This is a genomic window from Bartonella sp. TT121SHDZB (assembly GCF_042193415.1).
In the GTDB taxonomy this organism is placed as follows: domain Bacteria; phylum Pseudomonadota; class Alphaproteobacteria; order Rhizobiales; family Rhizobiaceae; genus Bartonella.
In genome coordinates this window covers 1-57,671 of the sequence record NZ_JBHILR010000010.1, presented here as the reverse complement: position 1 = coordinate 57,671, position 57,671 = coordinate 1, and the positions used below count along the sequence as shown (strand labels likewise).

Here is a 57,671-nt window from a genome sequence, read left to right as displayed (position 1 = left end):
GACCAAGTACTCTTGCAACCATTTCTATTGGCTATGCAGATGGCTGGCTCCGTGCTCTTTCAAATAAAGGAGCAGTTTACTTCAATGGACACAAACTGCCCATGGTTGGACGCGTTTCTATGGATTCCATTATTGTAGATACGACCGATCTTGATCAAAAACCTCAAACAGGTGACTGGGTAGAACTCATTGGCCCCCATCAAACACTTGAAAAAGTATCTATAGATGCCAACACCCTTCCCAATGAAATTCTAACGTCTCTTGGACCACGCTATAAATACATTTACACATAAAGACACTATTAAAGAAATAAACTGAATAAAAATCATTATGTTAGAAATTTAGGGAGGCTCTTACGAAAGATTTTACCACAATCAATCGCATAGAATGATCATAGACACCGTACATTCACAGAAATCTCAAAATAGACACATTGATGGATTGTTTTAGAGAAGAGGCTTACACTCAAAATACAAAAACTTAGCCTTTCTTTCATAAATGAACGAAAAAGAATATATTGCCAATTTTTTAAAATTAATAGCCCAATTAAGCCAAACTGTTAATTGGCAATTCGACATATCGAATAACAGTACTAAATATCGTAAACTTCTTTTATTTCAGCCTTATATAATGAAGCAATCAAAATCATTCGCTTGCATACCACAACCTAGACTATGTGTAGATAAAAATGATTTAAGAAAAGAATAATGCTTCTAATGAACCGCCTCAAATACCAAAGGCTGTAAGCAGCACCCACAAACTGGCAAAGTGTATGATAGTGCCAACTTCCTTCTTCATAGAGCATAAAGATTGGGGAGCTCTCAATAGATTTATCGTTGTACCATTCACAAGCGCCATCGCGAAATGGGATTGGGAGCGAAATGTCTCTTTAAAACAAACACGTGAATTAACAACACAAGAATATTCTTTTTGGAGCGTTCTGTTTCACATGAGGATCGTGCCCCCACTAAAAAACACAATAAATAAAAATATGGAGCAATGTGTAATCCCCATTATTTAAAAAACATTGCTTTAAATGCTTTTGAAAGCCGTAAAGCTGAATTAAAAGGAGATGTCAAACTGAGGATTGAGTTTTACCTTTACGGCTTTACATTTTCCCAAAATGAGATTGTCTTCCAGTTTCAAAGGTTACGTCAACAGAAATACGCAATCCCCTCGCCCTCATCTGACAGACAAAAGCTGGAACGACTCATAAAGCTCTTTTTTTCTCAATCTCTGACTCAAAACATGTGGCTGCATTAAGTTTGGATGTTGATTTACAGGCAACAGCTAAAGCACACGGGCTCTTAGGAAAACAGTGCCGTAAAGTTACAAACTGACCTGCAATGAAGTGGAAAGATGTGCTGGCTTTTTATAAGACACCTTGTAAAAAACACCCATAATACATTTGACTTTGCGTTTTCTCATTCTAACAGGTGTTCTTACATATTTTTGCGTCATATTTACAAAAAGCAGATTAAAGAGAAATATTTAGACAATTCTTGACTCGAAAAGATGCAACAACAGAGTTTCGCGTGTCTTTATCATCAAAAACACTAAAATTGATTTTATTCTTTCTACAACCGGTTGTCGTCACCCTAGTGAGAAGGAGTATATCACAACACATGCAACAGACGTGACCTATCCCCCGTAGGTTTCGCTCTCGTTTATATGAATTAGCTGGCTAGACCAATGCCGCCTAGTCACTAAAACCATGTCATACGGTAGAAAGCAAAAGAGAGCATGCCTATTGCCGACAAAACACAGCTTTTTTGTCGACTTTTTCGATTTTTCTCATGTTATAAAAAAACAATGCAAAGTTCTAGAAAATAGACAAATAACACCATAGCAACATGATCAATAAACATAAAACCCACACAAAATGTGTGGGCTTTTTTCGTTCATGCAAATAAACAAATTAAATATATATTTTTTATTTAATAGGTGTTTCCCAATGGCGGGCACGAACAAATGAGCATTCTGTCTCCCGCGACATTATCAATACGCGATACAGGAGGCCAATATTTATTAGCTGGATCAAGAGAACTGTTGGGAAAAGCAGCTTCTTGTCGCGAATAGGGTCGCACCCAAGCATCATCTAAAGTATCTGCCACTGTATGAGGGGCATTCACCAATGGATTATTGTCTTTTGGCCAAACCCCATTCCCAACTTTTTTGGCTTCTTCAGCAATAGAGAGTAAAGCATCACAAAAACGATCAATCTCTGCTTTTGGTTCTGATTCCGTTGGCTCAATCATCAAAGTTCCCGGAACCGGAAACGACATCGTGGGCGCATGGAATCCATAATCAATGAGACGTTTTGCAATATCATCAACACTCACCCCATACTGCTCTTTCAACACGCGTGTATCCACAATACATTCGTGCGCAACACGTCCATGCTTGCCCCGATAAAGAATGGAATAAGCGGCTGAAAGACGTGCAGCAATATAATTGGCATTTAAAATGGCTATTTGTGTTGCATATTTTAAGCCATCAGCCCCCATCATTCGAATATACATCCATGTAATCGCAAGAATAGACGCACTTCCATAAGGAGCAGCCGAAACCGCATGCGTTGTCCCATCTTGTTCATGACCTGGTACGAATGGTTTGAGATGCGCAGCAACTCCAATTGGTCCCATACCAGGACCACCACCACCATGAGGAATAGCAAATGTTTTATGAAGATTCATATGACAAACATCAGCGCCAATATCCGCAGGACGAGCAAGCCCCACAAGGGCATTGAGATTAGCACCATCAAAATAAACTTGTCCGCCATTTTCATGAATAATAGAACAAATTTCCTTAATGCTTTCCTCGTAAACACCATGGGTTGAAGGATAAGTAATCATAAAAGCAGCCAATTTATCTTTATGCAATTGCGCTTTCATCTTGAGATCGTCTACATCAACATCACCATCGCTTAAACATTTTACCACAACGACTTCCATCCCTGCCATATGGGCCGAAGCTGGATTGGTACCATGCGCAGATGCAGGAATAAGACAAACTGTACGTTGATGTTCTCCTCGTGATTGGTAATATCGTCGGATAGCCAAAAGCCCAGCATATTCCCCTTGAGCACCAGAATTTGGCTGAAAAGAAACTTGTGCAAATCCTGTAATTTCACACAACCACGCATTTAACTGGTTGATCATCTCCAAATAACCCGCTGCATCCTCTTGTGAAACAAAGGGGTGTATATTGGCCATGCTCGCCCAGCTTACAGGCATCAATTCAGCCGCGGCATTAAGCTTCATTGTACAAGAACCAAGAGGGATCATAGCACGGTCCAGTGCCAAATCCTTATCCGCCAAACGACGCAAAAAGCGCATCATATCTGTCTCTGAATGAACCGCATGAAAAAAAGGCTGAGAAAGAAAAGCAGCATCCCGTTTTTTTCCAAAGAGTCGTGGAGAAACCTTATCAACGAGCTGTGCCCCAAAAAGCTGCGCTAAAGCACCAGCATCTTCTTCTGTCGATAATTCATCAAAATTGATTGCAATAGTGTCATCATCGAGAACACGAATAAGGCGCCCACCTATTTTGGCTTGATGCGCAATTTCTTGCGCTTTTCCCTTAACAGAAATACTCACACAATCAAAAAAGCTCTTCCCTTCAACATGAACCCCTGCTGCTTCTAAACCAGCAACAAAACGACATGTTAAATGATGAATTCGCTGCGCAATTTCTTGTAAGCCTTTTGGCCCATGCCAAACAGCATAAGCGGTTGCCATATTAGCCAACAAAGCCTGCGCTGTACAAATATTTGACGTCGCTTTATCGCGCCGAATATGTTGTTCACGTGTTTGCAAAGCTAAACGAAAACCAACGCGTCCTTTGGTATCCACGGATTGACCAACAATACGCCCTGGAATAAGACGCGTTAATGCATCACTCACAGCAAGGTAACCAGCATGTGGACCACCAAATCCCATCGGAACGCCATAACGCTGCATAGAGCCAACAACGATATCTGCCCCCCATTGAGCCGGTGGCTCCTGAAGGGTAAGCGCTAAAGGATCAGCCACAACGATAACGAAAGCTCCCTTTTCCTTTGCCTCTTTTATGATCTCACTGTAATCATGAAAAGAACCTTTTGTATCTGGCCAAGATAAAACAATTGCCGCTGTATCAGAATCAATTTCGCCATTTTGGCTAATCTGAATCCCTTGTGTTTCAGCACGCGTTTGCGCAACACTCAAAGTCTGAGGATGTAAAAGACTCTGAAGAGAAATTTTTGTTTTTTTCTCACGGAAAAAGCGAAAAGCGAGGGCATTGGCTTCAGCTAAAGCAGTTGCTTCATCAAGAAGGGAAGCAGCAGCAACAGGCAAACCTGTTAGTTCACTAACCAATGTCTGAAAATAAAACAAAAGCTCTAAACGACCCTGGCTAATTTCTGCTTGATAAGGCGTATAAGCAGTATACCAAGCAGGATTTTCAAACAGATTTCGTAAAATAACCGGAGGCACATAAGTTCCATGATATCCTTGCCCAATAAAACTTTTGTGCACATGGTTACGCTCCATCATCTTGGAGAGTTCTTCCAAGGCTTGTCCTTCACTAGCAGCCTCAGGAAGATTCAGTGAACGTCCCAAATGGATAGAGTGTGGAACAGCTTGAGAAATGAGTGTCTCAACACAATCAAGCTCTAAAACATCAAGCATTTTTTGTGTTTCATCAGGACGCAGCCCAATATGTCGAGAAGAAAAAGAACGCTCGATCATGGTACTCATCCAATCAAAGCCTTATAAGCATCTTTATCTAACAACCCCTCCAGTTGTGTCTCATCCTGCAATGTCATTTTCCATAACCAGCCTTCTGTTTCGGGTTTCTGGTTTACCAGTTCAGGATTATCAGCCAAGGCTTCATTTATTTCGACCACTTCACCATCAAGAGGAGCATAAACATCTGAAGCCGCCTTCACTGATTCCACAACAGCCGCTGCCTCTCCTTTGGAGAGTTTTGTCCCACTTTGTGGTAAATCAACAAAAACCAAATCCCCTAATTGCTCTTGCGCATAATGCGTAACCCCAACAGTCACCACTTGTCCTTCAACGCTAAGCCATTCATGGTCTTGTGTAAAATAAGTTTTAGACATAAAAAATCATCCTTTAAAATAACGTTGTTCAACAAAGGGAAGTGAATGAACTGATAATACAATCTTTTTGCCTCGCAGTTCTGTAAAGACTTGTGTCCCTTCAACTTTAAAATCAACAGGAACGTAACCCATCGCGACAGGTCCCTCAAAAGAAGGACCAAAACCACCTGATGTCACAACGCCAATCTCATTACCTTGATCATCAAGAAGCAGCGCACCGGCACGAATAGGTTGGCGCGTTTGCGGTTTTAATCCAACACGACAACGAGCAGGTCCTTTTTGCAGTGCTTCAAGAAAAGCCTTCGCACCATAAAATTGTGCTTTTTCTCGAACACTTTTAGGAACAGCCCATGTTAAAGCCGCATCAATAGGTGTCGTATTAGGAGTAATATCATTTCCATGCAAACACAGCCCTGCTTCCAACCGCAAGCTATCTCGTGCGGCCAGTCCAATCCACTCAACCCGAGAATCACTCAGCAATTTTTCAGCCAACATATGCGCATGCCCTATAGGCAAAGCAATTTCAAAACCATCCTCTCCCGTATAACCAGAACGCGTTATAAACCAATCCTGTTGTGGTTCGAATCCTTGCATAAAGAACAATTCATTCCCTGGTAAATCGGCATCAGCAAGAACAGCTGCCGCTTCAGGACCTTGAAGAGCAAGCAATACCCTTTCAAGGGCAATCACTTGACATTCAAAATCAACAGCACGCTTTTCCAATTCTACAAAATCAGCCTGTGCATTCCCAGCATTGGCAACCAACATAAAACGGCCCTCTTCCAAACGGGTAATGATAAGATCATCAAGAATACCAGCCTGCTCATTAAGCAAATAATTATACCGTGAATGTCCAATCTTTAAAGCTGCGGCATCAATAGGAAAAGCATAGGACAAAAATTCCACAGCTTGTGCCCCTTCAACCGCAATCAATTTCATATGAGAAATATCAAAAAGTCCTGCATGCGCACGCGTATGAAGATGCTCTTTTAAAACGCCAAGAGGATAAGTTAAAGGCATGTTCCAACCCGCAAAAGCACCAAATTTTGCTCCTGCTTTTTCATGCAAATCATATAAAGGAAGTGTTTTTAAAAAAGATGTTTCTTGTGCTGTGCCCATAGTAACTCCAAAGCTGCGCTAACGCCCACAGAATATGGCCGTCTCTGCCCCCTCTGTCATCAACCTGAGAGACTCGCGAAAAGATCTTTCGCTTACACCTTCGGCGCGGGTTTTCCCGACTTTCCAGATCTGCCTTCTTCCTTTTACGGTCCTTAAAGCCTGAGAGATTATGGGCTATTTCCCCTTCGGCGGCAATGCGAAAATTTGCAATTTGCACTCTCCCGCAAAAGAATGAAAGAAACGATAACGCTCTTTCCAGCATATTTTAACCTATAGCCTATCTTTATCACACTGTCATTAGTAAAGTGATGAAAATGTTCTCATTTTAAAACTTGCATAAGCAGCTTCAAAAGATTTATAATAGTATCTTTTTGAACCTTAAAAAATTGCAAGGAACACATTTTAGGAAAATTAAGACAAAAATCAAAAGCCATAAACAAAAATACCTCTTGAAAATCATGCAAAACGTCACACACTAAAAAGATCGCAAAGCAATATTCTTTCTCGCGCAGTTCAACCTTAAAGATAGGGTTTCATATTCTTTTTTAGAATTAAGGACTTCAAGTATTTTATAAGTATGATTTTAATGCACAAGAAGTGGGTTTTCTGCTTTCTCAATAATGTTATAAATTGCGACTATCTACAGACTAAAACTACCGAACAAAGGTGACAAAATACTCATGAAAGCTGGTAATATCTCTTACAATTGCGAAAATGATCTTCCAAAGCAAATTGCTCTTTTTCCTTTAGAAGGTGCACTCTTACTACCCGGTGGTTTTTTATCACTCAACATTTTTGAACCAGAATCACTTGAAATGATTGAAAATGTTATGGTAACTGATCGTCTATTGGGCATTATTCAACCACTTTCATCGGATACAAATCGCTTCTCTACACAACTTTATAAAACAGGCTGTATAGGGCGCATTACAAACTACAGTGAAACAGGAAATGGGCAACTGTTTATTATCTTACAAGGTGTTTGCCGCTTCACCTTAGAACAAGAATTGAAAAACACAAAGTCCTATCGAACAGCTCTCATCCAATCAAACATAAAAGACTTACAAGAATTTGATATTGAAGAAAGCATTAATCGAGAAAGCTTACTCGACGTTGTTGAAAAATATCTGACCATCCATGAAATGGAATATAATTGGAGCAGCATCATAGAAGCCCCTACGCCTATATTGGTTAATGCTTTTTCAGCCCTTATCCCCTTTACACCAGCAGAAAAACAAGCTCTCCTTGAAGCTCCAGATATCGAAAGCCGTGCTCAAACTCTTCTTGCATTAACAGAACGCTCGCTCATGAAACAAACAGGAACAGATTACCGCTTAAACTAATGAATGTCCAAACATGAAAAAAATGACCACAGATCCCAAAATGCTCGAATTGCTCGTCTGCCCAATGACGAAAGGCACGCTCTCTTTCAACCGAAAAACACAAGAGCTCATTTCTCTCAAAGCCAAACTTGCCTATCCTATTCGTGATGGCGTTCCCATTATGCTTGCCTCAGAAGCGCGCCCTTTGCAAAACAATGAAGAAATAACGCATAAAAAATAAAAAATCCTCATGCAATTTCCCTCTACAAGCCCACTGTTATCAATCCTCTATCAATATGATATCTCAATATTTACGATTTCTGAAAAAAGAGTTTTACAATATAGCAATACACTGATTTAAAAGATATTTATATCGCTTTACATCTTGTAATAAAAGCCAAAAATATCATCAGATTCTCTCATTTTAAACGTGTTCTATATTGAATCAATCAAAATCTCTTGTTTGCACATTACAAGCAAAGTTGGCGTGTGAGTAAAAATGTACAAAAAGGCATACCTCTTATTGAATCGTCTCACATACCAAAAGCTGTAACGACATTGTGTGCTGGAAAAATGTATAATGGTGCTCACTTGTTCTTTTATTAAACGTAAATATGTGAGTATCCAACGGCTTTCCACTCACATAACTCACTTAAACAAAAGGCTTTCCAAACAAGCCTAAAAATATTCCCACACACTAAAAAAACACTTAAATATATCGAAAAAGCTTAAAGATCTTATACCACCATACTCCAAATACTGATATTTTATAGCATAATAGAATTAAAGTAAAAAATAGACACGAAAAAAAATATATATAACTTTCATAAAAATTTATTTATATAATGGATTACTTAAGTTTATTCTGTTGTGCCATAAATTCTATCATATAAGATATGAGGGCATGAAGCACGCATACCTCCTTAAAACATTCAAATGTTTTTTAGATACCCAATATCTTTTAAAATATTTTTTAAGCTTGCTTGTTAAGCCTTTAGTTTAAGTGAAAAATGGGAAGCCACTAGAATCTAGCTGTTTACAGACTGTAATAGGAAGCTTCGCTTTTAAAGGCATAGGGAGAAAATTAAATAATTCAACAATTAATAGATAAAGTATTAAAAGATTCCACAAACGCGATAGGTAATACCATCCTCAAAAAATTCAAAAGTGAGAAGGTAAACAATTGACAGAAGATAAGAAATTCACTTAATTAAAGTGTTTTCTAAAGAGATAATAGTTTAGCGTAAAATATTCAATTTTTTCAATTCTGAAAGATTAAAAAAGACGTATCATTTGAAATAAAACAATTTATTGTACTAACGATGATGATTGGTGTGCATAAAATTGAGTTGTTGAAAATCAAAAATATAATTTAATGATGTTCCTTGACCAACTCACTCTCTCCTGAGTATAGCACGGGGAATAAACTTGGAGAGACATGAGGAGTATATAGAAAATGAGTTTTAAAGTTGCAATTGTCGGCGCAACCGGAAATGTTGGTCGTGAAATGCTTACAATTTTAGAAGAACGAGGTTTTCCTGCCCATGAAATTGTCCCTCTAGCATCACGACGTTCATTAGGACAAGAAGTTTCTTATGGAGATAAAACTTTAAAAGTAAAAGCACTAGATACTTATGATTTTTCTGACACAGATTTTTGTCTTATGTCTGCAGGAGGGAGCATTTCCAAAGAATACGCCCCTAAAATCGCTGCTGCTGGCTGTGTCGTCATCGATAATTCCTCCACATGGCGCTATGATGCCAATGTTCCGTTGATCGTCCCTGAAGTCAATGGCGAAGCTATAAATGCCTTTTCTAAGCGTAATATTATAGCAAATCCTAATTGTTCAACAATTCAACTGGTCTTAGCTTTAAAACCTCTCCATGATGCTGCAATCATTAAACGTGTTGTTGTCTCTACATATCAATCGGTTTCTGGAGCTGGTAAAGCAGGGATGGACGAACTTTTCGAACAATCACGCGCAGTTTTTGTTGCTGACCCAATTACATCAAAAAAATTCACTAAACGCATTGCCTTTAATGTCATTCCTCATATCGATGTTTTTATGGAAGATGGTTACACAAAAGAAGAATGGAAAATGACGGTCGAGACGAAGAAAATTCTCGATCCAAAAATTAAATTAACGGCCACTGCTGTTCGGGTCCCTGTCTTTATCGGTCATGCCGAAGCCGTCCATGTTGAATTTGAAAAACCACTAAGCGCATCTGAAGCACAAGCGCTCCTACGCGATGCACCCGGCTGTCAGCTTATCGATAAACACGAAGATGGTGGCTATACCACCCCTTATGAATGTACCGGAGAAGATGATACCTTTATTAGTCGTGTTCGTGAAGATATCACCGTTGAAAATGGTTTAGCTTTCTGGGTTGTCGCCGATAATTTAAGAAAAGGAGCAGCATTGAATGCCGTTCAAATTGCTGAATTGCTCATTTCTCGTAATTTGATAAAGCCTAAGTCGGCAAATTAACGCCCTGTCCGAAAGGACAAAGAGCCCTAGCCGGTCTGTCAAAAGTCCGGCTTTTTAATATCTTCCATCTAACACCATCTTGAAAGGGTATTATTTCGAAGCGTTGGCAAATTCTACCCTGAATATTCTTAGCTCTCTCTCCCTTAAAAAAGGAAAATCTCTCTACACCGATATGAACACAATCGCATTTTTGAAGGAGTTTGCACCAATGACCACCTTGATCCCGCTTTACGGAACACCAGGATCAACAGCATAAAGCATTTTCTGCTTCATGCTGCTGATCCTTTTTGTCATTCCGGTTGTGAAATTAACTTTACCCTTATCGAGCAGGATAGGTCACAACACGGTAACGTGTTTCATTCCGTTCAAAATTTTTGTAATTGACATTATCAGGAAAGAAGGGATTATAAGCATTCACGTGTTTTACAGAAACGCCTTGTGCTTTTGGCGACGGATTTAAAATTGTTCGTTCATCCCTTTTTTTAACACCTGTAGAATCGATAATCATATCTGTTCTGTATAGTTTTTGCATATTTTTCCGTGTTTTTTGCATCGCCGGAAGAGCTTTAAAGTTGGAAACAGCCTGTTTTACTTTTTCTTTTGGCGATTTTACCATGAAGTTTGATTTTACAGGCATCTTTTTAAAAGCAATGGTAGGAACATCGTTAACATTGACGTAACGTGCAGATGCCCAACCAACTTTTCCGTGATAACCAAGGGAACACCAAGCTTTATTGGATAGGCAGCCATAAATTTGCACTTTTGCTCCCATTGGAACCATTGTGATAACTTTATAAGCTGTCGCAGGACCTGTGCGTAAAGATAGCTGACCTGATGCAACACGAGCAACTGTTCCTGTAATGGTTCCAGCTTCCGCGTGAAAAGCAGTCACAGCCACCCCTGACGCTCCCAAAGCCCATAAAATCATTGTTGTTGATAAAAGTTTCTTTCTTAACATTATTTTTCTTCCTCTCTAAAATATGTGAAGGACAAAAATTCGCCTTTGCAAAAGTTTGCCGCGTTTAAATCCAATGATCATCACCTTTATTCCCCCCAAAAAGCCCCTATAACAGTGCAATAAAATCTCTCTTTATCGCCTACACGAACACGGACTTTTGATCTTGATTGCGCAGTATGTTCTTCATGAATTTACGGCTAAAGCATCATCTGATTGTCCGGTTCTTCAACCAATCGTCCCTTAAAGAAGTTTTTTAAGTGTCATTGGTTCCCTCAATAAATGATTGCAATAAAAGAATTAATTGCCTGAGTTTCTATGAACAAATGATGATCAGCCCCCAAAACAACTAAAATAGAAGGAAAAATAATACTCTTTTAAAAATAAAAGTGATTGAATATTCTCTAAAGCTTGTATAACTTTAAATCTGCCTAAAAAAATACAGAGTATATTGAAACTTCCCTCAAAAAATCTCCTGTAAAAGAAAGTTAAAAGCACATGACATTAAATTTTTTTTCTCGTAGTCGGGTTATAGGATTATTCCTCTCTCTCTTTGCTCTTTTTTTATCTACGGTTTTTGTCATGGCTACAGACAAATCAAAAATCAAACTTGGTATTATGGAGGGGCGGGATGCGATTATTTGGAAAACTGCTGCTGAACAGGCTAAAAAAGTCGGTTTAGATATTGAACTCGTTTATTTTTCTGATTACGCTTTGCCTAATGACGCTGTTAACGCAGGAGAGATCGATGCGAATGCTTTTCAGCACGCCCCTTATCTTAATGAACAAATGAAACAACGTGGCTATAAACTTTCAATTGTCGGCTATACATTTATTGCTCCAATCGGTGTTTATTCACACAAAATAAAAGACTTAAAAGATCTTCGTGATGGTGCACATGTTGGTATTCCGAACGACCCATCTAATGGTGGAAGAGCCTTACTTCTTCTCAATTCTTTAGGTCTCATTAAATTAAAAGATCCTCATAATATTCTTGCATCTCCACTTGATATTATCGAAAATCCTAAAAACCTGCAAATTCGTGAGCTCGATGCCGGTATGTTAGGGCGAGCTATTGACGATTTTGATCTTGCAATTATAAACACAAACTGGGCTATTGTTTCTGGATTAAGTTTTGAAAAAGATGTGGTTGCATGGGAGAGCGCAAAAAATAACCCTTATGATAATATCATCGTTGTACGCACGAGCGAAAAAGATGAACCATGGGTTAAAAAATTAGTTGCCGCTTACAACAACGATCTTATCCGTGCAAAAATCAAAGAGATTTTTGGCAATACCGCCCAAACATCTTGGTAATTGTGCCAAATATCTGAGTAATTGTGAATGGAAAAACCTACTCTTATCTCCTTAAAAAACATCAGCCGTTGTTTTAACAAAGCGGCTGGTGTTCCGGTAATTAATAATCTCTCTTTAAATATCCATGCAGGTGAAATCCTTGGCATTATTGGGCGCAGTGGAGCAGGAAAATCAACACTTATCCGCTGTTTAAATGGGTTAGAGAAGATTGATGCAGGGTCCATTTTTTTTGAAGGTGTTGATATTTCCAATCTATCAGAGATAGAATGGGCGCCTTACCGTCAACGAATTGGGATGATTTTTCAACATTTCAATCTTCTCTCATCGCAAAATATTCTTGATAACATTGCATTGCCGCTTAAATTAAGTGGTGTAAGTAAAAAACAACGCCACAAACGTGCCCTTGAACTGATTGAATTGGTTGGGTTATCTGGGAAAGAATATTGCTATCCGGCACAATTGTCAGGGGGGCAAAAACAACGCGTTGGCATTGCTCGTGCGCTCGCTGCTAATCCTAAAATATTGTTATCAGATGAAGCCACCTCTGCTCTTGACCCTGAAACAACACAATCTATTCTAGAGCTCCTTGCTGATATTAATAAACACCTCAATCTCACGATTGTGCTCATCACCCATGAAATGGAAGTTGTGCGCACCATAGCGCATCGCGTTGTTGTTCTTAATCAGGGAAACATTGTAGAAGAAGGACGTGTGAAAGACATCTTTACATCACCGCAAGACGATACAACCATCGCCATGCTCAAGCTTGTCACCCCGCAACTTCCTGAAAAATTTGCGAAAAATCTCAAACCAATCGGACGAGAAGCTGTCATTGAAATTAATATTGCCGGTGAAATTGCCCAGCAGCCTTTTCTTCATCTTCTAGAAAATGAGAGTGGTTTAAAAGCACGTATTTTGCATGGTGGCATTGATACAGTTCAAGATGAAACCATCGGGAGACTCTTCTTGGCTCTTCCTGGAGAAGATAAAGAAGCTTTAGAAAAAGCTGTTCAATGGTTAACAAAAAAAGGACGATATTGTGAGGTCTTAGGCTATGTTTAATGTTCTGTCTCATGAACTTCCCCAAGCTGTTATTGATACAATATTGATGACACTTAGTGCTTCTGTTATGGCATTTATTATAGGGCTTCCCCTTGGTCTTCTTCTTCACACAACAGCACGTGGGGGGATTTTTTCCTCATCTCTCATCAATCGCCCTTTAAGTATGATCATTGACAGTATTCGTGCTATTCCCTTTATCATTCTTGCATTTTATCTTCTGCCCATAACACGTATCGTTGTAGGAAGAGGGATAGGAATGCCTGCTGTAATTTTTATACTGACCATTTCAGCTATCCCTTTTTATGCACGCATGGCAGAACTCTCTTTTAAAACCGTTGAAAACGGTCTTATTGAAGCGATCCGCTCTATGGGTGCAAGTCGTCTTCAAATTATCAGACATGTTCTTATTCCTGAAGCTCTCCCTAGCCTGATTACAGGTTTTACAGTCATGGTCATTTCTCTGATAGGAGCCACCTCACTTGCTGGATATCTTGGTGGAGGCGGTTTAGGGGATATGGCAATCCGCTATGGCTACCAACGCTATAATACCTTCATCATGACCATTGTTATCCTCCTTTTGATCATGCTCAATATTATAACCCAATGGACTTCTGATAAAATCGTACAAAAACTTGATAAAACAAAATGTTGAAAAAATCAGCATTTCACATGCCAGTACCATTATCTTCTTTTCCCCTTCCCAAATGCAACACTCCTTGGCTATCGAGCACACATAAAAGCCAAGCACTTTTTCTTTTTTCTTAAACAGTTTTATCCCCATAAGCCCTGTTTTATAACAGGCAAGCCAATAGTTTTAATGGATTCAATATAAAAGGACATGAAATAAGAAATCTTGCAATATTCGAGCTTCTCTCCCAATATAGCAATGATCAATTAATATGTTGACCACGACCTGCTCTCAGCATAGCAACAAACTGTCGAAATGATCTAAGAGGCATAGCAACCTGCTCTGGCTATCAACGCTATGATAGCTCCACCATATCTATCATCCTATAGATTATTCTCAATATTATTATTGAAGAAACTTCTAATAGAGTTGTATAAAATTTTATAAAATAAAGCACTCAACTAATCTAGATATTGGAAGGCAATCTAGATATTGGAAGGTTTTTCTTCCACAACAGCAACAATAAGCCATTGAGCTGTAAGAGCTGGTTTTTTTAACTTTTCAACTTCCACACTAACCCCATAATGGAAAACCACGCGACCAGAAGGGCGAATTTCTGCATCGTCTAACACAAAACGTGCACGTATCCGTACCCCTGTTTTTACAGGACTCATGAAGCGTACTTTATTGAAACCATAATTAATCCCCATTGTGGTCCCTTCCAACTCAGGAAGAGCCTCATAAGCAAGCGTAGATAAAAGCGATAATGTTAAAAAACCATGAGCAATCGTGCCACCAAAAGGTGTTTGTTTAGCCTTTTCCTCATCAACGTGTATCCATTGATGATCATCTGTAGCGCATGCAAACTGATTAATCATATCCTGTGTAACAAGACGCCATCCCGATAATCCCACTTCTTTCCCAATAAAACTGGTAACATCTTGTATTGCTATTTTTTGCTGCATAACGCTATTCCTATTTATTTGATAAAAACAACCACCCCTCTTGCTTTTATAAAATCCATTGATTAGAGCATCAAGAATAAAAGATTAATTGTCTTAAAAACAAATGCACCTTATGAATAAGAAAACTCTTTTAGCAGAATAGTTTTCAAATGGGAAAAAAGAATGGCAAGCAATGTGAACCTAACAGGTTTAGCGCATGATTTGAAACAACGTGCAGAAAAGCATCCCCCCATCCGTATTGGACTGATTGGTTGTGGTGAAATGGGTACAGATTTATTATCAAGTATTGCGCATATGGATGGTATAACAGTCGCCGCAGTCGCCACGAGGACACCGTCACGTATTTTTGATGCCGCTACACTCGCCTATGGCGAAGATGGACATGTCAGCGAAGTTGAAAATGCTCATGCTCTCACGCAAAGCATTGAAAAGGGTTTGATTGCAGCAACAGATGATATTAACCTTGTTTTGCGCCATGAACAAATTGATATTATCGTTGATGCAACAGGCTATCCCGAAGCAGGAGCAGAAATTGGTATCAAAGCGCTTGAGAATAACAAACATCTTGTCATGATGAATGTTGAAGCAGATGTTACAATTGGCGCTTATCTCAAACATGAAGCAGAAAAACGAGGGCTCATTTATACACTTGGTGCCGGCGATGAACCTACTTCTTGTATGGAACTCATAGAATTTGTTTCAGCCCTTGGACATAAGATTGTTGCAGCAGGTAAAGGAAAAAATAATCCTCTACTCTTTGATGCTACACCTGATGCTTACGAAGAAGAAGCATTCCGGCGTAATATGAATGTGCGCATGTTGGTCGAATTTATTGATGGTTCCAAAACGATGGTTGAAATGGCAGCAATTGCCAATGCCACCGGACTTCTCCCCGATTGTCCGGGAATGCATGGACCACAAGCGGCACTGCAAGATTTAAACAAAGTGCTTATTCCAAAACAAGATGGGGGCATTTTGCAGCAATATGGTGTTGTAGATTATTCAACAGGTCCAGGTGTTTCACCTGGTGTCTTTGTTATTGCCGAAATAGCACACCCACGTTTACGCGAGCGTATGGAAGATTTAAAAATTGGTCAGGGGCCTTACTTCACCTTTCATCGCCCCTATCATTTAACAGCAATGGAAGTTCCCCTCACCTGCGCACGTATTATGCTTTATGGCAAAAAAGATATGGTTCCTCTTAGCCATCCCGTAGTAGAAGTCTGTGCTGTTGCTAAAAAAGATTTACACCCAGGTGATCAGCTAGACTTTATCGGTCTTTATACTTATCGTGCTTGGATAATGAACATTGCAGAAGCACGCGCTCACCACGCCATTCCTTGTGGTCTTTTAGAAAAAGCAACAGTAACAGCTGCAATTAAAAAAAATGAACTCATTACAGTGCATAATACTGCTATTCGTGAAGATCAATGGATTGCACGTCTTCGTGCTAAACAAGACCTTTTACTTCATTGCCCTTCTTCGGCTAAGCTATAAACACTCCTGAATTACCTTACTTAACAGTATCCTTCCCTTACGCAACAGAACAATCCAAAATACACTTGTATCGCAAATACAGGTTTATGTTTTAATAAAAGCATTTTCCAACGACGCACATCACCACTTCCCTCTCACAATATGGCCCGTAAATGCAACAATATAAACCACCCCATGAGATGGCATAAGGTTCACTGTGTATCACGACCTTACTCTATAAAGATACAAAATCAGCACTATCATTTTATTTACCAATATTACGACAGCGCATCGCACTTGAGATGATTCATGAGAAAAGTTTTTACTCTTTTTTCTTTAATAATTTTGTCCATACACGAACACAACTTGTTATACGTAAAAAATACTTTTGATGGATTTAACATCAAAAAATTTGAAAGGATAAAATATACCTTTGATGAATAATCTTCATATGAGAAAAAGTAGACAAATATTAAAAGGCTGATAAAGAAAGTGAGTATATTAGCCTTGTTACTAGGATAATAACTATAGAGTGTAAAAAATCAGGTTACACTACTTTGTAAAAAAAACATAAATGTAGAACCTTGAACTTTAATAATGTCAATAAAAACTACATTTATTATTAATATAGTTATTTTATTATAAAATACAGTATAAATGATTTCAAGTATTTATTTTTTTCAACATAATGAAATGAAAAAAATTCATCGGCTTTATCGATGATCTTTCTACTAAAGTATAACGAATATTCCCCAAAGAAATAAAACAGCACCTAATACATCCCCAATACATAAAGAAGCAAGAAGTGATAAAATACTTCCCCCCAAAAGGCTGAACCTGAAAAGGTAGCAGCTTTTTCAGGTTTCCCCAAAGCAATACCATCTTATTCCTCAACATCTTGAATAACTACTCTATCCACAGTTTTAATAGCTACATTTTTTTCTAATGTAGAAATAGTAATTGCCATTCTCTCTTGAAATTTATTTTTTACAAAACTTGCATTTCCCTCTATAGTTTGTACAAAAAAAGAATAAGTAGTGTAAAAATAATTTATTAATTTATAATATAGTAAATTAAGATATTAAAAGTAATATTTTGTAATTTTTATTTATATAATTAAAAATAATAAAAATTTGTCAAATTTTGATTGTAATAAATTCTTAAAAACAAATTTATTTAAAAAGTTATATAATGGATATTTTATAAATAATTTAAAATGCAATTAAATTTTAAATTATTTATAATATAAGAAATATTAACATAATAATACTTATATATTATTTCAATAAACACAAAAATGGAATATTATTAGTGGATATTTTATTATGTCACTCATCAATAAGCTTGAAAAATAAAATTGGTAGCAAATAAAAACCTCAATCTAAAAAAATCTATCTTAATAAACAACATTAAAATAGTATAATACTTTTCTATAAAACAGGTATAAAAGTGTGAAAAAGCAATTAAGATCTCTATTTTCAAATGGAAAAAACATTAATAAAATGATTCTCAACTTTTACTGATATATAAAGAAAAAATATCGCATAGCATCTTCAAAGAGGCAATTCAGCCCCCTTTATCCCATACAGCATAAAGAACGCAAAATATTGACTTTCAAACCTAACAAAACAAACGCATAAAATAAGTAAATCTATCAGATTTATAAAAATGTTATAAGCAATACTAGAGCTCCAACAAACTACCTAAAACCAGATAAAAAGAGAGCCATAAAAAATGAGATGATCCCCCAAATACTGAAAAACAACTTTCTTTCTTAATTTTCATAAAAGTTATTCCATATTTTTCGTCAATATTGTAGATTACAGCCATATTTATATTTTGATTAATTATATTTACTCTGTATTAATAACAAATAATTCTCTTTGAAAGAAAAGTAATAGAGAAACTTACTAAAAATTGCATTTTTAAAATACCAACTTAAGTAAACACATTGAAAAAATAACACCATGAAAATTGATCTTGAATGATAAATTCATCAACCGATCACTTCAATCGCAAGATACTGATCTATAATAATAATTTATTGTTTTGCATGTTGAATGAAAAAGCTGACGATTATAAAACTCTTTTAATTTTAACTCTGTTTATATTGAATCAATCAAAATTCTTCACTTGCAAATCACAAACGAGATAGATGTGTGTATAAACAGACTTGAAGAAAGGAAAATATCACCTATGAGGTATTTTAAGTATCAAGCGCTGTTAACACAGTATTGAAAACTGGCAAAGTGAATGATGGTATCCCTTTTTACTTTAAAAGTGTAAAGATGGTGGAATACAATAGATTTTATATTATAAGGCTTTATCGTTGTACCATTCATGAACAGCGTCGCAAAATAGGCTTGGATACCTTGAGAAAGGTTTCTTTAAAACAAGAGTGTCAATGTGCAACACAATGGCGTTCTGTTTATCATGTATCCAACGGTGTTTCTTATTGAATCATCTTATAAACTCACCAAGTTCTTTGAGATTGCAGGTTCATCTTACGTGAATTCTTCTCTTTATATTCATTTTTTCTCATGAACAATCTGTTAATACTCTATCCAAAGTAAAATTAATCAACAAATATTTTTATTCTTTTGTAATATACAGATACTTGAATTAAGAATTTAGCACTCCTGATTACAACCAAATTCTGTACTATCGCAATAATAGAAATAATTTAGTTATTCTCGCTCCATAACAGAAAGAAGAATATGCAGCTTACAGAAAAAATGTGTTTTCAAGAAACGATAAAAAATTATTTTTCATTCCATGATGTGCAGTATTTAATCTGTCTGAATATTTACTGATTAAAAATGAGAATACGCATCAAAAAGACTTACCAAAGATAACTATCTTGAGAAAGGTTGCCCCATAATTACAGAAAAAATTGCGTTGGCTTTGCTCAATAAAAGCTTCTCTATTTTTAACAAAGCTCTCATTTTTATGCATCCATATGTTTTATGCATGCATATGGGATGTAAAAATACGACTATTTGCGTTTCTCTTATAGATAGATTAAATAGTGACAGCACCTTCGATCACTTTGTTTCTGTTGACTCTTCTTTTGGGCCGTAATTTATGGTATCTAACACACCTTTTCTCGCTCTTTTACCTTTGGGCGCACATGAATATCACGGAGAGCACCTTCCTTTCGAAACCGACTGGATTATAGCTGAAGCTTTTGCAAAAGCCCTCACTTTACAAACAAAAGAACAATTCCCTATCGCACTTTTACCGGTTGAAAAGATTGGCTATTCTATAGAACATATGGATGTTACAGGCACACAAACCCTTACCTTTTCTGATGCGATTAAGCAATGGATAAAGATTGGTGAAAACTGCTATCACAAAGGGATCAACCGTCTTCTTCTTCTTAATGCTCACGGAGGCAATTCACCTTTAATGAGTATCGTCATCACCGAATTACGAAGGCGCCTTTCCATGCTCGCTGTAGCAACAAGCTGGAGCCGTTTTGGTTTACCACAAGGTCTCATGGAACCGTCTCAACAACATCTTGATATCCATGGAGGTTTTATCGAAACCTCTCTCATGCTCTATTTAGCACCAGAAAAAGTCCATATGGAAAAGGCAAAAAATTTTCATAATAAACAAGCGGATATGATTGCCAATTATCGGTATTTACGCGCTTATGGTCCTCATGCCTTTGGTTGGACAATGAAAGATCTAAATACGCAAGGGGCGGCAGGAAACGCAAGCAAAGCAACACCACAAGCCGGTGAAGCAATCTTTTCTCATGTTCTGTCTCAGCTTCGTGATTTACTTGATGATATCAATCGATTTAACATAGACACATGGCAATAAAGAATAATAAAAGGTCTCTCCATGGAAACGACACCTCTCCCAAAACTTCCCGTTACGGTTCTCACAGGCTATCTTGGTGCTGGAAAAACCACCCTTCTCAACCGTATTCTCAGTGAAAATCATGGCAAACGTTATGCCGTCATTGTCAATGAATTTGGTGAAATTGGTATTGATAATGACCTTATCATTGAATCCGACGAAGAAATTTATGAAATGAATAATGGCTGTGTTTGCTGCACCGTGCGTGGGGATCTCATTCGCATTCTGGAAAGTCTGATGCAACGTTCTCATCGATTTGATGCGATCATTATAGAAACGACAGGGCTTGCTGATCCCGTTCCCGTAGCACAGACCTTTTTCATGGATGATACTGTCCATGCAAAAACAGCTCTCGACAGTGTCATAGCGGTCGTTGATGCAAAATATTTGCCCTCTCAACTGAAAAAAAGTCGTGAAGTTGAAGAGCAAATTGCCTTCGCGGATATCATTCTTTTAAATAAGATTGATCTTGTCACCCAACAAGAACGCACCTATGCTGAATCCCTTATTCTGGCCATTAATCCTCGCGCTATACTCTATACAACACAGCGCACCAATATCCCTCTTGAGACACTTCTCAATCGTGGTTTTTTTGATCTCCAACGGACTCTCGATCATGAACCTCATTTTCTCGATCACCAACATACAGAACAACACGCTGACCATGTGTGTGGCCCCGATTGTCATCATGACCATCATCACGCATCCACCATTCATGATATTACCATCACTTCTGTAAGTTTAAAAACAGGTCCTCTGCACCCAGAAAAATTTTTCCCTTGGATCCAGCAGGTTACACAGCAACAAGGACCAGATATCTTACGTCTTAAAGGCATTATCGCCTTTCAAGGAGACGATGATCGTTACGTCATTCAAGGGATACATATGCTTCTTGAGGGACAACATCAACGCCCATGGCGTGAAGATGAAAAACGAGAAAGCCGCCTTGTTTTTATAGGACGCTCTCTTGATGCTGAAAAATTAAAAACTGGTTTTGAAAATTGCGCATAAGTGAGTGATAATGCCAAACATTACCCATTATGATCTCCAAAGTTACTGCCTTTCTTGCGGTTTTATAGGCAATAAACCAGCTTTTGTTTCCGTAGAAGGTTTCATTGTTTTTTTAAATCCAACCCCACAAATCGTTGAAGTCCACCAAGGAATAATTTCAAGCCATTTTTCCCATGACAATACCGCGATCATCACAGGTGGAGAAGATGGAAAAGTCTGTCAAACAACGGCAGCGGATTATACAGAAGTGTTAAGCCAAAAAGAACGCAAATGGATAAACAACGTTGCTTTTGGACCACAAAAAGCAGTTGCCTTTTCCTCTTCACGCCTCGTATTTGCAAATATTGGAAAAGAACGACAAGAGCTCACACATGAACGCAGTGTAGAAGGCCTGGCTTTTGCTCCAAAAGGTTTACGACTTGCCGTTGCCCATTACAATGGTGTGACTCTTCATTGGTTATCAACGCAAATATCTCCCACCACATTGGTATGGAAAGGCGCTCATTGTGGTGTCACCTTTTCACCAGACAACCGCTATGTCATTTCCACCATGCAAGAAAACGCCTTACACGGCTGGCGTCTCACTGATAATCAGCACCTCCGCATGAGTGGCTACCCAAGCAAAGTCAAAAGCTGGTCTTGGAGCGCAAAAGGAAAATGGCTAGCAACATCAGGTGCCTCTGCCGCAATTGTTTGGCCCTTTCATACAAAAGATGGCCCCATGGGAAAAACACCTCTAGAACTAGGCACACGAGCCAATGCACTTGTTAGCACCGTTTCATGCCACCCAAACAAAGAAATTGTAGCAATAGGCTTCAATGATGGAATGATTTTAGCGGCACATTTTCATGATGGAAAAGAAATCCTTCTAAAAGGTTATGGGAAAAGCGCTATCTCAGCACTTAACTGGGATCAAGCAGGGCAAAACCTCTCCTTCGGTAGCGAAAATGGTGAATGTGGTATAATCAATATCACTGATTAAGCCAAGCACCAACAAGCACAACCATCGCCGATAAAAATGCCCACACAATCCTCCAGAAATCTTATCTCTTTGCATCTCTAGAGCTCTCAGAAATCCTATCTCCCTAATCCCCCCAAAAGTCTCCTAAAATCTTCGCAATCATTAAATCTTCCCTCTTCCTTCCCTCCCCCCCTTTAGACAAGAAAATACCTTAAATATGTTTTTTGATCTTTTAACTTTGCTCCCCCATACAAGAATAAAAACATCACCCTCAAGACCGAAAACCCCATCTCCCTATAAACACCTGTATAGGCTATATACTTCTATAAAAGCATTTTTCTTAAAAATTCGGCAAAAAAGAGAATTCAACACTATTTATTCTAAATAAATTTTTTTGATCCTCTCTCGCCACCTAAAAAATGAAGTTTCCTACTAGCAGCCCTCTACACTCCAATTTCTTGTCTAGCCAAGTTCTACCTAACAATCATTTCATAGAGCTCCCATCACCCCCCTAAACGACTGTGTTTTACTTGTCCATAAGCAACAGGGTATTAAAGTGTTGCCTTTGATCCGCAGGTTCAGTTTTTTCAGCATCTCCAGTATTATCAAACGTGTGATGTTGATAATCTTGATGTTGATTTGGAAAAATTTCATCAACGATTTAGAATGCTCATTCACCATTATATGGAATAAAAAAACTGAATATTATAAATTTCTTTCCTTTCAAACCTGGTTATATTTAATCAATTAACCCCTTTCTCGTCACAAACGAAGATGGCATGTAAAGAAGAGCTATTGAAAAAGTAGACATGCTTTTTATGAACACTCTGGAGCGCTAAGCTCTGCGCAGTATTAAAAGCTGAAAAAAAGAATAACGATGTCCGCGCTGACCGCAATGAAAGTAATATACTATATTGCATTGCATCAAAATTTCTTTTGACGCCTATCATTTGCAAAAAAAAAACAAAAATATGTATATTAGCTGTTACAAACGTGAATACAGTTTATATTTTTGTATAAAGTTATATTCTTATCTAAAATAAGATTCAAAACAATGTATAAAGAAACAGAATCAAATAACCATAAAAACTCTTACAAACCAATCTTGTTCCGCTTTATATTAACAAAAACAACCATCAATACTACCTCTTTTAAAAGATTATGCCACAAGCACTCAGCATTCAAGCTTTTCATATTCACAATGAAATCTGTTCCCATATCATAATATCAAAATTTAGAAAAATTTCTTATCGTATAAAAGAAAACATATAATTGAGCATCTTTAATCATAAATTAAAAAAATCATTTACTGTAACCTTTTAGATAAAAAAATAATCATATTGATGAAGCAACATAAATTCCAATACATTAAAAGGCAGAAGATTTTTCTGCCTTTCATATAAAAATACACATTGTATCTCTTCAAAAAAGGTAGCGCAATCCAGTAGAGAAACCTGCTCCAGAAAAACCCACTTTTTTAAGTCTATGCTGATAAGTTACATCTCCATGAAGGAAAAATTTTGAAGAAAGACGAGCATTAAACCCAAGCCCTGCTTCCAAAGAAGAACCAAAAGCACCTAATTGAAAATCTTTTTTAAAAGAAACAAATCGTTTATCTTCAAAACTATGCAAATAAGAAAGCTTACTATAAAAAGAAACAACACGTCCCTCTTCAGAAACATTAAGCGTCTTGCTTAAACGCCCACCAACACGCCCCACCCATTGATGAAATTTTCCTAAATCCACATCAAGATTATCAATATCACGCGCCTGATTAAACTGAAGATGCTGATAAACAACCTGAATCTGCGGATCAAAAACAACACCTTTATAGCCTATTGCAAATGTTCTGCCACTCGTTAAAGAACCATTAAACTGTTTACCTTTTAACGCCACAACCTTGCCCCGTGCAAGAGTCAAAACATCTCCCTTAAAAAGACCATACGATACCACCCCATCTATATAAAACCCCACATCATGTTGCAAACTTCCATAGGCAGCAACAGACCATTTATCAAATGCGCTCTCTTTTCTTTGTTCAACATCCTGAGGGGTTAGAGAAAGGTTGCCATAATTTCCCAACACCCCAAAGAATGTACGACTGTATAAACTCTCAATCTCGTTCAACAAAACACCTGCTTGAAATGCATTATAATCAAGCTCAGCACCATAGCCATATTCAAAAGCAGATAAATTGGAAGCATAATGATGGGTACCACCATAAGCATGCAGAAAAAAGGCCGTATTTTCATCATCTTTCCAAGAGGAGTGAAAAGCATTCCGCATTGTCTCCAACTTCTTACTTTGCTTGGTCATATCCATCAAACCAGCATGGAATAAGGCATTTGTCAAAAGGAGATAAGTCGGAACCTGTGGAACAACAGCTCGAATTCCTGGTTTAGGTTGAACATCAAGCGGTATAGAGAGATTAGACGAAGGCTCCAAAGGGTCAGGGGATGTAGAAGGCTTTGGCCCAACAGGCGCAGGAGGAGGAACAGAATCCGTAGATGTTTCAGACGGCTCAGATATTTCAGACACAGAAGGTGTAGATGGTATAAGCGAAGGCTCAACAGAAGGAGGTTGCTCAGGAGAAGAAGCCTCTGGAACAGATGACTCAGAGGGAAGTACAGGCGAAATAGGTGCAGAAGGAGTGGGAACAGTATCCGTAGATGTTTCAGACGGCTCAGATATTTCAGGCAAAGAAGGTATAGATGGTATAAGCGAAGGCTCAACAGAAGGAAGTTGCTCAGGAGAAGGAGCCTCTGGAACAGATGGTTCAGGGGGAAGTACAGGCGAAATAGGTGCAGAAGGAGTGGGAACAGTATCCGTAGATGTTTCAGACGGCTCAGATATTTCAGGCAAAGAAGGTATAGATGGTATAAGCGAAGGCTCAACAGAAGGAAGTTGCTCAGGAGAAGGAGCCTCTGGAACAGATGGTTCAGGGGGAAGTACAGGCGAAATAGGTGCAGAAGGAGTGAGAACAAAATCCGTAGATATTTCAGACGATTCAGATATTTCAGGCGGTTCAGATATTTCAGGCAAAAAAGGTTTAGATGGTATAGGCGAAGGCTCAACAGAAGAAGGTTGCTCAGGAGAAATAGTCTCTGATGGTCGTTCAGAAGGTATAGTTTCTGCTTCAGATTTAGGTGGTAAAACTGTAAACGTTGGCTTAGAAACAGTTTCAGAAGAATCTAATTCAGAACCAATGTAAACACTTTCGAGACGAAAATCCCAAAAATCTCCTTCCCCTGCAACCAATCTATTCTTTGGATCTGCATTTCCAGAAGAAGAACTTGGACCATAGCCACGAAGTTTATATTGATAAGGAAATCCATTCACCGTAGTATAACTATTGGCTAACTTAAAAGAACTTTCCTCTGCTGTCCCAGAAACTTGAACAAGTGAAATACTTTTAATTCCTTTATCGCCAACTTCTCCTTCTAAGGTTTTGGAAAAACCTTCCATCATGAGCAGTGTACTTCCCAAGACATTCCCGTAGATCAAAATACGATCAGTTTTTTGAGGATTAAACGAGCCGTCATTATTCACAAACGCACTCATCTTAATCTGCACATTTCCCTTTGCACTATAGGCTTCTTTATCATACTGTATTCCGCCTATTGGATTTATATCATTTAAATTACTTCCTTTTTCAATATATACTTTTCCAATATACAACGTTTGATAATCTCGAGATATAAATTTATCAAAAAAAATTGTGCTATCAGAAATGCTTATAGACGAAAGGAATGAATCTACAGGAAGTGATTTCTGCAAATCTGTATGTTTCCTTTTGGTGAGATACCATGCAGAGCCATGTGTTAATTCTAAGTGAACAGTTGATGCATCCTCAACATGTATACCCCCTGTAAGGGTAGAATCCTTTGCTTTCACCAATAGAGAAGAATTATTTTGAGCTTTTAACAATAAATCACCAGAGATCTTTGTCCTTTCTGTTAATTCAATGATAGCTTCAGCTCCATAAATATCATCTCCCGCACTATAAATGGCAATACCATCGGGAACTGAAAAAGTTGTCTGTGACAAATGCAAAGACGCTTCACCCAAAACAATTTTTTCTACTTTTGAAAGTTTTTCATCCCCTACCTTAAACATATCAACCCATACATCTGGACCTAATCCATAAAAATACAGACCATATACTCCCTCACCCTGAACAGAAATTTCTGTACCTTCAATCTTAATACTTGTCTTTTTAAACCCATTTGATGAAGCGTATTCTTGAACCAATTTACCTTCACCATCTACATAACCTGCAAAATTCGTAATCAAGAAGCCATGCATATCAGTCAGCTGAATAGAACCACCACGCAAATGAACATCACCACCCTGTGATATATCAAAAGCTTTTGGAAATTCATCAATACTCTCACCATCAACTACAATCGTGTGTTTCTTACCGTTGCCCTGAATATTGGTGGTATCAATAAGATATTTCCCCCCAAATCGTGTTGAAAACGTACCAACCTCATTAAAAGTAATAGTACTGCCTGACATCCTAACGAATGCATCAGAACTACTAACAAATCCAATCCCTTTTGCATTCAAATCATCTGATACAATATCAATATTTACGTTCACTAAAGCAACATCGGTTTTTTGTCCTTCTGCACATACAGCTTGCGAACTACCTTCAATCTTCCCTCGTTTCATCATAACTTGCCCGTTCTGAACACGAAAACCGGACATATCCTTAATATTTGAATTGGTTAGAACAAGCTTGCCACCATCTTTTACATATCCACCATATAAAAATGACTGCTTTGCTTTATCCGCCATAATATTTACCTGTGACAAAGTTAAAACAGTCCCTGCTTTTTCTATAGCTACAACCGCAACCAAAGCATCTTGAGGAGGAACAGAAAAAGTATGATTTTTATTACTTATCCTGTATTTTTTACTATCGTTATAGGTAAATAAACTACTTTCTACATTACAGGGAACTCCTAAATTATTAGGATTAGCATTAACACTCACGATTGGCAAAAAAGAAACAATAGCCGTTGTAATAAATAAAAATCTATACTCTCTTAATACATTAACCATAACTTTCTTACAAATCCTTCTCCCCCGCTTTACTTAAGAATGAATGAGACATAAAATAATGTTAAGTTAAACATATAAACATTGAGAATGTATAAAAAATAAATACTTACTTTACACTTCATAAAATACTATCTACTTATATAAAAAACTAATCTATATTTCAAGTGTATTTAAAAACGATAGCGTAAACCACCTGAAAAAATGGTTCCTGAAAACCCTGCTTTGCTAAGATGATGCTGATAGGTTACATCTCCATGCAATACAAAATTTGAAGATAACTGAGCTTTCAATCCCACCCCAGTTTCTAAAGAAGAACCAAAAGCACCTAATTGGAATTTATCTCCAAATTGTACATGTTGTTTTCCTCCAAAACTATTGGAAAGATGAAGTTTTCCATTGAAAGAAATAACATGTCCTTCTTCAGAAGCAGAAAGCGCCTTACTTAAACGCCCACCAACACGCATCACCCACTGATCAAGTTTTCCCATTTCAACATCAAAGCCATCGATATCAGATGTCTTATCAAATCGTATATTTTGATAAACGACCTGAACCTGCGGATCAAAAATAAGCCCCTTATGTCCTGTCATCAATGACTGACCCGCAATCAACGAAGCACTCAAAGGTGTTCCCTTCAATGTTGTTGTCTTACCTCTTGCTTGCGTCAGAACATCCCCTTTAAATAAACCGTAGGAAAAAAGACCATCAATATAAAAGCCTGTATCATACTGCATACTGCCATATGTTGTAAGAGACCATTTATCGAATGCGCTTTTTTTGCTTTCTTCAACATCTTGAGGTTGTAGAGAGATTTTTCCATAGTTTCCTATTATTCCAAAGCTTAAGGAATGATGTGTATCCTCAATCGCATTGAGCAAAACACCTGCCTCTATAGCGTTATAATTCAAATTTCCGCTATAACCATATTCAAGCGCAGACAGATCAGAAACATAACGATAACTTCCACCGTAACCTCGTGCAAAAAGAGCAGAACTTTTACCATTTTCTCCCAAAACTCCAGCAGTGGCACGCAATGTCTCCAGCTGTTTATTGTGATTGTTCATATCCATCAAACCAACCTGAAACAAAGCATTAGGCATCAATAGATATGTTGGAACTTGTGGGACAACAGCTTTAATGTCCTCTTCAAGATAATGAGCAGAAGCATCATGACCAACTAAAACATTATTATGATGCGGATAGGATCCAATAGAACGAGACACACGGAGATGAGAAGCATGCTTTTTCAACTGAGAAGTTTTCAATTGAGCAGTACGAGGAGAACGCTGAACATATTCGGCTTCAAGTCGGTAATCCCAAAAATCTCCATTCTTCTTTATTGATTTCCCTTTAGCTAACTTGTTTTCATCTTTTGCTTTCCCATGAGAAGAATTTGGACCATACGCACGCAGACTATATCGATAAGGCGCTCCTCTTAAAGCGACATAGCCTGCTGCCAGTTTAAAAGAATCTTCCGCTGCTTTTCCATAAACCTGAATAATTGAAATGCTTTTATTATCTCCTTGCGTACCTTTGTTATGACTCTTTCCCTTCCCCGAAGCTGCTGGAACTTCTACGACATAGACTTTAGTTTTTCCATAAACATTCCCATAGATCAAAAGTTTATCGGCTTCGATCCCTCTAACTTGCCCATCTGTTATCGCAAGAGATGCATTTACAAGAAGGCGTGCATCATTGGCAATGTAAGCATAACCTAAGCCATTATCATCATCCAAACTCCCAATGCGAAGTGTCTGATAATGACCATCTCTTGGTTTCTGGAAGAAAATAGAACTATCACTAACCCTTACAAAGGAAACAGATGAAGCACGCCACTTATTATTTTTCCCTGGCGTCACCGTCCATTGCGATTTATTAGATAACTCAACTTCGGCATAAGATTTTTTATCAACGCGTGCACCTCCCACAAAAAAAGAAGCATCAGCTTCAACGGACACATGCGAGTTAACTTTAACATCTAATAACCGATTAGCAAAGATACGCGATCCATCTAACGCAGTAATATAAGGAAATCTTTTGGCATCATCGATATAAATAGCTATACCATTAGGAACTTTAAAGTTAGTCTTCTTGAACTGAACCTCCCCCAATGCAGCCAATGCCTCTCCTTCTATATATTCTTCTTGTAAGGGACTTCCTTTTAAATAAAGCCCACGGATCCCATGCCCATTAAGAGTAATATCTGAATTCTCAAAAACAACACCAGAATAACGCCAATCCCATGAACCATATAAAGGCTTACCATCCAATACACTATATTTAGTCTCACCGCCAGAAATGAAAACGCCCTCTGAGCTCTCCATCACAAGCCCATAAATATTTGAAACGTTAACCTTACCTTCCTTAACAAGAAGAGAACCGCCTTGCTTCACACCAAAAACTGCCTGATTAAAGCCATTATTATAATTATAGGCATTTATACTTTTACCATTGACCGTATTCTTGCCACTTCCCGTAATGGAAACGTTATCCAAAACAATCTTCATCTTTTCTTGTGCAAGCACTTGTGATGAAATTGTACCAGTGTTTTTAAACTCCAAAACTCCATCAATCCCCCAACTCCCTTTTTCTCCCACCTTAATGTTTATTTTATCAAACTTTTTTACGTTCGTAATACCAGAAAAATCGTTACCAGCAGTGTCTAAACGAAATCCATTCATACGATCACGTTTCTCAAGATCATCACATGAATAGGACTTTAAAAGGGTAGTACACGAAGATTTCTCCTGTGCATTCACATTTACATTATGCACAAAGAAAAAAACAGACGTTGTAAGAGCACATAAACATACATGGCGTTTTAATACCTTAATCATAATTCACTCTAAAACCTCTTTATTTCACCTTCATCAAAAACTGAAAAACACATCTGACCCCATCTCATCGGTTATTACCATTATGGTCATTTACATAATTCGCTTTGAATTATACGATAAACAAAAAGCCCAAAGATAACGCGATAAAGTTACATTTTTTACTTATTGCTTTCGCAAGGGATGTGTTTAAAAATACAGTTAAAAACGATAGCGTAAACCACCTGAAAAAATAGTTCCTGAAAACCCTGCTTTGCTAAGATGATGCTGATAGGTTACATCTCCATGCAATACAAAATTTGAAGATAACTGAGCTTTCAATCCCACCCCAGTTTCTAAAGAAGAACCAAAAGCACCTAATTGGAATTTATCTCCAAATTGTACATGTTGTTTTCCTCCAAAACTATTGGAAAGATGAAGTTTTCCATTGAAAGAAATAACATGTCCTTCTTCAGAAGCAGAAAGCGCCTTACTTAAACGCCCACCAACACGCATCACCCACTGATCAAGTTTTCCCATTTCAACATCAAAGCCATCGATATCAGATGTCTTATCAAATCGTATATTTTGATAAACGACCTGAACCTGCGGATCAAAAATAAGCCCCTTATGTCCTGTCATCAATGACTGACCCGCAATCAACGAAGCACTCAAAGGTGTTCCCTTCAATGTTGTTGTCTTACCTCTTGCTTGCGTCAGAACATCCCCTTTAAATAAACCGTAGGAAAAAAGACCATCAATATAAAAGCCTGTATCATACTGCATACTGCCATATGTTGTAAGAGACCATTTATCGAATGCGCTTTTTTTGCTTTCTTCAACATCTTGAGGTTGTAGAGAGATTTTTCCATAGTTTCCTATTATTCCAAAGCTTAAGGAATGATGTGTATCCTCAATCGCATTGAGCAAAACACCTGCCTCTATAGCGTTATAATTCAAATTTCCGCTATAACCATATTCAAGCGCAGACAGATCAGAAACATAACGATAACTTCCACCGTAACCTCGTGCAAAAAGAGCAGAACTTTTACCATTTTCTCCCAAAACTCCAGCAGTGGCACGCAATGTCTCCAGCTGTTTATTGTGATTGTTCATATCCATCAAACCAACCTGAAACAAAGCATTAGGCATCAATAGATATGTTGGAACTTGTGGGACAACAGCTTTAATGTCCTCTTCAAGATAATGAGCAGAAGCATCATGACCAACTAAAACATTATTATGATGCGGATAGGATCCAATAGAACGAGACACACGGAGATGAGAAGCATGCTTTTTCAACTGAGAAGTTTTCAATTGAGCAGTACGAGGAGAACGCTGAACATATTCGGCTTCAAGTCGGTAATCCCAAAAATCTCCATTCTTCTTTATTGATTTCCCTTTAGCTAACTTGTTTTCATCTTTTGCTTTCCCATGAGAAGAATTTGGACCATACGCACGCAGACTATATCGATAAGGCGCTCCTCTTAAAGCGACATAGCCTGCTGCCAGTTTAAAAGAATCTTCCGCTGCTTTTCCATAAACCTGAATAATTGAAGCATCATGGCGATCTCCTTCCTTAACTTTTAGCGTCTTTCCTTTCCCTAGAGTCACCGAAGGATTTACAATATACACCTTGGTTTTTCCGTAAACATTCCCATAGATCAAAAGTTTATCGGCTTTTACATTTTTTCTTGTACCGTTGGTAGCAAGCTGTGCATTAACATATAAGCGCACATCCCCTCCAGCAATATAAGCATAGTCACTGGATTGATCGTCTACGCTTCCTACATGAAGTCTCTGATAATAACCGCTTTGAGGTTTATTAAATAAAATAGAACTATTAATAAGACTTACAAATGAAACAGATGAATCTACAAAATACGGACCCTTCCCATTCTTCTTAAGCGCACTTTTACTTGCTCTTACAGTCCATTGTGATTGATTGAACAACTCAACACTACCGTAAGAACCTTTCTCAACCTGTGCTCCCCCTGTAAGAAAAGACGCATAAGCATCAAGTGCAACAAATGAATTATTTTTAACATCTAATAACCGATCGGCAAAGATACGAGAACCTTCCGATGCTGTAATGTAAGGATACCTCTTCGCATCATCACTATAAATAGCTGTACCATCGGGAACATAAAGAACCGTTTTTTTAAATCGAACTTCTCCTAAACTCGTAAGAAGCTCTCCCTCTTGATATTTATTTTGCGAAGGGCTTCCCCTAAAATGCAAACCATGAGCTCCATCTCCTTTAAGAAGGATCTTTGAGTTTTCCAAAGAAACCAAAGACATAGCATTATCCTGCAACTCAAGTGATCTTTCCTTAAAAATCGGTTCAGCACTCTCAATCGCTATACCATGAACATCTGTAACATGAACTTTACCCTCATCAACGAAAAGAAAACCGCTCTGCTTCACACCAAATACAGATTGAGATATCTTACTACTTCTTTCCTTTTCACCATTTCCCGTAACAGACACCTTCTTAAAAGAACTTTTCCCATCTTTTGACACAATCACAGCTGATGTAATCTTCTCAGATTTATTAAATTCCAAAGTCCCACCAATTTCTGAAATGCCTTTTTCCACTTTACCTTTTTTCAGCTCAATATTATTGGACTGGAACATAGAAACAACATTAAAACTCGTATCGAATCCTTTCACATATTCTTGATCGCTTCTTTCAACAGTCTTAGCAGCATCAACAATATCACACGAATACGATTTAAAAAGGGAATTACATGAGGGTTTATAATCTTCTGCACTCACATCTACATTATGCACAAAAAGTAAAACAGAGGTCGTAAAGGCACACAAATACACATGGCGTTTTAATACGTTAATCATAATTTATTCTAAACTTTCTTTATTTCATCTTCATCAAAAACCGCAAAGACACATCTGGCTCATCTACAGGCTATTATTATTACGTGCCGTCCACATAATTCGTTTTGGATTATATGTAAAGTTAAAAATCGTAAAAATAACACAATAAAATCACGTTTTGTACTTATTATTTTTTACAAAAGATATATTAAAGAAAAATACAATTAAAAATGATAGCTTAATCCATCAGAAAAATGCGTTCCAGAAAAACCAGCCATCGTAAATTTGTGCTGGTAATTAAATCACTATGAAAAATAATTTTTAGAAATAATTGCGAAAAAACACCAAATCCAGCTTCTAAAGAAGTCCCAAAGGAACCAAGCTGGAAAGCATCTTTAAAATATACAAATTGTTTATCATCAAAATTACGAATGAAATGAAACTTGCCATAGAATGAAAGAACATGTGCATCTTTAGTCAATGTAAATGTCTTGGTTAAATACCCACCGATACGCACCTCCCAATGATCTGGTCTTCGCATATCAATATTAAAATTATCAATATCACGAGTCTTATGAAACTGGAGATTTTGATAAACAAACTGAACCTGTGGTTCAAAAATAAAATATCGGCTGCTCGATCATAAACGTTTTACCAGCAGTTGGAAACACTTAGAGGCTTACCTCTCAATGCAGCCGTTTTACCTCGTTCAAGTGTGAGAACATTTCCATTAAACAAACCATAAGAGAAGAGACTATCCATATAAAGACCTGTATCATGCTGCATGCTTCCATATGCTGTGATTGTCCATTTATCAAATATACTTTCTTGACTTTGTTGAACCTTTCGAGGCTGCAAAGAAAGCTTGCCATAATTTCCCATAATTCCCAAAGATGTCGTACTGTATGCACATTCGATTTTTTTGAGTAAAATACTTGCCTCTAGTACGTTATAATCAAGATCACCGCCATAATCACCATATTTAAGTGCAGATAAATTTGAAGTATAACGATGATGTCCGCCGTAACCGCGCAAAAACAAAGTGGGATTTTCATCATTTTTCAACAACCGACCAGAAACAGTTCGCAGCGCTTGCAACTGCTTGTTTTGATTAATAATATCCATCAATCCAGCATAAAATAAGGTATTTGGCACAAGAATATATGTCAGAACCTGTGGAACAACGACTCTCACATTTGGCTCAAAATGAGAAGAAGGCTCAAAAACAGATGCCGGAACAGAAAAACTAGACGCAGGTGGAGTAACAACAGAAGGAGTGGGTGAAACATGCGGCGGAACAGGTGAAACCGATGCAGGTGCTGCAACAACAGAAGGAGCGGGTGAAATATGCGGCGGAACAGGTGAAACCGATGCAACTGGAGTAACAACAGAAGGAGCGGGTGAAACATGCGGCGGAACAGGTGAACCAGATGCAGGTGGTGCAACTGGATGAGATTCAGCAATAGCGGGAATAGCAGGTGCAAGAGAGGAAGGAGGATTGGGGATCTCAAGCACCAAAACATCAGATACATTAGGTGTGGTCGTAAGATGGAAATTCCGATCAGGAGAATCTACTGGAGAAGAAAGACTTGGCTCCTGAGTTTTTTTCCTAGAGTTAGAATCAATAGAACCATCCTCACCTCCAGTAATATTAAGATGAATTTTAGGAAAAGAAGGAATATCATCAGAAGAAGGGGGGACAACCAAATCAAGAACAGGAAAAACTTTAGTGGAATCAAGAGAAGTGGAATCAACAAATTGACTTTCAAGGCGGAAATCCCAAAATGTTCCAGAGTTTTTAAGCACTCTTTGATTGGAATCTGCCGCCCCTAAAGAAGAGCTTGGACCATAACTCTTAAGATGATACTGATAGGGAGAGGCTTCAAGTGTGACATACCCCCCCTTTAACTGAAAAGAATCTTCAGCAGCTTGTTCATAAACCTGAATAATGGAAATCCCCTGATTATTACCACCATCTCCCGTCAATGCCCCTGGACTTCCAAGAATCTTATAAATATGAACTGTTGTTTTTCCTTCAAGATCACCATTGATTAAAAGCCGGTCAGTTTTTTGCTCTTGCAGAGCTCCGCCTTTATCCAAATATGCATTAAGATAAAGATTCACATCACCGTGCGCTTTATAGACAGTCCCCGATCCTTTTCTGATGAGAAGTGTCTGATAACCATTTGTTTTTTAGATTTTAATTCTTCAAAAACAAAAGAACTATCCGTAAGATCGACCGATGAAATGAAGGAATAGTCCCCTAAATTAGAACCAGAAGCATCAGAATTTTGCAATTTGTCATATTTTGGTCGCGATAAAATCCACTTTGAACCATTTTTTAAATCTATCTTAGCTGTAGAACTTTCATCAACATATACGCCTCCTACAAGGGTAGAAGCATCAGTCTCAATCTTTACATTGGAACGCTCAACAGCTTTCAGGAGTGAATCACCAGAAACTGTTGAATTTTGTAAGAGTTTAACAAAACTTTCAAATTCGCGGCTATAAATAGCCGTACTTTCTGGAGCCATAAAAGTTGTCTTTGTCAAATGGACAGTCCCTTTTCCAGGTATAATTGTTTTTTTATCATTTAAGACAGCTTTCCAAAAAAGCGCATGCCATTAAATGCATTTTCTCTCACAAAAATATTGGAATATTTGATATGAGCAGTATTATTATCATTGTCCTCCAAGGCAATACCATGCGCTCTAATGACATTAACGTTTCCCTTCTGGAAATTAAGAGAGCCTTTCCCCTGAAGCATACTAAAAGCAGAACCTTCTCGATGATTATCTGTATTTGCTACCTGTTTTCTCCTCCCAGTAATAGAAACATCATCTAAATTAATTTCTCCATCTCCTCCTGTTTGAGCACCAATACCACTGGTAAAATCAATTTTTCCTCCTTTCATATAAATTTTGCACCATTATGACTCAAAAGACCTATCGCATCAGAAGATGTCTTAATCTCTGTCTTGGTCAAAGAAACAAACGACTCTTTACCCGCAACACTAATCCCCATTCTGATTGCTTTAATCACCCCATCCTGCATCTCAAAAGCCCCCTTCTCATTAACATCAGCCCCTATCGACACATTCATTTAACATGGAATCAAATAGAGCAACCCCTCCCCCTTTTGAGGCTTTTACAGCTGTTGTCCAAGCGTTGTTTTCTGAATGGCTATTTGTATTTGAGACACCGTTAATAATTATAGCCTTTCCCTCAATAACCGTATCTTCCCCTGATGCCTCTAGGGCTGCATTAGAACTTTCACCCGTGAGTTGATAAGTTTTCTTGGAAATTTCATGCGTTCGACCATCATTACAACGATAAAATGAGGCACTTTCATTACATGAATATTGCTTCTTCTGAGAAGAAATCTCACCAGCATCAGCATTATGTGCAAAGAAAAAAATAACCGTTGTAAAACGACATAAAGAGAGATAATTTTTTATAAACTTTCTTCCCCTTCTCTAGAAAAAAAAGACATGCGTTCTGTTTAATAACTTTGGTTACGCGTGTATAAAATGCATTTTGTATTTTATACACGCGTATATGTTTTATGTAAAGCCAGAATCTAAAAATATTACAATTTAAAATTGTGTATTTATAAAAAACACGTAAAAATATAGACAACAAAATACCCCCCAAGACGGTAACCTCAAGAGAATTTATCAATTGACCCTAAAGGAAGAAAAACAGCATAAAAAGTAAAAACTTGCAAACCAGAAAGCTTTATCTCGTTTCCAGAAATAAACAAACTTGCTCATAAAAAACACTCTTTTAAAAAGCTTATTTTCAAAAGTTGCAAACAAAACAATAAAAAGCCACAAGCTATGCTTGTGGCTTTTTTTAAAAAAATTGATCGGAAAGGTAATCATACTAAAAACGATAGCGCAATCCACCAGAAAAACTGATTCCAGAAAAACCACCTTTGCTCAACTTATGCTGATAAACCAAATCACCATAAATCGCTAAATTTTGAGATAAGCGGGCATTAACACCTAATCCAGCCTCTAGAGAAGAACCAAACGTTCCTAACTGGAAAGAATCTTTAAAGCGTACAGACCTCTCTTTGCCAAAATCATGGGCAAAATGAATCTTACCATAGAAAGAAGCATCACGATCCTTTTCAAATGCCGCAAGAGTCTTCGTCAAACGACCACCAATACGCACCATCCATTGATCAAGTTTACCCATCTCAATATCAAAATGATCAATATCGCGGGTCTCATTAAATTGAAGATGTTGATACACAACCTGAGCCTGTGGATCAAAAACAATGCCTTCATATCCTGTAGCAATTGTCTGACCACTCATCAATGAAATACTTAAAGGATTACCCTTCAATGTTGCTGTCTTACCCCGTGCAGTTGTCAGAACATCTCCCTTAAATAGACCATAGGATAAAAGACCATCGACATAGAATCCTGTATCATGCTGCATACTGCCATAGACTGTAGCAGTCCATTTATCAAATGTACTTTTTTGGCTTTGTTCAACATCTTGAGGCTGTAGAGAAAGCTTTCCATAAGACCCCAAAACCCCAAAGGATATAGTACTGTCAACATCTTCAATTTTTTGTAGTAAAACACCAGCCTCTATGGCATAGTACCCTAGATCCCCCCCATAACCATATTCAAGTGCAGAAAGATCTGAAGTATAATGATAACTTCCACCATAGCCGCGCAAAAATGAAGCAGGATTTTCACGAATTTCCAACATTCCACTAGGATGAGTTCGCCATATCTCCAACTGCTTGTTTTGATTTCTGATATCCATTAAACCAGCATGGAACAAACTATTAGGCAAAAGCAGATAAGTTGGAACCTGCGGAACAATTGATCTTACCCCTCGTCCAGATGAAGAAATATTTTCAATTTTAGAAAGACTATCCGCAGAAGATGCCGAAACATCATCATCAGAAGATTCGGGAACAATATCCTCAACAGAAACATGTGCAGGAGGTGTGCGTTTAGAAACCATAAGAATGTCGTTATTATCTGCAGATGTTTGAACATATTCATTTTCTAAACGAAAATTCCAAAATGCTCCTCCGTTCAAAGCAAATTTCTGTTTAACATGCTCATCCCTTACAGTGGCACTTGGACCATAAGAACGAAGTACATATTTATAAGGTGCCCCCTCTAAGGCAACATACTGTCCATTCAATTGAAAAGAGTCATGCGATGCATCTCCATAAACTTGAATAATTGAAACACTATGCGCTTTTTCGTTTTTTTCTTCTAAGCCTCCAGCAACCCCTTGTATATGTACTATCGTTCTTCCCTTAACGTTACCATAAATGAGAAGCCTATCCGTTACTTGATGACCACTTGTATCATTAGGATTTAAACGTGCATTCAAATGAATCCAAGCATCACCAGAAGCCTGATAAACAATACCTGTTCCTTCTCCAATATAAAGCGTCTGATAGACATGAGCAATGCTGGATTTCGGTTTTTCAAAAGTAATAGAACTATTAGAAAGATTGATCGATGAAATAAATGAAACATCTCTATAATGAGGATTATGTAATTTTTTATGTCTTGGTTGCAATAAAGCCCACTGTGAATTATTTCCCAAGATAAGGTTGACTTTAGAACTGTTATCAACCTGAGTTTGACCGACAAGTGCAGAAGCATCAGCAACAACCTCTATAGAAGAGCCATGATCAGCCTTCAGCAATAAATCTCCAAAAAGCTTTGTTTCTTTTAAAAATATTTTAGACTTTCCAGATTGACTGCTATAAATAGCTATACTATCTGGAACTAAGAAACGCGTCTTTTTCAAATCAACGCGCAATGATTTCCTCTCTGACGAACCTTCTGATGCTGCCACACCTTCAAAGTGCATACCATAAAATGCATTACCTTTCACTGTAATATTGGAATCTCCAATATCAATCTGAGAACCTTTATTTCCCTGCAATAAAATCCCATGAGCATCAGTAACATCAACAGTCCCTTTCATAAACTCAACATAACCATCTTCAAATATATGAAAAGCAGCCTGACGATCATCTGCATGCAGCCCCTGACCATCCTTGCCAGTATTACCTTTTCCGCTAATAGAGACACCATTTAAAATAAGATATCCTTTTTCTCCTGCTTTAACCCCAACACTCCCTAAGCTAATTTTCGTATTCGTTAAATCAACTTTACTTTGAGATTTTCCTCCAGCAACAGCCCCCACTTTGATTGCATCAATTGATCCACCAGACATTACGATGAATCCACCTTGAGCTTCCACCCCCACTAAAACCCCACTCAACGTGGAATCGCTCAGAACGACATCCGCCTTTTCTGATACCTTTACTCCATATTTCCAAAAGTTCTTTTCCGAATTATTCTTTTCATCCCCAATACCCTTAACAGTTATTTTCTCGCCACTAATAAACGTACCTTTTTTAGACACTTCCATGGCTCCATGAACACCATTAACATGTTTATCCGTTAGCGAATAAACTTTATTCTTAATTTCATGCTCTCCACCATCACCACACTGATAAAATGCTGCATTCTGATCACATGAAGACTGCTTTTTTCCAGAGAGAACCTGAAGTTCAGCATTGTGTGCAAAAACATCAACATTGTGTGTAAAAAAAAGAAGTGCTGTTGTAAAAGTACATAAGGAGAAGCGATTTTTAAATAGACTGACCATAATTCCACCATAATCCCCCCTCTTTTTGCCAAGAAATATACATAACGTATTAAAAACTTAACTAAGAGAAAAACATTCAACACGTTTAGGTTCTAATATGTGATGTTTATTAATGTTTTTTGTGTTTTATGTAAATATGGAATTAAAAAATTACTCGAAAATACAATCTAAATCTGTCGCTTTTACAAAGAATTCGCAAAAATATAACTAAAAAACGACAGAAAAATCACCTTTAAAGTTGTTATTCAAAAGCAGCCTTAATCAGTTGACATGCATTAAAACACCTACTTTAACTGCTGTCTAATCACCCCCAGAACGGGTATAATCAACATCCTTACGATAGATATTATATTGAAACAATGTGCACTCTGTAAGTGACAAAGCTTAATATATGCCAAAATTGGGAAGAAAAGCTATTACATATGTCTGTTTTTAGGCAATCTTCATAGAAATACAGCCTAATTTAGAAAGAGGAGGAAAGTGTAAAAATCAAACAGTTCCAATTTTATCTTCTTCTTTTAATTCAACTGTATAATATTTAAAAACATTCAGAGCCGTATTTTAAAAAGTGAAGATGACACATGACTTCATCTTTTTATTTATTGCATTTAAAGAAAACACACTTTCAAAAAACAATACGTCATTATGTTTCTCATTCCCCAATTTTCTCAGATGTCTCTTTTACTTTCCCCCATTTCGCAACAACAGCGAATATAATATAAAGTTTATTGGATATAACGCTCATTGCGTTTACGTAAAATAGAGAAGCATTCTTTTTGCCAACTTTTCATATTGTAAATCCTCTCCTCTTAACAGACTTCACAAAAATCTATAAATCTTTTCTTAAACAGTTTTTTATCCGCTTACTCATCCACCTTGTGATATATTGCAAACGAATGCTTTTTATGGATTCATCATAAAAGCCTTTAAAATATTTCAGCCCCCTAAATTAAAATTATCTTTATAAATAAGTGTGTTATAAATAATATAATTATCACTCTGAGGTACGCATTTTACAACACTAACATACAAACTCATTAAATTTTTTAAGAAGAACAAAAGAAGTCCAATCAGAAAGCGTATTAAAGATATACAAAATCACTCTCTTGTAAAAATGAAACGAATAAAGAACGAGAAAAAGCCACAAGCATAACTTGTAGCTTTTTCAAAGATTAATCAAAAACAGGAACAACACTAGAAATGATAACGCAATCCACCTGAAAAACTCGTTCCAGAAAAACCAGCTTTCGTTAGCTTGTGCTGATAAACCAAATCGCCGTAAAGCGCAAATTTTTGAGACAATTGTGCATTAAAACCTAATCCTGTTTCTAATGAAGAGCCAAAAGCACCTAGCTGGAAAGCATCTTTAAAATGCACAAATTGTTTTCCTTCAAAACCATGAGCAAGATGAAGCTTGCCATAGAAAGAAATAACTTGAGCCTCATCAGTAGCGACCAGTCTCTTTGTTAAACGCCCCCCAACACGCCCTATCCATTGATGAAGTTTTCCTAAATCAATATCAAAGCCGTCCACATCACGCACCTTATTAAATTGAAGATATTGATAAACAACCTGAACTTGAGGATCAAAAACAAAACCATCCTCTCCTACCATAAATGTTTTACCAGTAGACAATGAAGCACTTAAAGGATTTCCCTTTAATGTTGCCGTCTTGCCCCGTGCAGTTGTTAGAACATCACCTTTAAACAAACCGTAAGACACAAGACCATCAACGTAAAAACCCGCATCATGCTGCATACCACCGTATGCCGTAACTGACCATTTATCAAATGTACTTTTTTGACTCTGCTCAACATTCAAAGGTTGCAAAGAAAATCTCTCGTAAGCCCCGATAACTCCAAAAGAAGTGGAACCATACATATTTTCGATTGCTTTCAGCAAAACACCTGCCTCTAGTGCATTATAATCAAACTCGCCGCCATAACCATATTCAAGCGCGGAAAGATTTGAAGTATAACGATGATTTCCGCCATAACCGTTCACAAAAAAGAGAGGCTTTTCACGACTTTCTAATAAGCCCCCAGAAGTAATTCGCAAAGCTTCTAACCGCTTATTTTGATTATTAACATTCATCAAACCAATATGACGTAAGGCATTAGGCAAAAGGAGATAAGTCGGAACCTGCGGAACAACAGCTTTAACGCCCGGCTTAGGATGAGGCTCCGGAGCTGGTTCTGGTCCCGGAATTGGCTTAGGAGCAGGATCTGGTTTAGGTTTAACATCAGAATCTATAGATCTGCTTTCAAGACGGAAATCCCAAAAATCTCCACTCCCTTCAACTAATCTCTGATTCATGCTTGCTTTTCCAAACTCAGATCCTGGACCATAACTATAAAGCTTATACTGATAAGGTAATTCGTTTAACGCTACATAACCACCTTCCAACTGAAAAGAATCTTGCTTTGCTTCTCCAGAAACCTGAATGATTGAAATACCTTCATCATTCCCCCCCTCTCCCGTGTATCCTCCTGGACTTCCTGCAACTCCATGCACTTGGAGCTTTGTTTTTCCCGAAACATCACCATGAATTAAAACACGATCAGTCTTTTGGTGATTAAGAGCACCGCCCTTATTCAGGTATGTATTAAGAGAAATAGAGGCACCGCCCTGTGCTTTATAAACTTCACCCTTTCCCTTTCCCACACGAAGGGTTTGATAATCATCAACAGAAGAAGATTCGTGTCTTTTAAAATTAATAGAGCTCTCATCCATAAGACTCACGAGTGAAATAGAAGAATTATATGCAGCCCCATTTTGATCTTTTTGCAACGGTTGTTGTAAAATCCATTTAGAACGGCCTCCCAAATAAAGCTCGGCATTAGAATTTTTATCAACGTGTGTGCGACCTTCAAGAGTAGAAGCATCAGCCAAAACTGTTATAGAAGCACCTTCCTCAGCTTTTAATAAAAAATTCCCTGAGCGAAGAGTGCTGTGCACCAACCCCACCGCACCAGAAATAATGTTTCTACTATAAAGAGCCGCATCGTCTAAAACAGAAAACTCTGTTTTATCCAAATTAACAACTTCTAATCGTGGTGGGGCTTTTTCTTCCTCTGATGAAATCTCTTCTTTTTTATCCCCAACTTCACTCCATGGCTTCTCTCCGCGAAAATAGATACCATAAGATCCTTTACCCTTTACGGTAACAGAAGAGAGTTTCATACTAACTTCAGTCACAGGAATCTTTGAATCAGAATCCTCATTTGATAAATCTTTAACTTCCTGCAGAGGAATAGAATTAACTGTATTTTCTAATAATATGCCATGGACATCCATAGCATGAATAGTAGTAGCTTTAAAATTAACAGCTCCCCCTAAATCCGTACGCAAAACTGCATGATTATCCGAATTTTTTTCTTTACCCTTCCCAGTAATTTTAACATTCTCGAGATTTACTTTTCCACCTAACATCGAAGAAATCCCATGGCTGTTCATAAAATCAACTGATCCACCTGACATCCAAATTTCTGAATGATCATAACTTAAAAGGCTTGCATTCCCATTAGCGGTCTTAATTTTTGTATCTTCTAAAAGAACAAACGATTTCTCTGCTGCATCAACACCTTCATGGCTCTCCACAATCTTTCCATTTTTTACCTCAATCACGCCATTACTCGCACGAAAGGCTATAACTGTATCTTTGATAATAGGATCTTCCAAAACAATCTTACCGTTTTCTAATATATGCACACCCATTAGAAAAGTCTCATCAGCAACTTGACTACTAACCGTTACATTCTTCCCGCGAACTTCTGTACCTATTCCCTTCACCGTTATAGCAGTGAAATTAACAGGATAGTTGGAAACGTTCTCATTCGTAAATATATAAGATTTATTATCAATGTTGGTTTCCCCTTCAATCTCCCCGCAATTATCGCATATATAATATGCACCATCATGTAATATCAACTTATCATTTTCATATATTTCACGAGCATATGCACTTCCTTTTTCCTCACTGTCTTCACTGAAAAAGCTAGAAATATTATCCCCTATAGGATATCCATCAACACTGATAAAATAATTGCTGTTTGGAACAGTGGGGGCAATTGGAACGACATAAATATCGGTACTGCTAATACCATAAGAGGGCGTGCTATAACGCCCTTCAACACCTGCTCCAACCATTACTCCACTTTGGAGAAAAGAGAAGATAGCTGTTGTACAAGCACATAAACATACATGATTTCTAAAAACTTTAATCATAGTTCCCTCGAAACTTTCCTTCCCCTCTCATTAAAAATAAAAGCACCTGCAAAACATCCCACTGCACACCTCAAAAATACGAAGAGTGTAACAAAAAGGACATGCCTCATGCTCATTTGAACCGTGCAATGAATTATCCCAATAAATTTGGCAGAAGCTCTACGCCAAAACCACCTATAAGAGAATCAACACAAAGCACACTTTATGGGTGTATAATGCATTCTGTATTTCGTGTAAAGAAAAAATAAAACCAATGCGTGCAATTATTTAAAAACACAATCGAATCTTGTGAATTTTAAAAATCAATCCACAAAGAGATGAATAAAAAAATGATTTAAATTATTGAAAAACAAGCTCTCAAAAACGAGCTTTAGAAAACATCAATATTATATTGGATAATATCAACACAGTATCAAAAAGGATAATAAACGCATGCAGCCCCCCTACACTCTTTAAAAGCCCTGAAAGTGGGTCAATTATATTGCATCACCCATAACAAAAATTTTAAGAAAATTCGCTTGAATGTAGAAAAACGCTCTCGTGCTTAAAACAAACTATGTCTTTTTTTTGCTCAATAAAGAAGACGAGAATCTTTTCAGAACAACACAAGTTGTTATAAAGAAAAAAGGCAGCACATTGTACTGCCTTTTCTAAAAAGTACATACTGTACCTTATATTAAAACTGATAACGCACTCCTCCGGAAAAACTTGTTCCAGAAAAACCAGCCTTATTAAGTTTATGTTGATAAAGAATATCAGCATGCAGAGAGAACTGCGGAAACAATTTGGCGTTAACACCTAATCCAGCCTCTAGAGAAGAACCAAAAGCCCCTAACTTGAAAGCATCATTGAAATGCATAGACTGTTTTCCTCCAAAACCATGGGCAAGATAAAGCTTACCATAGAAAGCAACAGTATTCACTTCTTCAGAGCCTGTAGGAGTTTTGGTTAAGCGTCCACCAACACGAGCCACCCACTGATCAAGTTTACCCATTTCAATATCAAAATTGTCGATATCACGGGCCTTATTAAACTGGAGATGTTGATAAACAACCTGAACCTGCGGATCAAAAACAAATCCCTTATATCCTGTAGCAATTGTCTGACCACCGGATAAAGAAACACTCAAAGGATCACCTTTCAATGTCGCTGTCTTACCCCGTGCAAGGGTGAGAACATCACCTTTGAACAGACCATAGGACAAAAGACCATCGACATAGAAGCCAACATTATGCTGCATGCTACCATATACTGTAGCAGTCCATTTATCAAATGCACTCTTCTGACTTTGCTCAACATTCAAAGGCTGCAGAGAAAGTTTTCCATAAGTCCCCATAACGCCAAAGGATATAGTACTGTCAGCATTTTCAATAGTTTGCAGCAGAACACCTGCTTCTACACCATTATAACTAAAATCACCTCCGTAACCATATTCAAGTGCGGAAAGATCTGAAGTATAACGATAACTTCCACCATAGCCGCGCAAGTATAAAGCAGGATTCTCACGAACATCTACTATTCCATTAGAAGTGGTCCGCAATGTCTCCAACTGCTTGTTTTGATTGCTAATATCCATCAAACCAGTATGGAATACGCTATTAGGCAAGATGAGATAAGTTGGCACCTGTGGAACAACAGACCTTACAAATTGTCCAGGAAGGGCAGCAAATCCAACAGATTTAACGTATTGATTCTCTAAACGGAAGTTCCAAAACTTGCCACCTTCCTTAACAAATTTCTGCTGAACATGCCCCTGTTTCGAAGTCGCTTCTGGAGCATAAGCACGGAGAGTGTATTTGTAAGGTGAGTTGATCAGTGCAACATAATCGCCCTCAAGTTGGAAGGAATCTTTCTTCGCTTGACCATAGACCTGAATAATTGAAACACTGTGAGCAATCTTAGCATTTGCTTGACCATTCCCTACATTGCCCGCATCACCTCGTACATGTATTTTTGTTTTTCCAGAAACATCACCATGAATGACAAGGCGATCAGTGACTTGCTGATCACTCGAATCATCAGGGTTTAAACGTGCATTGAGATAAATTAAAGCATCACCCTGTGCCTCATAAACTGTTCCTTTCCCATTTCCAATATGGAGAGTCTGATATTTTGCTTTAGATTCCGAAGGTTCAAAATAAATAGCACTATTTACAAGACTTACAAAAGAAACGCATGAATCTACACATCCTGAATCCGGAGTGCCCAAATTCTTCTGTGCACCTCTTGTTAAAATCCACTTTGATTTATTAATTAAATCTAATTTTGCATAAGAACTTTTATCAATGCGAACATCACCTGTAACAATAGAACCATCAACCGAGACTGATATATTAGAACTATTCTCGGCTTTCAATAACAAGTCACCAGTAAGAGTTGTCTTATTTTCTAATGAAACATGACCACCAGAATTATTACCATAGATCGCTATACCATTCGCAACTTCAAAATCAGTTTTTTTCAATGAAATTGCCCCTGTTATACCTATAAGTGTTTTCTCCTGTGTGGATACAGCACTCCGTTTAACAACGCCTGTTTGCTCAGCAGTATTGCCTTTTCGAGAACGCTCTACAGATTTTTCTGCGGTAATTTTTGCTAAATCCTTACTTCGATTTTGTTTACTCCCTTCCTTCAATGTTAGACCATCAAAATATATACCGTAGGTTCCCTCACCTTCCACCCTAACAATAGAAGACTCGATATCTGCGCGATTCATATTAGGACGAACCTCAGAAGATCTCCTTCTCCTAGAAGAGCCGGTCTCAACCACATTATCATCAGACTTCACAATCCACAAAGCATGAGCATCAGTCACAACATTCCCATTTTTAAACTCAACAGAACCATTATCACTCAACAGAAAAGCTGCACGCCCCAAAACCTTTGCGGAATCCGACTCACCTTGCATTTTTTTCGCAGTAATGTTAACTTTGTCTAATTTAACGCTACCCCCAGATTCTGATCTTACTGCCACTCCCTTTTCCAGAGTAATAGCCCCTGAATCCATGATTATCTCACCAGCCTTACTTGCCAGACCAGCTGCAGCAAAATCCCCCGTCATGTTAATTTTCGTATCCTTTAAATTAACAGATGATCCAGAATTTGCCAAAGCGCCTACATAATGAGCATTGACCATCCCAGCATTCATCTTAACCTTTCCACCACTTTTAGCTTCAAGTCCAATTACAGAAGATTGAATTGTTGAGTTTTTATCCAAAACAATCTCTGCTTTTTCTTCTGCAAGCACAGCACTCACAAGCGCAGATTGCGTCAAATCAATACCATTCTTCAAATCAGCAGAATCTGCACCACTAATTGTGGCTCCCTCTAGCTTAATAACTGTATTCTGATTCTTTGCATGCATAGAATGTTGAGTTTTATCCGTTGCCTTCAGTGTCTGTCCTTGTATTGTGTATGATTTACCATCACTACACGAATAAGCAACTTGCGATCTACCAGCTCCATTTTGCTCCATATTACTACACTGAGAAGAAACACCTCCATTACCAGAATGACCAAGCATAAGAACACGCCCAACAGGTCCTCCAGCAGTTTTTCCCGAAACCACAGAAGCAGAAGAAACTAAATATCCTTCATCATGCTCACTTGAATTATTAAGAAGAGAAATACTTATAGTTTCATCATCTCCATCTGTTGTTACCAATAATGTATCCTTTGTTTCTGAGACTGGAGTAGATGGAGACTGAACGGCTACCTGCTCAGACAATGAAGAATCTTCTGCTCCTTCTCCAACAGAAGAAACAACATTCTCACTTTCTAAAGAAAAATTCCAAAATTCGTTCCCCAATCCTACCAACTCAGAAATGAAAGGGTCATTTTTTTTCTTCTCAGCACGAAGAATATATTTATAAGGTGTACCCAGAGTAACATAAGAACCTTCTAGCTTGAAAGAATCCTGTTCTGCCTGTCCATAAACTTGAATAAGCGAAACACTGTTATGTCCACCTGAATCCGCTTGCCCTTTTCCACCTGAAATATCATTCACATGTACTATAGTTTTTCCGTCAACATTACCATTAACGATAAGTCTATCAGATACTTGAGCATTTTTCGTATCAGCCGACGCTAAATTTACATTGAAGTAAATTTTAGAAATCCCAGAAGCTGTGTAAACTACACCTTTTTCACTTTCATATTTTCCACTTCCAATACGAAGAGTTCGATATTCAATATCCCCAGCATTTTCATTTCTTAAAGAAGTAAAAAATCTAATATTACTATTTGCAAGTTTCATAGATGAAATACACGAATCCACACAACTCTTATCTGAGATATTGTCTGAACTTGGCAAACTACTATATAGATCCTTTGTTACATACCATTCCGATCCATTGGATAAAAAAAGCCTAGCATAAGAATCTTTATCAATACGAGCAGCTCCCATAATTAAAGAATCGTGAACAAAAACAGACAAATTGGAATCATTTTCAGCTTTCAATAGTAAACCACCTGAAAGAGTTGAGTCGTCTTTTAGAACAATGCTCCCCTCTGAATTATGACCATAAATAGCCACACCCTCTGGGACTTTGAGACGAGTACCTTTCAAAAGAACTGCATGCCATATATCCTTCCTCATTTCTTTCCATACTGCTTTATTTTCTCTTGTTATATCATCCTCCCCATCAAGATATATACCATAAGATTTACCGCCTAACTTAATAGTTGAATTTTGAATATCAGAAATCATTAGGTGGGTAGCTTTTTTAGAGAATGCAGTATCACCTGCAAAAGGTGAATTTTCTCCTAAAGAATTCTTTATAATAGAAGAAACCTCCCTAATGGCAGAACCGTTAGCATGGGGCGTAGTTATTATCCTTTCCCGCAATCTCACATTTCCACTATCTTCTACACTATTTTCCTCTTCTTCCTCTTCTTGATCTTCTTGATCTTCTTGATCTTCAAAATTTAAGAACTGACGATCAAAAACATCCATTCCAAATTCATCAGTTACCCACAATGCAATAGTATCGGAACCTTCAAGTTTTCCATTTTTAAAGGAAACACTCCCCCCATACGATAATAAACCAGCACTCTCGATTAAACCATTACTATCTCTCTCAGAAACTCTAACAATAGTTCCATCTAATGTAACCAATCCCCCATCTCTCGACATAACTCCTATTCCACCTGCTGGTATGGTCATTTCTCCAGAATTTACCAATATAATAGATTCCTTAGAACTCAAAAAACCAATTTCAAGAACATTAACCTTTACTTCATCTAAAGAAATCGTCCCACCATCTTCAGCCAAAGCAGCTATATGCGTACCTTTGATACTGCCCCCTTCCATATTGATATTTCCAGAACCTTTAGCTTCAAGTCCAATAAAAAAACCCTTAATATCTGATTTAATTAAATCAACATGTCCGTTTTCTACTAATACAGCAACCTCAGAGAGGAAAAGAGCATTATTATCCTCATTATCCTTTTCTTTAGAGGAACTATCAATTAATTTTACAACACCCGCTGCCCCTTCACTGAAAGAACCATTCTCACCCTTTACACTCATAATAGATACAGTATCCAAATGAAGAACATTTTTTTCTGCAGACTCCGCATTCTGACCCTTCACAGATACAGCGCTCTCATCCTTTTTTGCTATAATAATTCCTCCTTTTATCCCATAATTTCCAACATTATCGCAAGAAATAGCTCCATATATCATATCACCATTAAGACCTGCCGAACTAAGGTCCGCATTATCCTGTGCAGAACCCCTTGCACTCCTATTTGCATCTCTTATCTGTCTACGGGGTTGAGGACCTAGCCCACCTGGCACAGCAGCACCGTCAAAACCTAAATTAACACTTAAAACAGCATCTGGAATACCACCTGGAATAGCAGCTGCCATACTTCCTGCCGGAACAGCTCCTGGGATAGCTCTTGGAACTCCCCCTGGAACACCTGGAACTCCTCCTGGAACACCTGGAACTCCTCCTGGAACACCTGGAACTCCTCCTGGAACACCTGGAACTCCTCCTAGAACACTTGGATCTCCTCCTATACCGTTCATTAGAGCACCAAGATTAATAGCACCATTTTTCTTAGTAGTGTGACAACTAGTAATAGGCGAATAAGTCTGATCACCTAATTGCAAACCTCTAGAACTGTTGGCTCTACCTGTAGGGCTCGACAAAGTTGTGGATGTATTTGCGTATGATAAAGATGTTCCAAAGTTTGGTAATAGCAACCGATTACCCATCACCTCCATAGAAGTATCTACACCTTGTAAAAAGAAGAAAGCACTTGTTGTCAGTGCGTACAAACGTGTACGCTTTTTAAATACATTGATCATATGTCAAACTTTCTAAATAATGTTGCAAAAACACTAGAATTAAGTGAAAATGAGGTAAGTGAACGATTTGTAACATATGAAAGTCAACTTTACAACATAGTGTTATTTATTTGAGCTTCATTTTGTGCATAAAAATACCAAAGTTAAGTTTTTAAGTACGCAAACCTTTGTAATATTAGATAAAAGGATAAAATCACGATGATAAAATATATGAAATGGATGACTTCTGTTTTACTGGTTGCAATCAGCTTTGCAACGGTTTTATGGACTCATACGAGTATTGCAAATACGAGTACCCAGACAAATGTAACGATTAATCATGTTTCAGGCACGACTTCTGTTCCCGCTTCTCCGCAAAAGGTTGTTGTGTTTGATCTTGCCTCGCTAGATAATATGAATCGCCTTGGTATCCAAGCGGTTATTGGCCTTCCTGAAGGAAAAAAACCTTCCTATCTGCAACAATTTAATGATGAAAAATATGAAAGAATCGGTACCGTTTTTGAACCAGATTATGAAAAAATTGCCACTCTTCAACCCGATTTGATTATTATTTCCTCCAGAACTCAAGCAAAATATAAAGATTTATCCAAAATAGCTCCAACAATTGATCTAACCGTAGAAAACGAAAATTCTCTTGAAGATATTAAACGAAATGTGTCTATCCTTGGAAAAATTTTTGGCAAAACACAAGAAGCAGAAAAGGAAATTGCAAAAATCAATGAAGCTTTTGCTGAAGTCCGTAAAAATACCCAAGGAAAAGGCACTGGGCTTATACTCATGACCTCTGGTGGAAAAATCAGTGCTTTCGGACCAAAATCACGTTTCGATATTTTTCACTCCGCTTTTGGAATTGCCCCTGCAACCGATAAACTTACCGTGCAAAAACATGGACAACTCATTTCTCCTGAATTCATTCTTGAAACCAATCCTGATTGGTTGTTAGTGATTGATCGCGATGCAGCCATTGGACGGGAAGGACAATCCGCAGCACAATTGCTCAATAATGAGCTTGTTCACCGCACAACAGCGAGCAAACAAAACCAAATTATTTATTTGGACTCTTGGAGCTGGTATCGTGCAAATGGTGGTTTAACGGCACTCATTGAAACCGCACAGCAGATCAATGAAGCCTTTACAAAGAGCAAATAAGCGCACGAAAGAGCTTGCTTGCTATATAAATAAAATTTAAAAGCAGAGGTTGTTTATTAAGCAGTCTTTGCTTTTTGTAGATTTTGTTAGAAAATGATTTAACGTGAAGAATTACTGGATAACCATAACACTTCTAATTTTCCTGTCTATCCTCAGCATTTTTGTTGGTTATTCTGATGTCACACCTTCTAACCTTTTCGCAGCCGATCCCCATGCGTGGCTTATTTTTTGGCAAACGCGTCTTCCTCGTACCATTGCAATCCTTTTAGTAGGCGCAGCACTTGCACTTTCAGGCATGATTATGCAACTATTGACACGCAATCGCTTTGTCGAGCCATCAACCACTGGAACCATTGAATCTGCTTCCCTTGGCATTCTTTTTATTATGATTTTTTTACCCGATATCCCTGTTTTAGGAAAAATGGTCGTTGCGACAATTTTTGCCATGGCAGGCACTTTACTTTTTATGTTTTTATTGCGACGCATTCCTCTAAAATCTGCTCTCATTGTCCCCCTTACAGGGATTATGCTAAGCTATATTATTGGCTCTTTAACCAATGCCATTGCAGATTATGAAATGTTACTCCCTTCTCTTCAAGCTTACTTATTTGGCAGTTTTGCGATGGTTCTTGAAGGAAAATACGAGCTCTTATGGCTATCCCTTCCCCTTTGTATTCTGGCCTATTGTACTGCTGATCGCTTTACGGTTGCAAGTTTGGGAGAAGATTTAACCAACAACCTTGGATTGAATTATCGTGTTGTCATGTTTTTTGGTCTTTTTATTGTCGCCTCAATCACTGCTGTTGTTGTCTGTACCATTGGCCGTATTCCTTTTGTTGGATTGATTATTCCAAATATTGTTTCAAGTTTCATGGGAGATAATATGCGCTATACCGCTCCTTGGGTGGCCATCAGCGGTGCAGGATTGGTCTTGATTTGTGATCTTTTAGGACGAATCATTCATCCTTCTCTTGAAATTCCCATCAGCACCATAATGGGTGTAATCGGTAGTTTTATTTTTATGATACTGCTTTTACGCTGGAGAAAGCGTCTTGAATAGAAGAAGAAAAACAATATGTGTACTAACAACACTTATCATCATAGCATGCATTGTCATTAGTCTTTACATGACGTGGAATATCAATATTTATACATGGAAATTTCGTCTTACAAAACTTTCCTCTCTACTTCTTATTGCCTATGCAATAAGCGTCTCTACGGTTTTATTTCAAACAATCGTTAATAACCGTCTTCTTACCCCTTCAATTATGGGATTTGATCAGCTTTATATTTTAATAAAGACTGCCCTAATGTATTTTGTAGGCTCTCTTTCTTTGCCCTTTTTGAATGAAGAAGGACAGCTCGTTCTTGAAGCACTCATTCTTATTCTTTTTTCAATAAGCCTTTTTCGCTGGCTCTTTTCAGGAAGCCTAAAAGGGCTTCATTTGACGCTTTTAATCGGTGTTGTTTTAGGCGGATTTTTTTTCAGTTTACGGATGTTTATGCAATTGCAACTAAATCCAGACCAAATGATGAATTTAACCGATATTATGTTTGCAAATTTTAATAAATTCAATACACCATTAATAAGCTTTGCCACAATCATTGTCTTCATTGTAAGTTTGATTGGATGGCATTCCCGTCATCTTCTTGATATTTTGGCTTTGGGACGTGATAATGCCCTCAATCTTGGCGTTAATTACCACAAAAGTGCGACAGCTATCCTTATTTTTGTTTCCATTCTCGTATCCATTTCCACCGCTTTGGTAGGCCCCGTCACCTTTTTTGGACTGTTAGTTGCCAACCTTTCCTATGAACTTTCTCCTCAAGCAAAACACAGTGTTGTTGTCCCTATTGCAATATTATTGGCTATTATTTGTTTGGTGGGTGGACAATTTATTTTAGAACAAATTTTTCATATGGCAGGACGTTTAAGTTTTATCATTGAGTTTTGTGGGGGAATTGTTTTCTTAATGTTACTGATGAAGGGAAAACTAAAATGATTGAAATCAATCATCTTTCCAAGGCTTACGGAGCACGATTGATTATCGATAATTTATGCCTTCATCTTCCCAAAGGGGGGATTATTTCTCTTATTGGACCCAATGGTTCCGGAAAATCAACTCTTTTAATGCTGATAAGACGTCTTTTACCACACCATAATGGTACAATTCATATCGATGGCTTTGATATTGATAAAATGCCCCACGATATTTTGGCTCAAAAACTCTCAATTCTGCGTCAAGAAAATCCTTTGTCTTTTCGTTTAACCGTGTACGATTTAGTAAGTTTCGGACGCTATCCTTATTCAAAAGGCTGGTATACACATGAAGATAAACAATTTATCGACAGTGCGCTACGCTATCTGGGCTTACAAGATTTAAAAGACCGTTTTTTAGATGAGCTTTCTGGCGGTCAGCGTCAACGCGCTTTTATAGCCATGGTTCTCTGTCAAGATACCGATTATCTTCTGTTAGATGAACCATTAAACAATCTGGATATGAAACATGCCGTTTCCATGATGAAGCAGCTACGCCGCACTGCCGATGAACTGAAAAAAACCATCCTTATTGTTATGCACGATATTAATTTCGCCTCATCTTATTCAGATATGATTGTTGCACTGAAAAATGGGAAAGCGACCTATTGTGGAACTCCAAAAGAAATTATGCAACCAGAAATTCTTAAAGACATTTACGATGTCGATATTCAAATCAAAACAATTAATGACATCCCTATCGCTCTTTATTATCGATAATCATAAAGATTTTTTGCGCTTACATGCACTATAGAATCTGCTAGGGATAGTAAAATTAGCTTATTGGGGAATAGTTTAATGGTAGAACAGCGGACTTTGACTTCATCAATCTTGGTTCTAATCCAAGTTCCCCAGCCCGTATTTAATGATTGTTGCTTATCATCGGGTTTTGTATAATTTGAAAGCAGGTTTTTCATCAATTTATTTTTTTCAAAAGATCTTCAAAAACTTTCAAAGGTCATTTAAAATCCCTTTAATGCATATTTTTCTCTTCCTCTAAAATCGCAATTTGAGATGATAAGCTCTTGAGCTGGAGTTGGATTTTTTGAACCACATGTATAAGATGTGCTGACTTCTTTTATCTTAAATTGGCTAAAGATTTTTCAGACCTGAGGCACGTCAATTTGAGAAAGAAGAAACTTTCCCTTTAATTGCGCAAGCAAAGCAAACATCGTCTGGTAATCCTCTCGCTTAAACAAATCCTTTCCATAGTAATATACGCATATCTAGCTCTGTTTATGGCAATGCCAAGGTTTCCCATCATGCCAAGGTCTGGGGTAAAGCCCTATGGCAATGCAAAATTAAACAGTAAAAGTAAGTGTTATTCCCCCCCAAATGTGAGATTTATGAAAACGAATAATATTATCAAGATTACAGATACAAACAAATAAATGACAGGCAAGGAACGCCTTATTTAATAGATATAAACCTATCTCTAAAGAGAGAATCCATAAAAGAAAGCCGTGCCAATTGATATGGTACGGCTTTCAGATATTGATTATAAGATTCAAATGAACCATCCACAATGGAGTAATCAATACATATATACAAAACGTATCATATTGCAAGCGCTCTATTAAAGATATGAAAACTTATCAAAAGAAACGTAAATGACAGCTATGATTTTGATATCATTCATTAGCATTATAGAGCCTATAAACGCTTGCTAACTTTATCAATCCAATCAAAAGAAAATGCATCTTAAATGAATGTCTTCTCAATAAGGTTTTCATAAGCATTTTTTCATTTTGCACTCAAATGTAACTTCTTTGCAAATTAACCAGCTCAAATTTGAGTTGGCAAAATCAACCAATCCAATTTTGGAGGCGTTATCTTTAGAAGAGCCATCTTTAAACATTATAGCTTTTGACTCAAAATTGAGTAAAATCCCATACCTTAGATGTTACAATGGTTTTGAATTTTGCTGCCTCATTTTTTTTCAATAGGTGCCCCCAAAATTTTGGGAGAACTCATTTGGTTTCGTATTTTTAAACTGTAACTTTTAAAACGTTTTTTCTCACTTTCTTGCGTTATATCATGGAAAGACTTTCAATTTCATAAGACATAACATTGTGATTTCATTCTATATTGTGATGATAGTATCTATATAATGCCTGCCTATCATTTACTAACTTTTTAGTAAGCGTTTTAAAAAACGATCTTATCTTTAAATCCTTTTGTGCAATCTTTATGAACTCAATCTATAAGCTTATGATCGTTTCAAACGATTATTCCTTTTAAGGTTGCACTCAAATAAAGAGCAAAACACATCCCATTCTTAAACGTATGCAATTTATGTTATCGATAATTCCAAACGCCTGAAATTTAAAACAATGTGATTTGTGCTGTGACGTATCATAAAATTTATGACCTGTTATGAATGATAACCGCTTTTCATTTGAATGCACCCATGCGTTATAATATTTGCATCATGATTTGCTTTTTATGGTCTATACATCCATGGCAATCTTATATAAAAAATGATCAATTCAAACATGCATAAAAGTATGGATTCTTAAGTGGATTCATATAAAATAACTGCACTTAATATATTGATTTTATTAGTTTTTATGTACAATGTCTTTTTAACTTCAAAAGATATCAATTTCCTTGTAAAGAATATTCCTCCCATTCCAATAGAAGGCTCAATATAAGTGCGATGAGGGATAGCTTCTATGATTTTACAAGTACGGATCACTAGCCATGTAATAACGCCGACTGATGCCCCAAACCAATTAGACCGCCTGTGGAAACAGACAGGTTGTGGGGCTGAATAATGGAACAGCACCGAACGAATAAGCCCACGCGTCGTAAGTAAGCCTCTTAGCGTGCATAGCTTATAGGTTTTGGAAACAGACAATTATTATAATTCAGATATTATAATTCAGACGATTAAAGATCGGATCTCAGGCTTTTTAATCCAGTGGACAAACACGAATAATGTGTCCGTCCGGATCTTTGATTAGAAAGGTACGTCCAAATACATCAGTATACGGTTCCTTCAAAACATTTATCTCAACAGTGGTTTGCTCTTTCCATTCCGCATAGAGCTTATCTACGTCCTCTCCAGTAGGCAACATAATGCCGATTTCTGAAAAACGAGGTGCATTTTCCTCAGGCGTATCGCCCCCAGACCAGAGAGCAAAGAGAGCGTCCCCCGAAGAAGCAAATGCAACATAGCGTGGCGAGGTAAACACAGGTTCTTTCTTGAAGATGAATTTGTAAAAAGCCGTAGAGTACTCTATGTTTGAAACGTATACCAACTGTAGGTTTGGGGTAACAGGATAAGTAGGAATATTACTCATAAATTCTCCATGATTTAGTAGCTGTTGCCTGACAGGCATATACCTATTAGAGAATATTTCAACAAGAGTTTGTGATGCCTCCATTCGCGGTGTGCTCTATTTACATGTTTTTATTCGCTTATTGCTATATGCTAAAATATTGAGACCGCCACTACGGGGATTATAATGATATCCCTATCGCTCTTTATTATCGATAATCTAAAGATTTTTTGCACTTGCCTACACTATAGAATCTGCTAGAAATGGTAAAATTGGCTTATTGGGGAATAGTTTAATGGTAGAACAGCGGACTCTGACTCCGTCAATCTTGGTTCGAATCCAAGTTCCCCAGCCAGTGTAGCTTGCCTGTAGCTTGCCAGCAGGTTTTGTATAATTTGCCACTAGGTTTTGTACCAATTTATTTTTTTTCAAAGAGTTTTTAAGGGGTTCTCAAAGGGTCTTCAAAGACCTTTCAAAGATCATTTAAAGCCTCTTTTTCTTTTCTGCTCAAAATCGCAATTTTTGATGATCAATCATTGAGTTGGAATCGTATTATTTGAGAAGCAGCGTATATAAGATGGTATGACTTCTTTTAGCATAAATTGACTGATGATTTTTCTGTATCCTAAGCACATTATTCAGGACATTATTAAATAAGAGAAGCGTTTAAGGAATTCAGTCAACTTGACCAAATTGCTCTTCAGTATGCAATTGTGCAATGTTTGCACCATTGCTCCTTTGAGGAATTAGGTAAACAATACCTTATTGCTGTACTCATGCAATTGGATCAACTTGATCCTATTTCTCGTTTTAGCAATTGGAACAAGTTGTCCTTATTCCTCTAAATGCCCTTCATCACCAATCAAAGGGTAAACATTACCCTTTGATTTTCTGTCACTCAGAGGTTTCCTTTTCTCCTGCCTCTTTTCCCTTGTTTGGTGCCTCGAGTGTGATTTCTGTTGTGTATCCGCTTTGTTTTTCATAGCGGTGGGTGACGGT

Annotated in this window: 33 protein-coding genes, 2 tRNA genes, 3 pseudogenes and 1 riboswitch (1 of these 39 running past the window's edge); of the genes and pseudogenes, 18 read left to right on the top strand and 20 right to left on the bottom strand. The window is 37.5% G+C overall.

The window, feature by feature from the left end:
- Positions 1-293, top strand: partial view of an alanine racemase gene (gene alr / locus ACFIKI_RS06760; protein WP_375623899.1) — the 3' portion only. Its footprint begins 823 nt before the window's first position; only the last 293 of its 1,116 coding nucleotides appear in the window; the start codon falls outside the window, past its left edge; it ends in the stop codon at positions 291-293.
- Between the two features lie 1,644 nt (positions 294-1,937).
- Here the strand turns inward: alr and gcvP are convergent.
- The 3 genes from gcvP to gcvT are packed head-to-tail and all read right to left on the bottom strand — an operon-like array spanning position 1,938 to position 6,226.
- Positions 1,938-4,733, bottom strand: coding sequence for an aminomethyl-transferring glycine dehydrogenase (gene gcvP / locus ACFIKI_RS06755; protein WP_375666468.1), 2,796 nt, complete (start codon positions 4,731-4,733; stop codon positions 1,938-1,940).
- Between the two features lie 5 nt (positions 4,734-4,738).
- A complete protein-coding gene (gcvH, locus tag ACFIKI_RS06750; RefSeq protein WP_375616693.1) occupies positions 4,739-5,107 on the bottom strand; it encodes a glycine cleavage system protein GcvH in 369 nt (122 codons plus the stop codon).
- A gap of 6 nt (positions 5,108-5,113) precedes the next feature.
- Positions 5,114-6,226, bottom strand: coding sequence for a glycine cleavage system aminomethyltransferase GcvT (gene gcvT, locus ACFIKI_RS06745; protein ID WP_375666460.1), 1,113 nt, complete (start codon positions 6,224-6,226; stop codon positions 5,114-5,116).
- Between the two features lie 136 nt (positions 6,227-6,362).
- Positions 6,363-6,460: riboswitch (glycine riboswitch) on the bottom strand.
- A gap of 446 nt (positions 6,461-6,906) precedes the next feature.
- On the opposite strand from gcvT, the gene ACFIKI_RS06740 reads away from it, so the two are divergent.
- From ACFIKI_RS06740 to ACFIKI_RS06730, 3 genes are all read left to right on the top strand, one after another.
- The gene (locus ACFIKI_RS06740; protein ID WP_375666459.1) at positions 6,907-7,569 is read left to right on the top strand and encodes an LON peptidase substrate-binding domain-containing protein; all 663 of its coding nucleotides are present in this window, start codon (positions 6,907-6,909) and stop codon (positions 7,567-7,569) included.
- A gap of 13 nt (positions 7,570-7,582) precedes the next feature.
- A complete protein-coding gene (locus ACFIKI_RS06735) occupies positions 7,583-7,789 on the top strand; it encodes a Trm112 family protein (protein ID WP_273791466.1) in 207 nt (68 codons plus the stop codon).
- Between the two features lie 1,215 nt (positions 7,790-9,004).
- Positions 9,005-10,036 carry an aspartate-semialdehyde dehydrogenase gene (locus ACFIKI_RS06730; protein ID WP_375666457.1) on the top strand — a complete coding sequence of 344 codons (1,032 nt, stop codon included), beginning with the start codon at positions 9,005-9,007 and terminating at the stop codon, positions 10,034-10,036.
- 319 nt (positions 10,037-10,355) lie between these two features.
- On the opposite strand, the gene ACFIKI_RS06725 is transcribed toward ACFIKI_RS06730, so the two are convergent.
- Positions 10,356-10,994: an SH3 domain-containing protein gene (locus ACFIKI_RS06725; RefSeq protein ID WP_375666456.1), complete on the bottom strand. Its 639-nt coding sequence runs from the start codon at positions 10,992-10,994 to the stop codon at positions 10,356-10,358.
- 495 nt (positions 10,995-11,489) lie between these two features.
- On the opposite strand from ACFIKI_RS06725, the gene ACFIKI_RS06720 reads away from it, so the two are divergent.
- From ACFIKI_RS06720 to ACFIKI_RS06710, 3 genes are read left to right on the top strand one after another with little or no spacing between them, the layout of a single operon-like run.
- Positions 11,490-12,308 (top strand): MetQ/NlpA family ABC transporter substrate-binding protein, encoded by an 819-nt coding sequence (locus ACFIKI_RS06720; RefSeq protein WP_375666455.1) that lies wholly within the window; start codon positions 11,490-11,492, stop codon positions 12,306-12,308.
- A gap of 27 nt (positions 12,309-12,335) precedes the next feature.
- Positions 12,336-13,370, top strand: a complete 1,035-nt coding sequence (locus ACFIKI_RS06715) for a methionine ABC transporter ATP-binding protein (RefSeq protein WP_375666454.1) — start codon at positions 12,336-12,338, stop codon at positions 13,368-13,370.
- A complete protein-coding gene (locus ACFIKI_RS06710; RefSeq protein ID WP_375623886.1) occupies positions 13,363-14,022 on the top strand; it encodes a methionine ABC transporter permease in 660 nt (219 codons plus the stop codon). The genes ACFIKI_RS06715 and ACFIKI_RS06710 overlap by 8 nt, the downstream gene beginning before the upstream one ends.
- 461 nt (positions 14,023-14,483) lie before the next feature.
- On the opposite strand, the gene ACFIKI_RS06705 is transcribed toward ACFIKI_RS06710, so the two are convergent.
- A complete protein-coding gene (locus tag ACFIKI_RS06705) occupies positions 14,484-14,963 on the bottom strand; it encodes a MaoC family dehydratase (protein WP_375666453.1) in 480 nt (159 codons plus the stop codon).
- 162 nt (positions 14,964-15,125) lie between these two features.
- Here ACFIKI_RS06705 and ACFIKI_RS06700 point away from each other — a divergent pair, with 162 nt between their 5' ends.
- From ACFIKI_RS06700 to ACFIKI_RS06680, 5 genes are all read left to right on the top strand, one after another.
- Positions 15,126-16,460 carry an NAD(P)H-dependent oxidoreductase gene (locus tag ACFIKI_RS06700; protein WP_375623882.1) on the top strand — a complete coding sequence of 445 codons (1,335 nt, stop codon included), beginning with the start codon at positions 15,126-15,128 and terminating at the stop codon, positions 16,458-16,460.
- Positions 16,461-18,727: 2,267 nt separating this feature from the next.
- A complete protein-coding gene (locus ACFIKI_RS06695) occupies positions 18,728-18,898 on the top strand; it encodes a hypothetical protein (protein ID WP_375666451.1) in 171 nt (56 codons plus the stop codon).
- Positions 18,899-19,523: 625 nt separating this feature from the next.
- Positions 19,524-20,267: a creatininase family protein gene (locus ACFIKI_RS06690; protein ID WP_375666450.1), complete on the top strand. Its 744-nt coding sequence runs from the start codon at positions 19,524-19,526 to the stop codon at positions 20,265-20,267.
- 21 nt (positions 20,268-20,288) lie between these two features.
- Positions 20,289-21,317, top strand: coding sequence for a CobW family GTP-binding protein (locus ACFIKI_RS06685; protein WP_375666449.1), 1,029 nt, complete (start codon positions 20,289-20,291; stop codon positions 21,315-21,317).
- Positions 21,318-21,327: 10 nt separating this feature from the next.
- Positions 21,328-22,299, top strand: a complete 972-nt coding sequence (locus ACFIKI_RS06680; RefSeq protein ID WP_375666447.1) for a WD40 repeat domain-containing protein — start codon at positions 21,328-21,330, stop codon at positions 22,297-22,299.
- A gap of 1,401 nt (positions 22,300-23,700) precedes the next feature.
- Here the strand turns inward: ACFIKI_RS06680 and ACFIKI_RS06675 are convergent.
- The 11 genes from ACFIKI_RS06675 to ACFIKI_RS06625 form a co-directional block, all read right to left on the bottom strand.
- A complete protein-coding gene (locus ACFIKI_RS06675) occupies positions 23,701-27,345 on the bottom strand; it encodes an autotransporter outer membrane beta-barrel domain-containing protein (RefSeq protein WP_375666445.1) in 3,645 nt (1,214 codons plus the stop codon).
- A gap of 170 nt (positions 27,346-27,515) precedes the next feature.
- Positions 27,516-30,182: an autotransporter outer membrane beta-barrel domain-containing protein gene (locus ACFIKI_RS06670; protein WP_375666443.1), complete on the bottom strand. Its 2,667-nt coding sequence runs from the start codon at positions 30,180-30,182 to the stop codon at positions 27,516-27,518.
- Between the two features lie 198 nt (positions 30,183-30,380).
- Entirely contained in the window at positions 30,381-33,014 is a 2,634-nt protein-coding gene (locus ACFIKI_RS06665; RefSeq protein WP_375666441.1) for an autotransporter outer membrane beta-barrel domain-containing protein, read from the bottom strand.
- A gap of 217 nt (positions 33,015-33,231) precedes the next feature.
- Positions 33,232-33,534 (bottom strand): hypothetical protein, encoded by a 303-nt coding sequence (locus tag ACFIKI_RS06660; protein ID WP_375666439.1) that lies wholly within the window; start codon positions 33,532-33,534, stop codon positions 33,232-33,234.
- 110 nt (positions 33,535-33,644) lie between these two features.
- A complete protein-coding gene (locus tag ACFIKI_RS06655) occupies positions 33,645-35,117 on the bottom strand; it encodes an autotransporter outer membrane beta-barrel domain-containing protein (RefSeq protein WP_375666437.1) in 1,473 nt (490 codons plus the stop codon).
- Positions 35,114-35,545, bottom strand: coding sequence for a hypothetical protein (locus ACFIKI_RS06650; protein ID WP_375666435.1), 432 nt, complete (start codon positions 35,543-35,545; stop codon positions 35,114-35,116). Before ACFIKI_RS06650 ends, ACFIKI_RS06655 begins: the two co-directional genes overlap by 4 nt.
- Before the next feature lie 41 nt (positions 35,546-35,586).
- Positions 35,587-35,907: a hypothetical protein gene (locus ACFIKI_RS06645; RefSeq protein ID WP_375666431.1), complete on the bottom strand. Its 321-nt coding sequence runs from the start codon at positions 35,905-35,907 to the stop codon at positions 35,587-35,589.
- Entirely contained in the window at positions 35,904-36,095 is a 192-nt protein-coding gene (locus tag ACFIKI_RS06640; protein WP_375666430.1) for a hypothetical protein, read from the bottom strand. The genes ACFIKI_RS06645 and ACFIKI_RS06640 overlap by 4 nt, the downstream gene beginning before the upstream one ends.
- A gap of 782 nt (positions 36,096-36,877) precedes the next feature.
- Positions 36,878-39,658, bottom strand: a complete 2,781-nt coding sequence (locus ACFIKI_RS06635) for an autotransporter outer membrane beta-barrel domain-containing protein (RefSeq protein WP_375666428.1) — start codon at positions 39,656-39,658, stop codon at positions 36,878-36,880.
- Positions 39,659-40,852: 1,194 nt separating this feature from the next.
- The gene (locus ACFIKI_RS06630) at positions 40,853-43,885 is read right to left on the bottom strand and encodes an autotransporter outer membrane beta-barrel domain-containing protein (RefSeq protein WP_375666426.1); all 3,033 of its coding nucleotides are present in this window, start codon (positions 43,883-43,885) and stop codon (positions 40,853-40,855) included.
- Between the two features lie 676 nt (positions 43,886-44,561).
- Complete coding sequence (locus tag ACFIKI_RS06625) at positions 44,562-50,201, bottom strand: autotransporter outer membrane beta-barrel domain-containing protein (RefSeq protein ID WP_375666424.1); 5,640 nt, start codon at positions 50,199-50,201, stop codon at positions 44,562-44,564.
- Positions 50,202-50,399: 198 nt separating this feature from the next.
- Between ACFIKI_RS06625 and ACFIKI_RS06620 the strand changes: the two genes are divergently transcribed.
- The 5 genes from ACFIKI_RS06620 (at position 50,400) to ACFIKI_RS06600 (ending at position 54,243) form a co-directional block, all read left to right on the top strand.
- Entirely contained in the window at positions 50,400-51,350 is a 951-nt protein-coding gene (locus ACFIKI_RS06620) for a siderophore ABC transporter substrate-binding protein (RefSeq protein WP_375646496.1), read from the top strand.
- Between the two features lie 103 nt (positions 51,351-51,453).
- A complete protein-coding gene (locus ACFIKI_RS06615; protein WP_375666422.1) occupies positions 51,454-52,410 on the top strand; it encodes an ABC transporter permease in 957 nt (318 codons plus the stop codon).
- 67 nt (positions 52,411-52,477) lie between these two features.
- Positions 52,478-53,353 (top strand): iron chelate uptake ABC transporter family permease subunit, encoded by an 876-nt coding sequence (locus ACFIKI_RS06610; RefSeq protein ID WP_375666420.1) that lies wholly within the window; start codon positions 52,478-52,480, stop codon positions 53,351-53,353.
- Positions 53,350-54,108: an ABC transporter ATP-binding protein gene (locus ACFIKI_RS06605; protein WP_375666418.1), complete on the top strand. Its 759-nt coding sequence runs from the start codon at positions 53,350-53,352 to the stop codon at positions 54,106-54,108. The genes ACFIKI_RS06610 and ACFIKI_RS06605 overlap by 4 nt, the downstream gene beginning before the upstream one ends.
- A gap of 64 nt (positions 54,109-54,172) precedes the next feature.
- Positions 54,173-54,243, top strand: a tRNA-Gln gene (locus tag ACFIKI_RS06600).
- Between the two features lie 107 nt (positions 54,244-54,350).
- On the opposite strand, the pseudogene ACFIKI_RS06595 reads toward ACFIKI_RS06600, so the two are convergent.
- The 3 genes and pseudogenes from ACFIKI_RS06595 to ACFIKI_RS06585 form a co-directional block, all read right to left on the bottom strand.
- A pseudogene (locus ACFIKI_RS06595) lies at positions 54,351-54,599 on the bottom strand (hypothetical protein); the annotation flags it as partial.
- Between the two features lie 1,388 nt (positions 54,600-55,987).
- A pseudogene (locus ACFIKI_RS06590) lies at positions 55,988-56,071 on the bottom strand (DNA adenine methylase); the annotation flags it as partial.
- 232 nt (positions 56,072-56,303) lie between these two features.
- Positions 56,304-56,693, bottom strand: a complete 390-nt coding sequence (locus ACFIKI_RS06585) for a VOC family protein (RefSeq protein ID WP_375612407.1) — start codon at positions 56,691-56,693, stop codon at positions 56,304-56,306.
- Positions 56,694-56,953: 260 nt separating this feature from the next.
- On the opposite strand from ACFIKI_RS06585, the gene ACFIKI_RS06580 reads away from it, so the two are divergent.
- Positions 56,954-57,027 (top strand) — tRNA-Gln (locus ACFIKI_RS06580).
- 539 nt (positions 57,028-57,566) lie between these two features.
- Here ACFIKI_RS06580 and ACFIKI_RS06575 read toward each other — a convergent pair.
- Positions 57,567-57,671, bottom strand: a pseudogene (locus ACFIKI_RS06575) (late control protein); the annotation flags it as partial.

Coding starts and splice junctions, on each gene's coding strand:
- ACFIKI_RS06735 (WP_273791466.1), top strand. CDS start 7,583: ATGAAAAAAATGACCACAGATCCCAAAATGCTCGAATTGCTCGTCTGC.
- ACFIKI_RS06725 (WP_375666456.1), bottom strand. CDS start 10,994: ATGTTAAGAAAGAAACTTTTATCAACAACAATGATTTTATGGGCTTTG.
- ACFIKI_RS06730 (WP_375666457.1), top strand. CDS start 9,005: ATGAGTTTTAAAGTTGCAATTGTCGGCGCAACCGGAAATGTTGGTCGT.
- ACFIKI_RS06680 (WP_375666447.1), top strand. CDS start 21,328: ATGCCAAACATTACCCATTATGATCTCCAAAGTTACTGCCTTTCTTGC.
- gcvP (WP_375666468.1), bottom strand. CDS start 4,733: ATGATCGAGCGTTCTTTTTCTTCTCGACATATTGGGCTGCGTCCTGAT.
- ACFIKI_RS06670 (WP_375666443.1), bottom strand. CDS start 30,182: ATGATTAAGGTATTAAAACGCCATGTATGTTTATGTGCTCTTACAACG.
- ACFIKI_RS06720 (WP_375666455.1), top strand. CDS start 11,490: ATGACATTAAATTTTTTTTCTCGTAGTCGGGTTATAGGATTATTCCTC.
- ACFIKI_RS06660 (WP_375666439.1), bottom strand. CDS start 33,534: ATGCGAAGACCAGATCATTGGGAGGTGCGTATCGGTGGGTATTTAACC.
- ACFIKI_RS06605 (WP_375666418.1), top strand. CDS start 53,350: ATGATTGAAATCAATCATCTTTCCAAGGCTTACGGAGCACGATTGATT.
- ACFIKI_RS06675 (WP_375666445.1), bottom strand. CDS start 27,345: ATGGTTAATGTATTAAGAGAGTATAGATTTTTATTTATTACAACGGCT.
- ACFIKI_RS06705 (WP_375666453.1), bottom strand. CDS start 14,963: ATGCAGCAAAAAATAGCAATACAAGATGTTACCAGTTTTATTGGGAAA.
- ACFIKI_RS06630 (WP_375666426.1), bottom strand. CDS start 43,885: ATGATTAAAGTTTTTAGAAATCATGTATGTTTATGTGCTTGTACAACA.
- ACFIKI_RS06710 (WP_375623886.1), top strand. CDS start 13,363: ATGTTTAATGTTCTGTCTCATGAACTTCCCCAAGCTGTTATTGATACA.
- ACFIKI_RS06690 (WP_375666450.1), top strand. CDS start 19,524: ATGGTATCTAACACACCTTTTCTCGCTCTTTTACCTTTGGGCGCACAT.
- ACFIKI_RS06640 (WP_375666430.1), bottom strand. CDS start 36,095: ATGAATGTGTCGATAGGGGCTGATGTTAATGAGAAGGGGGCTTTTGAG.
- ACFIKI_RS06635 (WP_375666428.1), bottom strand. CDS start 39,658: ATGGTCAGTCTATTTAAAAATCGCTTCTCCTTATGTACTTTTACAACA.
- ACFIKI_RS06700 (WP_375623882.1), top strand. CDS start 15,126: ATGGCAAGCAATGTGAACCTAACAGGTTTAGCGCATGATTTGAAACAA.
- ACFIKI_RS06665 (WP_375666441.1), bottom strand. CDS start 33,014: ATGATTAACGTATTAAAACGCCATGTGTATTTGTGTGCCTTTACGACC.
- ACFIKI_RS06610 (WP_375666420.1), top strand. CDS start 52,478: ATGACGTGGAATATCAATATTTATACATGGAAATTTCGTCTTACAAAA.
- ACFIKI_RS06685 (WP_375666449.1), top strand. CDS start 20,289: ATGGAAACGACACCTCTCCCAAAACTTCCCGTTACGGTTCTCACAGGC.
- gcvT (WP_375666460.1), bottom strand. CDS start 6,226: ATGGGCACAGCACAAGAAACATCTTTTTTAAAAACACTTCCTTTATAT.
- ACFIKI_RS06585 (WP_375612407.1), bottom strand. CDS start 56,693: ATGAGTAATATTCCTACTTATCCTGTTACCCCAAACCTACAGTTGGTA.
- gcvH (WP_375616693.1), bottom strand. CDS start 5,107: ATGTCTAAAACTTATTTTACACAAGACCATGAATGGCTTAGCGTTGAA.
- ACFIKI_RS06620 (WP_375646496.1), top strand. CDS start 50,400: ATGATAAAATATATGAAATGGATGACTTCTGTTTTACTGGTTGCAATC.
- ACFIKI_RS06715 (WP_375666454.1), top strand. CDS start 12,336: ATGGAAAAACCTACTCTTATCTCCTTAAAAAACATCAGCCGTTGTTTT.
- ACFIKI_RS06740 (WP_375666459.1), top strand. CDS start 6,907: ATGAAAGCTGGTAATATCTCTTACAATTGCGAAAATGATCTTCCAAAG.
- ACFIKI_RS06695 (WP_375666451.1), top strand. CDS start 18,728: ATGGTGGAATACAATAGATTTTATATTATAAGGCTTTATCGTTGTACC.
- ACFIKI_RS06645 (WP_375666431.1), bottom strand. CDS start 35,907: ATGAAAGGAGGAAAAATTGATTTTACCAGTGGTATTGGTGCTCAAACA.
- ACFIKI_RS06625 (WP_375666424.1), bottom strand. CDS start 50,201: ATGATCAATGTATTTAAAAAGCGTACACGTTTGTACGCACTGACAACA.